At 40.4% G+C, this 57671-nt stretch carries 56 protein-coding genes and 1 pseudogene (1 of these 57 running past the window's edge); 19 read left to right on the top strand and 38 right to left on the bottom strand.

Annotation, left to right across the window (positions count from 1 at the left end; translation table 11 throughout):
• Positions 1 to 502: the 5' portion of a translesion error-prone DNA polymerase V subunit UmuC gene (gene umuC, locus OA91_RS11880; RefSeq protein ID WP_063338634.1), read on the bottom strand. The gene continues 770 nt to the left of window position 1, outside the view; the window shows 502 of its 1272 coding nt (coding positions 1-502); its start codon is at positions 500 to 502; the stop codon falls past the left edge of the window.
• Positions 499 to 948 carry a translesion error-prone DNA polymerase V autoproteolytic subunit gene (umuD, locus tag OA91_RS11875; RefSeq protein WP_046016761.1) on the bottom strand — a complete coding sequence of 150 codons (450 nt, stop codon included), beginning with the start codon at positions 946 to 948 and terminating at the stop codon, positions 499 to 501. Before umuD ends, umuC begins: the two co-directional genes overlap by 4 nt.
• Positions 949 to 1109: 161 nt before the next feature.
• Here umuD and OA91_RS11870 point away from each other — a divergent pair, with 161 nt between their 5' ends.
• Positions 1110 to 1643 (top strand): GNAT family N-acetyltransferase, encoded by a 534-nt coding sequence (locus OA91_RS11870; protein WP_063338633.1) that lies wholly within the window; start codon positions 1110 to 1112, stop codon positions 1641 to 1643.
• 175 nt (positions 1644 to 1818) lie between these two features.
• Positions 1819 to 2472: a cupin domain-containing protein gene (locus tag OA91_RS11865; RefSeq protein ID WP_063338632.1), complete on the top strand. Its 654-nt coding sequence runs from the start codon at positions 1819 to 1821 to the stop codon at positions 2470 to 2472.
• A gap of 95 nt (positions 2473 to 2567) precedes the next feature.
• Here OA91_RS11865 and OA91_RS11860 read toward each other — a convergent pair whose 3' ends face one another.
• Both OA91_RS11860 and OA91_RS11855 read right to left on the bottom strand, forming a co-directional pair.
• Positions 2568 to 2972, bottom strand: coding sequence for a hypothetical protein (locus tag OA91_RS11860; protein ID WP_063338631.1), 405 nt, complete (start codon positions 2970 to 2972; stop codon positions 2568 to 2570).
• 32 nt (positions 2973 to 3004) lie between these two features.
• The gene (locus OA91_RS11855) at positions 3005 to 3631 is read right to left on the bottom strand and encodes a CDP-alcohol phosphatidyltransferase family protein (protein WP_063338630.1); all 627 of its coding nucleotides are present in this window, start codon (positions 3629 to 3631) and stop codon (positions 3005 to 3007) included.
• A 191-nt stretch (positions 3632 to 3822) separates the two neighbouring features.
• Here OA91_RS11855 and OA91_RS11850 point away from each other — a divergent pair, with 191 nt between their 5' ends.
• The 3 genes from OA91_RS11850 (at position 3823) to gloA2 (ending at position 6378) form a co-directional block, all read left to right on the top strand.
• Positions 3823 to 4587, top strand: a complete 765-nt coding sequence (locus OA91_RS11850; protein WP_063338629.1) for an alpha/beta fold hydrolase — start codon at positions 3823 to 3825, stop codon at positions 4585 to 4587.
• Positions 4588 to 4745: 158 nt separating this feature from the next.
• The gene (locus OA91_RS11845) at positions 4746 to 5999 is read left to right on the top strand and encodes a multidrug effflux MFS transporter (protein ID WP_063338628.1); all 1254 of its coding nucleotides are present in this window, start codon (positions 4746 to 4748) and stop codon (positions 5997 to 5999) included.
• On the top strand, positions 5992 to 6378 hold the full coding sequence (gloA2, locus tag OA91_RS11840) for an SMU1112c/YaeR family gloxylase I-like metalloprotein (protein ID WP_063338761.1): 387 nt from the start codon (positions 5992 to 5994) through the stop codon (positions 6376 to 6378). The genes OA91_RS11845 and gloA2 overlap by 8 nt, the downstream gene beginning before the upstream one ends.
• 76 nt (positions 6379 to 6454) lie before the next feature.
• On the opposite strand, the gene OA91_RS11835 is transcribed toward gloA2, so the two are convergent.
• Complete coding sequence (locus tag OA91_RS11835) at positions 6455 to 7333, bottom strand: prephenate dehydratase (protein WP_046016755.1); 879 nt, start codon at positions 7331 to 7333, stop codon at positions 6455 to 6457.
• 133 nt (positions 7334 to 7466) lie between these two features.
• Between OA91_RS11835 and yidD the strand changes: the two genes are divergently transcribed.
• The gene (yidD, locus tag OA91_RS24060; protein ID WP_082827921.1) at positions 7467 to 7709 is read left to right on the top strand and encodes a membrane protein insertion efficiency factor YidD; all 243 of its coding nucleotides are present in this window, start codon (positions 7467 to 7469) and stop codon (positions 7707 to 7709) included.
• A 7-nt stretch (positions 7710 to 7716) separates the two neighbouring features.
• Here the strand turns inward: yidD and OA91_RS11830 are convergent, their stop codons facing one another.
• From OA91_RS11830 to OA91_RS11815, 4 genes are all read right to left on the bottom strand, one after another.
• Entirely contained in the window at positions 7717 to 8367 is a 651-nt protein-coding gene (locus tag OA91_RS11830; protein ID WP_046016754.1) for a LuxR C-terminal-related transcriptional regulator, read from the bottom strand.
• 120 nt (positions 8368 to 8487) lie between these two features.
• Complete coding sequence (gene acs / locus OA91_RS11825; protein WP_063338627.1) at positions 8488 to 10443, bottom strand: acetate--CoA ligase; 1956 nt, start codon at positions 10441 to 10443, stop codon at positions 8488 to 8490.
• A gap of 954 nt (positions 10444 to 11397) precedes the next feature.
• On the bottom strand, positions 11398 to 12138 hold the full coding sequence (locus tag OA91_RS11820; RefSeq protein WP_046016329.1) for a class I SAM-dependent methyltransferase: 741 nt from the start codon (positions 12136 to 12138) through the stop codon (positions 11398 to 11400).
• A 101-nt stretch (positions 12139 to 12239) separates the two neighbouring features.
• Positions 12240 to 12854 carry an HAD family hydrolase gene (locus tag OA91_RS11815; RefSeq protein ID WP_063338626.1) on the bottom strand — a complete coding sequence of 205 codons (615 nt, stop codon included), beginning with the start codon at positions 12852 to 12854 and terminating at the stop codon, positions 12240 to 12242.
• Between the two features lie 479 nt (positions 12855 to 13333).
• Between OA91_RS11815 and OA91_RS11810 the strand changes: the two genes are divergently transcribed.
• The 7 genes from OA91_RS11810 to OA91_RS11780 all read left to right on the top strand — a co-directional run bounded on the left by OA91_RS11810 (position 13334) and on the right by OA91_RS11780 (position 21964).
• Entirely contained in the window at positions 13334 to 14365 is a 1032-nt protein-coding gene (locus OA91_RS11810; RefSeq protein ID WP_046016327.1) for a TAXI family TRAP transporter solute-binding subunit, read from the top strand.
• A 165-nt stretch (positions 14366 to 14530) separates the two neighbouring features.
• Complete coding sequence (locus tag OA91_RS11805) at positions 14531 to 16669, top strand: TRAP transporter permease (RefSeq protein WP_197477799.1); 2139 nt, start codon at positions 14531 to 14533, stop codon at positions 16667 to 16669.
• Between the two features lie 165 nt (positions 16670 to 16834).
• A complete protein-coding gene (locus tag OA91_RS11800) occupies positions 16835 to 18100 on the top strand; it encodes a multidrug effflux MFS transporter (protein ID WP_063338625.1) in 1266 nt (421 codons plus the stop codon).
• A gap of 1 nt (position 18101) precedes the next feature.
• Positions 18102 to 18920: a pirin family protein gene (locus OA91_RS11795; RefSeq protein WP_063338624.1), complete on the top strand. Its 819-nt coding sequence runs from the start codon at positions 18102 to 18104 to the stop codon at positions 18918 to 18920.
• Positions 18921 to 19262: 342 nt separating this feature from the next.
• Positions 19263 to 19949, top strand: coding sequence for a response regulator transcription factor (locus tag OA91_RS11790; RefSeq protein ID WP_063338623.1), 687 nt, complete (start codon positions 19263 to 19265; stop codon positions 19947 to 19949).
• Entirely contained in the window at positions 19939 to 21375 is a 1437-nt protein-coding gene (locus OA91_RS11785; RefSeq protein WP_063338622.1) for a sensor histidine kinase, read from the top strand. The genes OA91_RS11790 and OA91_RS11785 overlap by 11 nt, the downstream gene beginning before the upstream one ends.
• Before the next feature lie 31 nt (positions 21376 to 21406).
• On the top strand, positions 21407 to 21964 hold the full coding sequence (locus OA91_RS11780) for a cytochrome b (RefSeq protein ID WP_063338621.1): 558 nt from the start codon (positions 21407 to 21409) through the stop codon (positions 21962 to 21964).
• Positions 21965 to 21983: 19 nt separating this feature from the next.
• Here the strand turns inward: OA91_RS11780 and OA91_RS11775 are convergent, their stop codons facing one another.
• The 20 genes from OA91_RS11775 to OA91_RS11680 form a co-directional block, all read right to left on the bottom strand.
• Positions 21984 to 22724, bottom strand: coding sequence for a DUF4344 domain-containing metallopeptidase (locus OA91_RS11775; RefSeq protein ID WP_063338620.1), 741 nt, complete (start codon positions 22722 to 22724; stop codon positions 21984 to 21986).
• A gap of 131 nt (positions 22725 to 22855) precedes the next feature.
• On the bottom strand, positions 22856 to 23485 hold the full coding sequence (locus OA91_RS11770) for a TetR/AcrR family transcriptional regulator (protein ID WP_046016321.1): 630 nt from the start codon (positions 23483 to 23485) through the stop codon (positions 22856 to 22858).
• A gap of 79 nt (positions 23486 to 23564) precedes the next feature.
• A complete protein-coding gene (locus tag OA91_RS11765; protein WP_063338619.1) occupies positions 23565 to 24062 on the bottom strand; it encodes a HugZ family pyridoxamine 5'-phosphate oxidase in 498 nt (165 codons plus the stop codon).
• A 185-nt stretch (positions 24063 to 24247) separates the two neighbouring features.
• Positions 24248 to 24775, bottom strand: coding sequence for a DoxX family protein (locus tag OA91_RS11760; RefSeq protein WP_063338618.1), 528 nt, complete (start codon positions 24773 to 24775; stop codon positions 24248 to 24250).
• A 3-nt stretch (positions 24776 to 24778) separates the two neighbouring features.
• Positions 24779 to 25594: an HvfC/BufC family peptide modification chaperone gene (locus tag OA91_RS11755; RefSeq protein WP_063338617.1), complete on the bottom strand. Its 816-nt coding sequence runs from the start codon at positions 25592 to 25594 to the stop codon at positions 24779 to 24781.
• Complete coding sequence (gene bufB, locus OA91_RS11750; protein WP_063338616.1) at positions 25587 to 26507, bottom strand: MNIO family bufferin maturase; 921 nt, start codon at positions 26505 to 26507, stop codon at positions 25587 to 25589. Before bufB ends, OA91_RS11755 begins: the two co-directional genes overlap by 8 nt.
• Before the next feature lie 19 nt (positions 26508 to 26526).
• Positions 26527 to 26880 carry a BufA1 family periplasmic bufferin-type metallophore gene (locus OA91_RS11745; protein ID WP_046016316.1) on the bottom strand — a complete coding sequence of 118 codons (354 nt, stop codon included), beginning with the start codon at positions 26878 to 26880 and terminating at the stop codon, positions 26527 to 26529.
• A 199-nt stretch (positions 26881 to 27079) separates the two neighbouring features.
• Positions 27080 to 27454, bottom strand: a complete 375-nt coding sequence (locus tag OA91_RS11740; RefSeq protein WP_063338615.1) for a DUF2750 domain-containing protein — start codon at positions 27452 to 27454, stop codon at positions 27080 to 27082.
• A gap of 61 nt (positions 27455 to 27515) precedes the next feature.
• Positions 27516 to 28208 carry a pseudouridine synthase gene (locus OA91_RS11735; RefSeq protein ID WP_046016314.1) on the bottom strand — a complete coding sequence of 231 codons (693 nt, stop codon included), beginning with the start codon at positions 28206 to 28208 and terminating at the stop codon, positions 27516 to 27518.
• Positions 28209 to 28545: 337 nt separating this feature from the next.
• The gene (locus OA91_RS11730; protein WP_046016313.1) at positions 28546 to 29160 is read right to left on the bottom strand and encodes a YitT family protein; all 615 of its coding nucleotides are present in this window, start codon (positions 29158 to 29160) and stop codon (positions 28546 to 28548) included.
• A 192-nt stretch (positions 29161 to 29352) separates the two neighbouring features.
• Positions 29353 to 30648, bottom strand: a complete 1296-nt coding sequence (locus OA91_RS11725; RefSeq protein ID WP_063338614.1) for a diguanylate cyclase — start codon at positions 30646 to 30648, stop codon at positions 29353 to 29355.
• Between the two features lie 153 nt (positions 30649 to 30801).
• A complete protein-coding gene (locus tag OA91_RS11720) occupies positions 30802 to 31914 on the bottom strand; it encodes an endonuclease/exonuclease/phosphatase family protein (protein WP_063338613.1) in 1113 nt (370 codons plus the stop codon).
• A complete protein-coding gene (gene cobO / locus OA91_RS11715; RefSeq protein ID WP_063338612.1) occupies positions 31908 to 32516 on the bottom strand; it encodes a cob(I)yrinic acid a,c-diamide adenosyltransferase in 609 nt (202 codons plus the stop codon). Before cobO ends, OA91_RS11720 begins: the two co-directional genes overlap by 7 nt.
• A gap of 10 nt (positions 32517 to 32526) precedes the next feature.
• Complete coding sequence (locus OA91_RS11710) at positions 32527 to 33144, bottom strand: trimeric intracellular cation channel family protein (protein ID WP_036179914.1); 618 nt, start codon at positions 33142 to 33144, stop codon at positions 32527 to 32529.
• 34 nt (positions 33145 to 33178) lie between these two features.
• Positions 33179 to 33778: a histidine phosphatase family protein gene (locus OA91_RS11705; RefSeq protein WP_063338611.1), complete on the bottom strand. Its 600-nt coding sequence runs from the start codon at positions 33776 to 33778 to the stop codon at positions 33179 to 33181.
• A 109-nt stretch (positions 33779 to 33887) separates the two neighbouring features.
• Positions 33888 to 34691 carry an adenosylcobinamide-GDP ribazoletransferase gene (locus tag OA91_RS11700; RefSeq protein WP_063338610.1) on the bottom strand — a complete coding sequence of 268 codons (804 nt, stop codon included), beginning with the start codon at positions 34689 to 34691 and terminating at the stop codon, positions 33888 to 33890.
• Between the two features lie 21 nt (positions 34692 to 34712).
• Positions 34713 to 35795: a nicotinate-nucleotide--dimethylbenzimidazole phosphoribosyltransferase gene (gene cobT, locus OA91_RS11695; RefSeq protein WP_063338609.1), complete on the bottom strand. Its 1083-nt coding sequence runs from the start codon at positions 35793 to 35795 to the stop codon at positions 34713 to 34715.
• A 16-nt stretch (positions 35796 to 35811) separates the two neighbouring features.
• Positions 35812 to 36576: a 23S rRNA (guanosine(2251)-2'-O)-methyltransferase RlmB gene (gene rlmB, locus OA91_RS11690; protein WP_046016373.1), complete on the bottom strand. Its 765-nt coding sequence runs from the start codon at positions 36574 to 36576 to the stop codon at positions 35812 to 35814.
• An 89-nt stretch (positions 36577 to 36665) separates the two neighbouring features.
• Positions 36666 to 39299 carry a ribonuclease R gene (gene rnr, locus OA91_RS11685; RefSeq protein WP_063338608.1) on the bottom strand — a complete coding sequence of 878 codons (2634 nt, stop codon included), beginning with the start codon at positions 39297 to 39299 and terminating at the stop codon, positions 36666 to 36668.
• Positions 39300 to 39760: 461 nt separating this feature from the next.
• Complete coding sequence (locus OA91_RS11680; protein WP_063338607.1) at positions 39761 to 40564, bottom strand: pyruvate, water dikinase regulatory protein; 804 nt, start codon at positions 40562 to 40564, stop codon at positions 39761 to 39763.
• Positions 40565 to 40889: 325 nt separating this feature from the next.
• Between OA91_RS11680 and ppsA the strand changes: the two genes are divergently transcribed.
• Entirely contained in the window at positions 40890 to 43286 is a 2397-nt protein-coding gene (ppsA, locus tag OA91_RS11675; protein ID WP_046016304.1) for a phosphoenolpyruvate synthase, read from the top strand.
• Between the two features lie 154 nt (positions 43287 to 43440).
• Here the strand turns inward: ppsA and OA91_RS11670 are convergent, their stop codons facing one another.
• On the bottom strand, positions 43441 to 44352 hold the full coding sequence (locus tag OA91_RS11670) for a LysR family transcriptional regulator (protein ID WP_063338606.1): 912 nt from the start codon (positions 44350 to 44352) through the stop codon (positions 43441 to 43443).
• A 159-nt stretch (positions 44353 to 44511) separates the two neighbouring features.
• Here OA91_RS11670 and OA91_RS11665 point away from each other — a divergent pair, with 159 nt between their 5' ends.
• Positions 44512 to 45357: a pirin family protein gene (locus tag OA91_RS11665; RefSeq protein WP_063338605.1), complete on the top strand. Its 846-nt coding sequence runs from the start codon at positions 44512 to 44514 to the stop codon at positions 45355 to 45357.
• 384 nt (positions 45358 to 45741) lie between these two features.
• Here OA91_RS11665 and OA91_RS11660 read toward each other — a convergent pair whose 3' ends face one another.
• Positions 45742 to 46143 carry an acyl-CoA thioesterase gene (locus OA91_RS11660; protein WP_063338604.1) on the bottom strand — a complete coding sequence of 134 codons (402 nt, stop codon included), beginning with the start codon at positions 46141 to 46143 and terminating at the stop codon, positions 45742 to 45744.
• Positions 46144 to 46591: 448 nt separating this feature from the next.
• Here OA91_RS11660 and OA91_RS11655 point away from each other — a divergent pair, with 448 nt between their 5' ends.
• The gene (locus OA91_RS11655) at positions 46592 to 48148 is read left to right on the top strand and encodes a carboxypeptidase regulatory-like domain-containing protein (RefSeq protein WP_063338603.1); all 1557 of its coding nucleotides are present in this window, start codon (positions 46592 to 46594) and stop codon (positions 48146 to 48148) included.
• Between the two features lie 82 nt (positions 48149 to 48230).
• Here OA91_RS11655 and OA91_RS11650 read toward each other — a convergent pair whose 3' ends face one another.
• Positions 48231 to 49241, bottom strand: a complete 1011-nt coding sequence (locus tag OA91_RS11650; protein WP_063338602.1) for a LacI family DNA-binding transcriptional regulator — start codon at positions 49239 to 49241, stop codon at positions 48231 to 48233.
• A 96-nt stretch (positions 49242 to 49337) separates the two neighbouring features.
• On the opposite strand from OA91_RS11650, the gene OA91_RS11645 reads away from it, so the two are divergent.
• A complete protein-coding gene (locus OA91_RS11645) occupies positions 49338 to 50519 on the top strand; it encodes a phytanoyl-CoA dioxygenase family protein (RefSeq protein WP_197477798.1) in 1182 nt (393 codons plus the stop codon).
• A 128-nt stretch (positions 50520 to 50647) separates the two neighbouring features.
• Here OA91_RS11645 and OA91_RS11640 read toward each other — a convergent pair whose 3' ends face one another.
• The gene (locus OA91_RS11640; RefSeq protein ID WP_063338601.1) at positions 50648 to 52492 is read right to left on the bottom strand and encodes a TIGR03545 family protein; all 1845 of its coding nucleotides are present in this window, start codon (positions 52490 to 52492) and stop codon (positions 50648 to 50650) included.
• On the bottom strand, positions 52485 to 53000 hold the full coding sequence (locus tag OA91_RS11635; RefSeq protein ID WP_082827917.1) for a TIGR03546 family protein: 516 nt from the start codon (positions 52998 to 53000) through the stop codon (positions 52485 to 52487). Before OA91_RS11635 ends, OA91_RS11640 begins: the two co-directional genes overlap by 8 nt.
• A gap of 103 nt (positions 53001 to 53103) precedes the next feature.
• On the opposite strand from OA91_RS11635, the gene OA91_RS11630 reads away from it, so the two are divergent.
• A complete protein-coding gene (locus tag OA91_RS11630) occupies positions 53104 to 53685 on the top strand; it encodes a GNAT family N-acetyltransferase (RefSeq protein WP_082827916.1) in 582 nt (193 codons plus the stop codon).
• A gap of 65 nt (positions 53686 to 53750) precedes the next feature.
• Entirely contained in the window at positions 53751 to 54431 is a 681-nt protein-coding gene (locus tag OA91_RS11625; protein WP_063338600.1) for an FMN-binding negative transcriptional regulator, read from the top strand.
• A 147-nt stretch (positions 54432 to 54578) separates the two neighbouring features.
• On the opposite strand, the gene OA91_RS11620 is transcribed toward OA91_RS11625, so the two are convergent.
• The 4 genes and pseudogenes from OA91_RS11620 to OA91_RS11610 form a co-directional block, all read right to left on the bottom strand.
• Positions 54579 to 55274, bottom strand: a complete 696-nt coding sequence (locus tag OA91_RS11620) for a hypothetical protein (protein WP_063338599.1) — start codon at positions 55272 to 55274, stop codon at positions 54579 to 54581.
• Between the two features lie 21 nt (positions 55275 to 55295).
• On the bottom strand, positions 55296 to 55991 hold the full coding sequence (locus tag OA91_RS11615; protein ID WP_063338598.1) for an SMI1/KNR4 family protein: 696 nt from the start codon (positions 55989 to 55991) through the stop codon (positions 55296 to 55298).
• A 94-nt stretch (positions 55992 to 56085) separates the two neighbouring features.
• Complete coding sequence (locus tag OA91_RS24300) at positions 56086 to 56250, bottom strand: hypothetical protein (RefSeq protein ID WP_157203837.1); 165 nt, start codon at positions 56248 to 56250, stop codon at positions 56086 to 56088.
• 237 nt (positions 56251 to 56487) lie between these two features.
• A pseudogene (locus OA91_RS11610) lies at positions 56488 to 57465 on the bottom strand (transposase).
• Between the last annotated feature and the right edge of the window lie 206 nt (positions 57466 to 57671).

Genomic DNA, 57671 nt, shown 5'->3' with positions numbered 1-57671 from the left:
GGTTCACCACACCTCCTGTCGCTCGATACTTTTTAGCGGCATGATTGGCCAATTTAGCCAATGTTTTAGAAGGCGCCATACCAATACATACAGGAATACCTGTGTTTTTATCTACTTTGCGCTTCAAGTTTTGGGAGAAGGTGAGTAAATCAGTACAAGCGTCTATTCCTGATAAATCTAAAAAAGCCTCATCAATAGAATAAATTTCAATGGCTGGCGCAGCTTCCTCTAGCAAGGTCATCACGCGATTCGACATATCTGCATATAAGGCGTAATTAGAGGAAAAGCAGGTAATATCATAACGTTTAATATCGTCCGCCAACTTAAAGACAGGCCCACCCATTTTGATTCCTAGAGCTTTAACTTCTTGAGAGCGTGCAACAACACAACCATCATTATTCGACAAGACGACAACGGGCTTATGCTTTAAATCGGGTCGAAACAGTTTTTCACAACTGGCATAAAAGTTATTACAATCTACCAGAGCAAATACCTTGCTCATTCTTGCCTCTGAATATTACGAACAACGCTAATCACAACACCAAAGATGGCCAGTTCAGACTCTTCTGTAATAGCGATTGCAGAATAGGCTTTGTTTTTTGGCCTTAAAGCCACGTTAGGCTTGAGCACAAGCTCTTTCACCGTCATCTCCCCATGAACACAAGCTATAACAAAATCCCCATGGCGAGCCGTTAAGGAGCGATCTATCACAAGTACATCTTGATTATAAATCCCTGCCTCAGACATAGAGTCTCCCTGCACTCGTACAAAGAAGGTGGATTGTGGGTGTTTAATACAAAGTTCATTCAAATCTAGTTTACGCTCGACAAAGTCTTGCGCGGGTGATGGAAATCCAGCTGAAACAGATTCCATATAAAGAGGGATTTGGATGCTATTCGCATCAATAAAAGCACGGGATTCTGATGTACCTAAATAAGAAACTCGCATATCAACTCCAAAAAAACTGTATATACATACAGTATAGTTTAAAGTTTTTTCGAGCAATAGCCCTAATTACCGACTAATTTAAAATCCCGCTAGCGCAGCTGCACAAAAAACATGCTCTAATAAGCAGTCCAAACATACGAGAACAATATAAAGGAGTACTTATGTTTGCCATGGAAGTGGATCAAGATATTAAACTAGGACTAGTTGATCCAAGCTTTTCAGAAGCTTATTCAACACTCGTTAAAGCGAATTATGACTATTTAAAACAATGGCTTGCTTGGCCAGTCTTTTGCCAATCTGCGGATGATTTTAAAGAATTCGCCCAAAAGTCATTACATGACTATGCCGATGGTAAGAGCCTAACCTGTGGTATTTTTTATCAAGAAGAGTTAGTTGGTAACATCAGTTTCAATAGCATTGATCATAAACTTAAAAAAGCCGAAATAGGTTATTGGTTAAGTGCAGGTTATCAAGGTAAAGGGATTATCACTCGAGCATGCCAGCACCTGATTCAATACGCTTTTACAGAGCTTGATATACAGAAAATACAAATCAGTGCAGCAAAAGATAACCTTGCCAGTCGCGCTGTGTGTGAACGTCTAAATATGACGTTAGAAGGCACTATTACCCATGCAGAAAAAGTCGGTGATCGTATTTTAGATCATGCTGTTTATGGTCTATATAAAGCCAATTAAAACCAATCTAGGTGATACTAAAAGGTATCACCTATTTCTCACCTAATAAAAATAAACCCTTATTTTTCAGCAAACTAGACCAAAAAGTACCTAAGCAACCTATTTGTGCCTACTGCTTTTCTTATGTTATTTAACGATACAATAAGAGTATCAGAAATTCATAGGAACAAATCCCATGCTTAATATGCAGTTTCAGCAACGTCTTGTCATTGAAAGCCAAAAGCAAGATTGGCAAGCAAGCCCTAGCCCTTTGGTACATAGAAAACCATTAGAAAGAGAAGCCAAAGAATCTGGCCACACCACCAGCTTGGTAAAATATCAGGCCCAAGCCAGTTTTGCTCAACACCCTCACCCTCAGGGGGAAGAGATCTTCGTCTTAGAAGGTGTGTTTAGTGATGAACACGGTGATTATCCTGCTGGATCTTATTTACGTCACCCAGCTAACTCTGTACATACCCCTCATAGTGAGAACGGCTGTACCTTATTTGTAAAACTCAATCAATTTCAGCAAGGTGACAATGTAAAGGTAAATATCAATACTCAAGAACAAACATGGCTTGCAGGTATTGGAGGGTTAGAAGTCATGCCCCTGCATGAATTTGGAGGCGAGCATACGGCCCTAGTTAAGTGGCCTGCTGGAGAACGTTTTCAGCCCCATAGACATTTTGGCGGTGAAGAGATTTTAGTACTTGAAGGTGAGTTTCGAGATGAGCATGGCACTTACCCAAAACACACTTGGTTACGCAGTCCTCATATGAGTGAACATAACCCTTATGTAGAGGAAAAGACCATCATTCTAGTGAAAACAGGCCATCTCCCTCTTAGCTAGAGAGCCTAAAAATACGCCACACACTTAAAAGAACAGACAAAGAAGAGGTGACTTAATCACAGCGTCCCTAGCATTAATTAAGTTGAATCAGCTCATTAGGCCAGATTCAGCTTAATTAAAGTTGTGCTGTATTGCAGTATACAAGCCCCTAGAAAAATCCTCACAATGACATAATTCCACCCTGTCATTTGGCTTGCCAAACGCTGAATAGTCAGGGTTAAAACCGAGTTTTGTAAAAAACGAGGAAACTTCTCTAACTCAATTAAAGGCATCAGAATCAGCAAGGTACTGATACCTGATACAAGCGACATTTGCCCCCAAAAGTAATCAATATTACGAGCAGCAAACCAAAGCACATTCCAAAGCGCCACAAAGGCAATCAAGCGATAACATTGGGGTAAAAATTTATTTAAAAAGCCCGGTATATAGCTGGCATAGTTACCTTGTTTAAAGCTTGCTATTAAAGCCAGTATCATACAAATGTCAGTTAAGATGCCCATGTTTTTCCTATTGTTTACGTAAAGATGAAGTCTTAATTAGACTCTTGTGCATTTGTTTTTAACGCCAAGTAAGAGGCATAAATTCGAGTACCTGTGGTGAGCCAGCAGAGAGAGGCAAACAGCCAAGCAGCGCTCGTAAAGTAAGCAGGCATTAAACAGATAAAAATAAAGAGGCTAATGGTTTCAGCACCTTCGGTAAGTCCACCTAAATAGAACAAAGACTTCTTACCATAATCTAACTGCTTAATTTGACGTTTTTCTGCCATGATGGCAAACGCTAAGAAGCTGCTACCGGTTCCCATAAAACTAAAAATTAAAAAGGCCGCAGGTAAAGCATTCATCTCTGGATTTGCCAAAGCAAAACCAAAAATCACACCTGAATAGAAGATAAAATCTAACGTAATATCAAGATAACCGCCTAGATCAGTTGGTTGTGTTTGACGAGCAATCGCCCCATCCAACCCATCGCAAAGGCGATTAATAATGATAAAGAGCAGCGCAAGACTATAAGCCTGAAAAGCCAAGCTCGGAATCACCATCATGCCAATAATAAAACCAAACACTGTGACCTTGTTGGCACTAACTTGCTGTTTTACTAAGTAAGCCGCCGTAGTATCAAGAGGCCATTTAAGCAGTTTAATAAAATGTCTATCTAACATAGTTTCCCATTTATTTTGATCGAGTATTACAGCTATCTAAGAAATACTCATCAATTTATTTCATCAAGCAGACACAGATTGTATCTTGCTTAATTGAAGGTATGATTACATGATTTTATGCATTACTCATTGCAGGTTGAGCATAATACACAAACCCACTCTCAAGCGCCCAGAACGAGCATAACAAGCCCATGATACATTTTAAAAAGTATGGTCAGAACAAAGTCCCCCTAGTTGTGATTCACGGATTATTTGGTAACAGTGATAATTGGCATTCAATTGCGCAATCCCTGAGTGAGCACTTCACCGTTTATTGCTTAGACCTACCCAACCATGGCAAATCAGATGCCTTAGAAAATGCCGCTTACGACATCATGGCAAATCACATCAACACTTGGATGCAAACAGAGGGAATTGAAACCTGCTTCTTGCTAGGACACTCTATGGGTGGAAAAGTTGCAATGCAGTTCGCTTCTCAATTCCCTGACAAGGTAAAGCGTTTAATCGTTGCTGATATTGCTCCCGTTGATTATGAATCAAGTCATCACAGTATCTTTGATGGACTTAAAGCGATTGATCTTAATCAGATCAAAAACCGCAAAGAAGCCGATACTATTTTGGCTGAGTACGTTGAAACCCTCAGTGTCAGGCAGTTTTTATTAAAGAGCCTAATCAAGGCAGATACAGGCTTTGCTTGGCAAGTAAATATCGACAACCTCTTTAACAATTATGCCCAAATCCGTGCAACTCCCCCTTTCGAAAAAGCCTACCAAGGTGAAACCTTATTTATAAAAGGTGAGAATTCAGACTATATTCAGGCTCAGCACAAGGATGCTATTTTACACTGGTTCCCTAATGCTCAAGTTAAAATGATCCCAGCAACAGGCCATTGGTTACATGCCGAAAAACCTTTGCCATTCACAAGCCTTGTTAAGCGTTTCTGTCAAAAAACATAAAATAAATAGACCGATTAAAAGGAGGCTCGAACCTCCTTTTTCATTTCCCTTTGATGCCTAAACTTTCTTACTAGTTGCATAATTGAACGAAAAAAGAAGTCACTTAAAAAAGTGAATTTCTATATACTCTTGCCTCAATTATTTACAAGGAGAGTGGCATGAGTCAGCTTGCAGCAGAATCAATGCAAAAACAGAAAATGTCGGCTAAAGAATTTACCGTATTAACCGCAGTGCTAATGTCTATAGTGGCTATTTCTATTGATGCCCTACTCCCTGCCTTGGGTATGATTACTCAAGACTTGCAGATGGAAAACCCAAATAAAGTACAATTACTCATTGGCGCCCTATTCTTAGGTATGGCAAGTGGCCAACTTATCGCTGGTCCACTATCCGACGCTCTAGGTCGTAAGCCTGTCCTTTATACTGGTCTATTTATCTACTTTATTGGCACCTTGGTTTGCTTTTTTGCTCAAAGCTTCGAGATGTTACTTGCTGGCCGTATTATTCAAGGCCTAGGTGCAGCAGGCCCTTATATTTCAGCGGTTTCTTTAGTACGAGACCAATATGAAGGCCGAGAAATGGCTAAAGTGATGTCCTTGGTCATGATGATTTTTATTCTGGTACCCGCCTTAGCGCCTAGTCTGGGTGAATTAATCCTACTCTTCACTAATTGGCACGGCATTTTCATCATGTATGGTCTTTACGCCATTATTATTTTGACTTGGATTAACTTTCGTTTAGAGGAAACACTTAAACCAGAACAGCGTATCCCCTTTACCAAAGCTGGCTTTATCGCAGGCTTTAAAGAAGTAATATCGAATAAAAGTACCGTCAGCCTAACGTTTTGTGCAGGCCTTATGTTTGGCTGCCTTATCGGCTATATCAGTTCAGCACAGCAGATCTTTCAAGTTCAATTTGAAACGGGAAAGCTGTTTAGTATCTATTTTGGCGGACTAGCACTCTTAGTTGGTGTGTCATCACTGGTTAATTCTAAAATTGTTGGACGCCTAGGCATGCACCTCATAAGTAAGCGTGCATTTGGCATCATCATTCTTAATTCACTCATCTTCCTTGGTGTACAATCTGTATTTGAAGTACAGCTTTGGATGTTCTTAATCTTTGCTGGAATTTTGTTTTTCTGCTTCGGTTTATTATTTGGCAACATCAATGCTATGGCGATGGAACCTATGGGCCATGTTGCGGGTATCGCTGCTGCTGTAATAGGTGCCATCTCTTCTATTATGTCGAACATTGTCGGCACCAGCATAGGCCAGATGTATAACAACACCTTAGTACCAATGACAATTGCCTACATTCTCTTGTGCTCATTAGCCTTAGCGCTTTTGTATTATGCTGAAAAGAAAACGAATCAATCTAAACAAGCGCAAACACTGGCCAATGACCATGCTTAAAGCCATACATCATGCCGCTATCATTTGCTCTGACTATGAAACATCAAAACACTTTTATAGTCAGATATTAGGGCTTAAGATCATTGCGGAAAACTATCGCGTTGAGCGTCGTTCTTATAAACTTGATTTAGCCTTACCTGATGGCGGCCAAATAGAGCTTTTTTCGTTTGAAGGAGCACCAGGAAGGCCAAGCCGCCCAGAAGCTCAAGGCTTAAGACATCTAGCCTTTGTGGTGGACTCTGTTGCTGAATACAAGGCTTATTTAATTGGCCAAGGTATTGAAGTAGAAGATATACGTATCGATGAATACACAGGGAAAGCCTTTACTTTTTTCCAAGATCCAGATGGCCTTCCCCTAGAGCTTTATCAAGCTAAATGAATGTCTAATTAGAAATCAAAAAGGGATGCATCCGCATCCCTTTTTTTGTGAAAATAGCTAAATCGAAAACAAAAATTTAAACAGGCTTTTTCGCAACACGATATTCATCAGCACGATAGGTACCAAGCATACGAATTTCCTCAGAGAAGAAACGTAACTCCTCCAATGCGGATTGCATTTCAGGTGCTTGAAAATGGCTCTCTACATCCACATAAAACTGAGTCGCCGTAAAAGCACCATTAACCATATAACTCTCAAGCTTCAGCATGTTAATACCATGTGTCGCAAAGCCACCCATAGCCTTGTATAAAGCAGCGGGTATGTTACGTACACGAAACATAAAAGAGGTGATATACACTTGCTCAGGATCTAAAGGAGGTAATTTATGCTGCTTCGCAAATACTAAGAAGCGTGTGGTATTCCCTTCTCTATCATTAAAGTGTGACTTTAAAATTTCCAGTCCGTACAACTCAGCAGCTAACTCAGACGAAATAACACCTAGCCCCTCCTCACCAGTTTCAGCCAAATGCTTAGCCGCGCCTGCCGTATCATACATAGCAAGATTAGTCGCACCTAAAGCCTTAATACCTTCATCACACTGTGCAAGTGCTTGAGGGTGGCTGCCGATTTGCTTGATATCTTCAAGTTTGGTACCTGCTTTTGCCATCAAGCAATGGTTAACGGGTTCGAAATGTTCTTTCACCACATAAAGCTCGGTTTTACGTAGTTCACGGTAAATCTCTTCCACTCGACCTGCTGTTGAGTTTTCGACTGGAATCATGGCATACAAGGCTTCGCCCTGTTCAACCATTTGCATAGCCTGTGCAAATGTCGCGCAATTGACCATTTTTGAATCTGGAAAAGTATGCTTACAAGCAAGGTGAGAATAAGCACCGGGCTCACCTTGATAAGCAACAATATGGCTAGCATCAAGGGCAAGTAAAGAATCTGGCATAGGTTAAACGTCTTCTACTGAAAATTTATAACTAAATGTGGGATAATCCCCTACAGTAACAAACAATCAAACTAAAGCAAGAGACTCATCCAGAGCTATCTCTGACTCAGCTTAAAAGGTATGAAAAACAAACATGATTAAGTGGGTTGCGATTAAACTAATCCGCGGCTATCAGATTCTGATTAGCCCCCTAATAGGTAGTAATTGCCGTTTCTATCCTAGCTGTTCAGCCTACATGATAGAAGCAATGGAGCGCTTTGGCTTTTTTAAAGGCCTATATTTAGGGCTCAGGCGTTTAGGTAAATGTCACCCATTAAACGAGGGCGGAATGGATCCTGTGCCTGAAAAGAAATGTTCCAAGCACAAATGTAAATAATAAGAGGTTAGCCCTGAGGCGTAACTTGCAGCTTTAGCTCACTGGCAATTAACACAGCTTGAGTGCGATTATTGATACCCAATTTTTTGAAAATAGCGGTAATATGCGCCTTAATCGTTGCCTCTGAAATATTTAATTCATAAGCAATTTGCTTATTCAATAAACCTTCATGCAAATAGCATAAAACCCTATATTGAGAAGGCGTTAGTTCAGACACACGCTTAACCATATCCAAGTCAGGCTTAGGCTGATTTAAAACAGCTTCTTTAAGATGTTCAGGTAACCAGATTTCACCTTCTAGAATGGCGTTAATGGCGTTCGCTATATCAACAGGTTGACTGGTCTTAGGAATAAAGCCCAAAGCCCCTGCTTCTAATACTTTTGCCATCACACTAGTATCTTCTTCACCAGAAATAACCGCTACAGGTAAATCAACAAAATCAGATCGAATACGAATAAGGCCATAAAGGTCACCACTGCCGGGCATATTAAGGTCCAACAGCAAAAGATCTAGATCAGGATTTGTCGCTAAAAAAGTAAGGGTGCTATCAAGATCTTGGGTTTCATTGATCTCAATATTTTCAAATAGCTCCGACAGCGCACCTTTTAAGGCACCACGAAACAAAGGATGGTCATCAGCAATTAGCAGTGAATACATAAGTCCCTTCACCTTCTTTTTATTGTTTTATAAATAATAGGGAGCAAAAAACCGCGCTACCCTTATCTCAAAAGTGTAACACTAAAGAGAACAAGAATAGAGCGGTCAGATCAAGTTGGATTATTGATTTAAACGATTTTTGATCAGATCATCAACCACACTAGGGTCAGCTAGCGTACTGGTATCACCAAGAGAGTCATGCTCATTAGCGGCTATCTTACGTAAAATTCGTCGCATGATTTTTCCTGATCGTGTTTTTGGTAGGCCTTGACCTGCCCACTGCATCAAATCAGGAGTAGCGATTGGACCAATTTCATCACGTACAAATTGACGTATTTCTTTAGTCAGAGCGTCTGTAATCTCAACCCCATCAACCTGACTTAAATAAACATATAAGCCTTGTCCTTTAATATCATGAGGGTAACCAACAACGGCTGCCTCAGCTACAGCAGGGTGAGCGACTAAAGCACTCTCAATTTCAGCCGTACCAAGACGGTGGCCGGAAACATTGAGAACATCATCTACACGACCTGTGATCCAATAGTAATCGTCTGCATCACGTCGTGCACCATCGCCAGTGAAATACATGCCATCATAAGTACTAAAATAGGTCTGCATGAAACGTTCATGATCCCCATAAACGGTACGCGCTTGAGAAGGCCAAGAATCCAATAAGACTAAGCCCCCTTCTACATCTTCCCCCTCAGCAGCAACAAAGTTACCTTCGCTGTCTACCAAAGCAGGTTGCACGCCAAACAAAGGCCCAACACAAGAACCTGGCTTCATGTCTTTTCCGCCTACTCTTGGAGTCATCATGATGCCACCTGTTTCTGTCTGCCACCAAGTATCAACAACAGCACAATTTTCTTTACCCACTTTAGTGTAATACCACCACCAAGCTTCAGGGTTAATTGGCTCACCAACACTACCTAGCACTCTTAAGGAATCTCTGTGGCTGGTTTGAATAGGTTCATCACCTTTAGACATTAGGGCACGGATGGCGGTTGGTGCTGTATATAAAATATTAACATTATACTTATCAACGATACGCCCTACTCGACCACAATCAGGATAAGTGGGAACCCCTTCAAACATAACGCTACTAGTACCATTCGCCAATGGCCCATAAACAATATAGCTATGTCCTGTGATCCAACCTACATCGGCAGCACACCAATAAACGTCATCTGGTTGTAGATCAAAAACAACTTCGTGAGATAAGCTAGCATAAACCATATAGCCGCCTGTCGTATGTACTACGCCTTTTGGCTTACCGGTTGAACCAGATGTATAAAGAATGAAGAGAGGATCTTCGGCTTGCATAGGCTCAACTGGGCAAGTTGGCTCACATGAGGATATTAAATCTTTCCAATCCACATCCAGTTTATCGTTCCACTCCACCTCTTTTTGGGTATGAGGGAAAACCACAACATGTTCAACACTTGGGCAAGCATCATTTGCAACAGCAAGGTCAACATTATGTTTCAGTGGTACCTTATTACCCGCTCGTAAGCCTTCATCAGCTGTAAGCACTAGCTTCACATCGCAATCATTAAGACGATCGGCAATAGCATGAGCAGAAAAACCGCCAAAAATAACCGTATGAATTGCGCCAATACGAGCACATGCCAACATGGCATAAACGGCTTGAGGAATCATAGGCATATAGATAGCAATACGATCACCCTTGGTCACACCAAGTTTTTTCAAGCCATTAGATAATAAGGCCACTTCGTCATGTAATTGCTGGTAGGTAATTTGTTCAGCAGAGCCTTCTGAATCACCTTCCCAAAAAAAGGCGACCTTGTCTGCTTTATCGCCTAAGTGTCTATCAATACAGTTATAACTTGCATTAAGTACACCATCTTCGTACCAACGGATATCCACATTATCTCGTTCGAAGCTGGTATTTTTAACTTTTGTATAATCTTTAATCCAATCAATTCGCTTACCTTGCTCTCCCCAAAAACCATCAGGGTTGGTAATCGACTCTTGGTACATACGCTCAAATGTTTCTTGATCTATGCCGACGTTTTTCTTGCTGGCACTTGGTACGGCAACTGTCAAAGGTTCCATTGATTTTGCTCCAGTTCTTAAATTTGTTATCAAGGATGCTGTCATCACTATATCTTTCTAAAGACTAAGAGCCATTACACTTTAGTCTTAATCATTATTTTTATATTTAACCGATACTTAGGGTAAAACTTTAACTGATATTGCCTGTTCCTCATTTTTGACATCAAGGATGCAAACATCACTATCTCTTTCTAAAGACTAAGAGTCATTACACTTTAGTCTTAATCATTATTTTTATATTTAACCGATACTTAGGGTAAAACTTTAACTGATATTGCCTGTTCCTCATTTTTAACATCAAGGATGCAAACACCACTATCTCTTTCTAAAGACTAAGAGCCATTACACTTTAGCCTTATTCATTTTTTTTATATTTAACCGATACTTAGGGTAAAACTTTAACTGATATTGCCTGTTCCTCATTTTTGACATCAAGGATGCAAACATCACTATCTCTTTCTAAAGACTAAGAGTCATTACACTTTAGTCTTAATCATTATTTTTATATTTAACCGATACTTAGGGTAAAACTTTAACTGATATTGCCTGTTCCTCATTTTTGACATCAAGGATGCAAACATCACTATCTCTTTCTAAAGACTAAGAGTCATTACACTTTAGTCTTAATCATTATTTTTATATTTAACCGATACTTAGGGTAAAGCTTTAACTGATATTGCCTGTTCCTCATTTTTGACATCAAGGATGCAAACACCACTATCTCTTTCTAAAGACTAAGAGCCATTACACTTTAGGATTAATCATTACTTTTATAGTTAACCGACACTTAGGATAACGCTTTAACCTATATTGCCTGTTCCTCATATTCGACATCAAGGGAGCTGTCTCTATAAATTTCACTAATAATAAAGAAAACCATCTAATTTCTTATATTTCAGGCACTCACATACAAAAAAAGAGGCCTTAGCCTCTTTTTTAACATAGATTAATTCCTTACAAAACCCGGCCCGCTTTTACAAAAAACGGGATAGTTACCTCACGTTTTTCCAAGGGCTCTTGCCACACTTTAATAATGGCATCCCAAGCATCAGCAAGTACCTGTGTTGCATCATCATGGTCTAATGCCCTGATAGCAGACCAAGTTTGCATATAATCAAAAAGACGGTAAGCATTCCACTTAAAGGATAATTCAAATTCAGGTACATCCAGCATTTCTAATGGAAAAGTCACATCATCATATTGGTTCCAAAGGGTTCTATTTTGCTCAGGCCAATGGGGCTTAAGCTTACTCATGATTTTGCTGTTAATAATATCGTCTATTTCAGGGCAAACACTTAACCAGCTATAGCCCCAACAAGCAAAAATACCACCAGGCTTTAAGGTTCTTTTTACTTCAGGCCAAAATTTCTCTAAATCAAACCAGTGTAATGCTTGGCCAACACAAATAGCATCAAAGTGCTGATCTGGGTATTCGCACACTTCAGAAGGAGAAACTTTATAATTCACTTTTCGATGAGGGATAGCTTCAGCTATCTGTGATTCACTAATATCTGTCGCTTCGACTTGCTCAAAATAAGCCGCAAGATCGATGGATACCTGGCCCGTTCCACAAGCACAGTCCCATACACACTGTTGATTTTTGACTTGGTTGGATAGCCATAGATAGAGCTCCGGCGGATAGGTCGGTCGCCCCTTTGAATAGACATCTGACGAAAAGTCAAAATAAGATTGCATCAACTCATTCCCTTAATAAATTCTTTAGATTACAGATAATTAGCTTAAAACGTCTTACTGAAATTTGCTCCTAACATTCTTAAAAGACAACAAGTACAATTTTAGTTTATTAGATTATAGTCACTAAGTACTGCCTTAGCCTCTATCACGCCCTTAACTTTATGAGCCTGCATTCCTAGGCTATGGGCGGCATCAATATTTATTTGGTTATCATCGATAAAAAGTATCTCTTCTGGTCTCACATTTAACCTATCTAATACTCGCTGATATATAGCGATATCCGGCTTAGTAAAACCCAAATGATGAGAGGCAAAATAACTATCAAATTTATCAGCCAGCGTCATTTCTTGCATCAACCTTGGCCAATGGGCCGCATTTGTATTAGATAAAACCCCTTTATGTATATGAGGCTTTACCGAGTCGACTAACTCTAAAGCGCCATCAAATAACCCTTTAGGCCAAGCGATAAACTCATCACAAAAGTGTTTAATACGAACAGAATCTGCTTTATCACCTGATACTTCTTTAATAAGACTAACTGCGAAGTCCGTTAAAGTAATTTTGCCCGTATCAAAAGCTTTTACGCTAGGCGATGCTAACCATTTTAACCAAGCTTCCTTTTCATTATCATGACTCGCTAACATGGCATTTAATTTAGTGGCTTCGCCCAAATTAACGAGCACATTCCCCAAATCAAAAAGAACCACCTTCACCATAAAATTTACTCACTAAACTTGCGTTATTTCAATCAGTAAAAGACGCTGACACATGGTAAATCATCTTAATAAAACTGATACTTTTTTCGTTTTCATTCACTCACTTTAACAAATTAATTGGCACCACATTATAAAAACCTTGTTTGTATATGGTTAAAATTTGTTTGAAAAAGCAGCTTTTTGTCGACAATTGCTATAAGCCATTTTTTGCCTACGCTTAATCGTGCAACTATCATAAAACATTAAAATTTGCCTTTAGCCCTTGTTACACATGGCATTCATGGCATAAGCAATTTTTTGCCTAAGGAATAATTATTGCTATCAGCTATTTTTTGCTCAATTGAGAGGGGATTCACTTTCTTAATTACAAAAAAATAATTTATTCTTTACAAATCAAACAGTTATGATTTTGGCATGGATATTGATATAAGTTAAATCGAGTTTACTCTCAGTGTTCCCCCAATTAGGAGAAAAATAAAATGAAACTGGGCCTTAAAAAAATCAGCAAAAGCCTTCTAGGTTTAGCAAGCGCAACTGCCATCACACTATCTGCTACCCACACAGTGGCAGCTGATAGCGACTATATTCTTGCAACAGCATCCACTGGTGGTACTTACTACCCTGTCGGTGTTGCTATTGCCACTTTAAGTAAAATCAAATTAGAGCCAAAACACGGCATATCTTTATCTGCTATTAGTTCAGCAGGGTCAGGTGAGAACGTTAAGTTATTACGTGAAAACCAAGCTCAGTTTGCCATCCTTCAAGGTCTATATGGCGCTTGGGCATGGAACGGTGAAGGTCGAGTAGCAAATTCAGGCAAACAAGAAGGCCTACGTTCTATCTCCATGCTTTGGCAGAATGTTGAGCATTTTGTCCTAAAATCTGATTTGGTAAAAAGCGGAACGGTTGCCGATTTAACCCAGTTAGAAAAAGGTAATAACAAATTCTCAATCGGTAAAAAGAACTCAGGCACAGAAGGTTCTGGTCGCCAATTGCTATCAGGCCTTGGTATTGATGCCGATAAGTTTAGCCTAGCTCATATGGGTTACGGCGGTAGTGCAGACGCTCTACAGAACGGCACAATCGATGGCATGAATATTCCAGCGGGTGTACCAGTAAGCGCGATTACACGAGCTTATGCTGCTATGGGTGATAAAGTTCAAGTGCTTGACTTTACCGATGAGCAAATGAAAGAAGCTAATGGTGACTACACTCTTTGGACTCGTTATGTAATCCCTGCAAATACTTATCCAGGTCAAACTAAAGCCATCAATACAATTGCACAACCAAACTTCCTAGCATCTCGTGCTGATTTGCCTGAAGAAGATGTGTACCTATTGACTAAAAGTCTTTACGACAACCTAACCTACCTAAGTGCTATCCACAAAGCGACAGCAGTTATGTCTATCGAAAAAGCAATTGCAGGTCTACCTGTACCACTTCACCCAGGTGCTGCTCGTTACTACCGCGAACAAGGTATCAGCATCCCAGCTCATCTAGTGGCAAACTAGTAAAAAGCGAAAACACGTACAGCAATACCTGAGAAATCTTGATAGATTTCTCAGTCTCTCTAGGGGGATAGAACTAGCCCCTAGAGAGACTATTCTCTATTTTAAAACAAGTATTAAGCACTGTTCCTTATCTGATTAAACAGTCGCACCATAAGGTAAGTTGTTATGAGCTCAACCCAACCCCACATGGATGAAGAGACCCAAGCTAAATTAAAAGAATTTGAAAGTACCCACAGAAGTGGTACTGGCATCAATAGGGCAATTTACCTTATTGGTATTCTTATGGCTTTCTCCCATATCTACATTAATACCTTAGGCACCTTCCCTGAACTCTGGGTATCTGCATTCCATTTTGCTGGTTTTGGCATCATGTGTACCCTGCTTACTCCAGCAAGCTCAAAGTTAACAAAATCAAAACTTGCCTTAGGCGTGGATCTGGTTTTAGTGGCGGCTCTTATCTGCTTACCTATCTACATAATGCTATTTGAAGATGCCCTCTATGATAGAGGCGTTACCTTTGTCACAGGCGATTGGATAGCATCAGCTGTTGCAGTTCTTTTAGCACTAGAGCTCATTCGTCGAACCGCAGGTTGGTTTATCCCTGCTTTAATTTTTGTTGCACTCACCTATGTCGTACTCTGGGGAAGCCTAATTTCAGGGCCTTTCTCCTTCCCAGGGCTAAGCTTAGAGACCTTGTTATACCGAAGCTTCTTTAGTACAGACGGCATGTTTGGCTCTATCTCTCGAATTTCATGGAGCTTTGTCTTCATGTTTATTTTGTTTGGCGCTTTCCTTGTTAAATCAGGCGCGGGCGACTTCATCATTGAATTATCCCGAGCAGCAGCTAGCAAAATGGTTGGTGGTCCAGGCTTTGTGGCTGTACTAGGTTCAGGTTTAATGGGATCAGTATCTGGCTCATCAGTCGCGAATACAGTGTCTACTGGTGTAATTACAATACCTTTAATGCAAAAAGCAGGCTTTCCAGCACGCTTTGCCGCAGGTATTGAAGCCGCAGCATCTACTGGTGGACAGTTAATGCCACCCGTAATGGGCGCAGGGGCTTTCATCATGGCTTCTTATACGCAAGTTTCTTATGTCACCATTATCAGTGTGGCTGCAGTTCCTGCCCTTCTTTACTTTTTATCCGTTGCCTTCTTTGTTCGTGTAGAAGCAAAACGTAGCAATGTAGTACAAACCATGGATGATGGCGTCTCAGCCATGTCTGTCCTAAAACAAGGCTGGCACCACATCCTACCATTAGGCGGCCTAGTAACCATGTTAATTCAAGGTTTTACGCCAACCTATGCAGCAGGTTTTGCCATCTTGATAGTCATTGCATCCTCTTGGTTATCTAAGACTCATCGTATGGGTGTGATCGAAATATTAGATGCCATGGTGCAAGGCGCGAAAAATATGTCGACCACTGCAGTGCTTCTAGTCGGCATCGGGCTGGTGGTCAATGTCATCAGCACCACAGGTGTTGGTAATACATTCTCCTTGATGATCACAAGCTGGGCTGGTGGAAGCTTATTCTTTACCATTATTTTAGTCGCACTGGCTTCTTTGATCTTAGGTATGGGTTTACCTGTAACAGCCTCTTATATTGTTCTAGGTACCTTATCAGCCCCTGCGCTTTACAACCTAATTGCTGAAAGCCAAATGCTAGACATGCTTGCATCAGGCCAGTTACCTGAAACAGCACATGCTATCTTTATGCTGGTTGATCCAACTGTGATTAGTCAATTAGGGCAAAGCATGCCAATCGAGCAAGCCACTCAGCTGCTAAGCCAGGTACCAAGTGATTTCAAAGGCATGCTTTATGAGCAAGCACTGGGTGCAGAAGCAATTGCTATGTTCTTAGTCACTGCTCACATGATTATCTTTTGGTTATCACAAGACAGTAATGTCACACCGCCTGTCTGCTTAACCGCATTTGCCGCAGCGGCTATTGCTAAAACACCGCCAATGCGCACAGGTGTAACCGCATGGAAACTGGCTAAAGGTCTTTATATTATTCCATTATTAATGGCTTATACCCCATTAATCGGTGGTGATGCAGAAACACTTATTCGCCTGACTATATTTGGTATTTTCGGTTTATATGCGTTTGTTGCCGTGATGGAAGGTTACTTAGAAGATAAGTTGAACCTAGCAAGCAGAGGCTTATTACTTTTTGCTGCTATTGCTATGTTATGGCCAAGCTTACACATAGGAATTCAATTTGCAGGCCTAATCGTTTTCCTAGTGATCTTTATTCTAGGTAAGCGTAGTTTTATGTCGAATCAAGCAAGCCAACAAGCTTAAGTTAAACATAAGGCCACCTTAGTAAGGTGGCCTTATGTTTCTAATATTGAGCTAATTCTCATTAAATAAAGACTCATATGGAAACAATTCATTTCCACCAGCCTAATTTATTCATAAATAAAGCTTAATTAAACTACTAAGACAGCTAACCAATAGGAATACAGCATGTCTTACTCAAGTTCTCACACTCACACCAATACTCAAAGCATGCCCTTTTGGGGATTCGTTTGCCTCATGGCGATGATCTTCTCACTGTCTCCTCTTGCGATAGACATGTACCTACCGGCATTACCTCAAATGGCTCATTTTTTCGATACTCGAATTGATGCTATGGAGGCAAGTGTTGCCATTTACCTATTAAGTTTTGCTTTAGGCCAACTTGTCTTTGGTACTTTGGCAGACAAATTAAATAAAACCAGCTTACTAAGCTGGGGTTTAATCGGTTTTGCCATCGCAAGTTTTATTGTCGCATTTAGTACTAACCTAACCTGGCTTTTCATTGGACGTGGTGTGCAAGGCTTCTTAGGAGGCACTTCTGTGGTGGTATTCGCTCTCATTCAACAAAGCTATGGTAAAGAAAAAAGCAGCCAAATTATTTCTTATATTATGGCGGTCGTCGTTATCGCACCTATGGTAGCCCCTATGCTAGGAAGCCAAATACTTCTTCACCTTGGCTGGCAATGGATATTCTTCTGCTTAGGTTTTTTTGCTTTTATCACCTTCTTTACTCAACTCTTTATCAATAGCCAAGCCAGCACTAATAAAGAAGCAGAGACACACATCCCATCTACCAATAAGTCAGATAACAAGTCCCGTAATAAAGTAAAACTATCTGAGATATTCAAAGGTTACAGGTTCGTTTTGACTAACCCACTTACCTTAAGCTATATGTTTGCAGGCTCAGCCTCATTTGCAGGCTTGTTTGCTTTCATATCAGGTTCGCCTTTCGTTTATATGAGCTTGCATCAGGTCAGTCCACAAGATTACAGCTTATTAATCGGGCTTAATGCCGTTGCCATGATAAGTACAAATCTACTCAATGCGAGACGGCTTGGTCATATAGATCCAAATATCAAACTTATTTGGGCGGGGATAGGCTTAGGGGTTATTGGTCTCTACTTATTTCTTGTGGCAAGTCTCGCTTTGTCTTTGCCCTATATCGTTCTAGGAGTTGTTCTCTATATGGCTATGCTGGGCTTTACTTCAGCAAATGCTATTGCGGGTGTGCTTTCAAGCTCGGGTCAATATGCAGGCTTAGCATCAGGTCTTAATGGCGTTATGCAATTTGGTTTAGGCGCTTTGGCCAGTGCTGTTATTAGCTTAAGCGAGAGTATAAACAGCATGCCTATGGCTTTTTCTATGACAGTATCAGGTTTATTAACTTGTGCTTTTGCTTTCGCTCTTATTAAACAAACTAAAAAGGAGGCTTGATATGCGAGCCTTGTCTCAAATCATTGAACCTAAAACGAATCACCCAGCCTATATTAATCACAGAATTAGACACCTACTCGCGCCTTTTGTGCTCTTTGATGCTGGTAGAGTAAAAGGTAAAAATAGCTTAATGATAGATTGGCATCCCCACTCAGGTGTTGCCACTGTCACCATGCCTTATGATGCTAAGCTCATTCATCAAGACTCAATGGGGCATACAGGCACAATCGAAGATCAAGGCTTACAATGGATGGCGTCCGGTAAAGGCATTTGGCACAAAGAAAGGTATGAAGCGAGCCAAAAGAAAAATGATATAGGCATAATGCAGCTTTGGGTGCTTTTACCGCCTGATGAAGAAGTCGCTTGCAGTCGCTATTTCAATCTAAAAAATAGCGACATTATTCAGGTAGGCAATACACGTATTCTGTTAGGGGCTTATAAAGACAAACAAGCTTGCCATAAAATCAGCCAAGACATCAGCTATTTAGACATCAACCTAAGGGCTGGTGAATCTTGGTACTTTCAACATAAAACTCAAAGCCGTGGTTTTATCTACCCTAGAACAGGCTCGCTTAACATAGCTGGAATTCAATTAAACACCGAACATTTAGGATTATTAGAAGAAAATACCCAAGAGTTAAAAGTGACAGCGATCACAGATAGCCAATTCGTACTCGCAGCAAGCGCTCCTTGGCCTCACAAAATAGTGCATCAATACGGACAAATGCACACTAACCTTCTTGCCTTAGAAATAGCGAGTGATGAAATACGCCATCAAGCAAAGCAGCTCCAAAAAAGTGGGGAGTTAATCAGTAACTAATCTATCAGAGTTTAAAAACTAAAATAGAATTAAGATCACAAGAAATATACTAACTAGCAAATAACGTCTTAGCCTTATTTCAATAATTAAAGGCACTACTCTGCTTTTTCACGCCTCCTTATCAACCTAGAACCTCAACGGATCACCTGTATTTAATCTCGTATTAGACTAAGGCTTACCGCCTTTGCACTAATATTAGGCATAATCGTCCACCAAGCTTTTGATTACTCGTAAAAGGTGAAGTTAAGGTGAAAAAGCTTATTTTTCACAGGATATACTCCGCCCTAACAGCATATAAGTAATCAGATACATCTAAATAAAAAAGATCTAAAAGGTAATAGGATGCTTGCACTCCTGATTGAAGACAACCGACAACTTGCCAGTAATATTATCGAATATTTAGCCTTCGATAATATTGAGTGTGACTATGCTGAAAGGGGCGATCAAGGTTTGACACTTGCCCAAGAAACGCCCTTCGACATTATTTTACTAGACTTAAATCTACCTAGATTAAACGGGCTAACCATAGCCAAAACATTAAGAGATCAGGGAAATAACACGCCAATTTTGATGCTGACCGCAAGAGATAGCTTAGATAATAAGCTTGAGGGCTTTGCACAAGGCGCGGATGATTACCTTGTTAAACCTTTTGCCTTACCCGAATTAGTTGCCAGAATAAAAGCCCTAGTGAGTCGCTCTCTGCCTCAGAAAAATACACTTAAGGTTGATGACCTCGTTCTCAACATAGACACCAGAGAAGCCACAAGGCAAAACAGAAGCCTTACCTTAAACCCTGTTGCTTGGGACCTCTTGGTGGCGTTAGCCAAAGCAAGCCCAGCACCGTTAAGTAGAGAGAAATTGGAAGAGGTGGTCTGGCAAGGAAAATCACCAAATTCTGACGCGCTGAAATCTCACTTATACCAACTAAGAAAAACCATTAATAAACCTTTCAATCAACCTATTCTTCACACTCTACGTGGCGTTGGTGTGGTATTGCGCTGCCAAGAAGGAGAAGACAATGACGTCTAATTCTCTGACAAAAAATAAAGCTCAAAGTAGCCATACTCGACAAGGTTTACGTTTTTTCATACAAGAAAAGCTTATCGTTCTAACGTTTGCTGTAATTCTTTGTACCTCTGGCTTAATTTACTATATCTACAATCAAGGTTTAGATATTTCAGCTCGTATGAGCCTAACCAAAATTGGTTATCACTACGCTCAATTAGATAAGGCAGATACACTCACTCAAACACACTATGACATGGGTGAGTTTAGCGTTTATATTGGCGAGCAGAACTTGCCTTCTTGGTTAACTAAAGCACTTGGTTCAAAACAGGTTGCGAATTATGAACTAGTCAAAGTCTTTATTAAAAGAGGCAAAAAGAAGACAGAAACCGATACAACTCAAACTATGGAGAAAAGCTCAACACCTCCTAATTTTCTCTTACTCACTGCTATACCAGGGAAAAACGAAAGACAAATTTTTGTTGCCTATTTATTTAGTAGAGCATTTAAAATTAAAGAAGTCCCTACTCCCAATATTTTTGCAACGGTCACGCTAGCGACCTTAACCGTTCTTATTCTTCTATTAGTTTTAGTCCTTTGGATTGCCTACCGCTTCCATCAAAAAGTACTCACCCCGATGGAATCTCTCGCTCAAATCGCCAGTGACCTAGATTGCTATCAATCACTCGATGATCACCCTTTACTGAAAAACCAATCAGAAATTGGGCACATCGCAAAAGTGTTAAATCAAAGTATTAAACGTATAAAGCAAACCCAAGAAAGGGAAAAGACCTTCCTACAAAATGCTAGCCATGAGCTGCGTACACCAATTGCTGTCATTAGCAGCGCGTTAGACTTAATTGATCGTCGCCAAGAAACAGGGTCGAATGACTTTAAAGACCCTCTCATACATATACGCCAATCCAGCAATAACATGAAAGGTTTGACCGAATCACTGCTTTGGCTCTCCCAAGCCGACAAAGAAGAGAACAACCAAGGTGAGCCTAAAAAGCAAAAACTGAGCACCCATGAACTGGCAACACTTGTGTCTGAAGTGAAGCATCAACTTAGCTATCTAATCGAAGGTCGTGAGCTCAAGATCCAACTCAATATTATTGATGATGGCTCAATCTATATCGAGAAAAGCCTGCTGCTCATTGTCATTTCTAACCTAATCAGAAACGCCTTCGAGCACTCTTTTGAAGGCAGCATCATCATTAATGTTTCGAGCAAGTTTATTTCAATTCAGGATTCAGGCTGTGGCATCAAGGATACAGAGCACCTAATGCAAAGAGGCAAATCTAACCGAGAGAGCTTTGGACTAGGGCTGGATATTGTCACTCAGATAGCACAACAGAAGGGCTGGCACTTCACCTTAAAAAACACCGTAGAGAACAATTCAGAAACAGGCTGCACAGCCACGCTTAAGTGGCATGAGCATCCACAATAATTCACATCAAGCACGATAGGTAAGTAATACAATGAAAGATACCCAAGCAAAGTTCAGCAAGATCACCGTTAGCCTACATTGGTTGGTTGCGATTCTCTTTATCGGACTCATGGCAATAGGCCTATATATGACAGAGTTTAAGGACTATGCCTTATTCCCTATTCATAAATCTTTTGGTTTTATATTACTGCTTATCGCACTGCTTCGTGTAATCTGGCGCTACATGAATGGTTGGCCAAAGCCTGCGGGGAAATACACCTCAGTTGAACACCTACTGGCAAAAGTGATGCATTGGACGCTAATCATTGGCATGCTGCTGATGCCAATATCAGGCATGGTAATGACATTGTCAGAAGGAAGAGGTTTATACGTTTTTGGTTTAGAGCTGGTAGCAAGCTTCCCAGACCCTGAGAATGCGCGCAGGATGCTAGTTCAAAATGAATTTTTAGCAGCCGTAGGTGAAAGTATCCATGGCATAGGTGCTAATGTGATGATTTTTGCGATTGGCTTACACCTTGTTGGCGCGCTTAAACATCACATCATAGATAAAGATGGTACTTTACGCCGCATGCTTGGCCAAAGTATTTAATCCACCTTTGTCTATGCCATTATGTCTCTTCTTGCGCTAACAACACCTGCCAAGAAGAGATGATAATGCCGTAATCCATGAAGCAGGTATTTACCCACTCTTCATCAAAGTCATGTTCAGTAATGAGATATTGGTAAGCCTTCTCATCACTGGCATATAAATGACAAAGGCTCATATAAAATCTTTGTATTGGCAAACTATGGGAGTCAGATAACATAACAGAGGCAAAAGGTTCTGGATCTAAACTTTCAAGATAAAATAAATCTGCTCCATCTTTGAGTAATCTAGGGCCATCTTTCATCATGGTAATCAAAACATAAGATGCAAAAGAATCTGCTGCATCTTCCTCACGACCCAGTACAGGCAAATTTAAATAATCCACCAAAACATGGGCATACTCGTGGAACAAGGTATGCACAACGCCTGAGATAACAAAACTTTGCTGGGCAGCTAGATCGGCATTGGGGTTAGCAGCAATAAATCTTTGCGCAATTTCATCGGCGAAATAATAGGAGAAATAAATCGTACTGGTTTCAGGGTCATAATAAGGATCTTCCTCACCGCCTATACGCAGTAAAATGTCATCTTCTAATTGCCAATTGTTATTAATCAGATCGATACTGGTTTGCAACACTTCTGAGGATTCAAGCAATTGCTTGATCGCTTGATTTTCAGGCTCTGGTGCTAACCATTTAAGATTTAAATTTGCCTGTGCAGCAAAAGAGAAAGCGCCAAACAAAACAATAATAAAGAATCTCACATGTTCACCTATTTAAAATTATTAATTAGCTTTAGCTTAACGATAAACTCAGCATTAAACACATTAAAATTTGGTAATAAAAAAGGCCAATAATGAGCTTATTGGCCTTAAGGAACACTAAAAATATCGGTTTAGGCAGCCGACGGCATGCTTAAGCCACATCCCCCTAAAATAGTTTTACTAATGGTATCACCGATGCGAGTCATATCGCTTTCTGCGTATTCGTCTTGATCTAGCAAGGTAAGTATCTGAGATTCAAAGTCAGCATAGTGCTGTGTTGTCGCCCAAATCATAAAAATAAGGCTGGTAGGGTCAACCGCTTTCATCTTGCCTTTAGCTATCCAAGATTCAATCAGATTGATCCTATCTTGCAGCCAAGGTCGTAACTCTTCTCTTAGATATTCACTAATATGCGCCGCCCCTTGAATCACTTCCATCGCAAAAATACGAGAACTACGAGGTTTAGCAATACTTTGGGCTAACTTAGTGCGAATAAAGTTATCAAGAACAACAGCAGGATCATCATCAATCGTGGCTTTATCAAACACATCATTCCAGCTACTGGCGATTTGATTCAATACCACTTTATAAAGGTTTTCTTTAGAAACAAAATAATAAACGATATTTGCTTTAGGCAGCCCAGCCCTTTTAGCAATATTTTGTAGGCTAGCGCCCTTATATCCATACAGGCCAAATTCATGCTCAGCAGCGTGTAAAATGCGCGAGCTAACTTCTTCTCTATTAATTTTACGCTTACTCATTAAATTTTATACTCCTACACTTTATGCTCAAGCGGAAACAAATACGCTTGGCTAAAGGTTTAATATGCTTTATCTCTTATTATTTTGTGATATGAGTGAGTTCATCAACAAGTGACCCTGGGTTAATTTCATAGGCTCGCCCAAAGCCTTTTACAAAACGTCCTTCGATTGGTGATAAGCGGAACAGAACAAAGTCCCCCAACTGGCTCAATAAATCTATCCTATCGCCCAGTTTATCCTTTAATAAGGCAATACCTTGTGGCCAGAAGGCATCATCTCGATCAACTGCTTCGACTTTAACTTGGTAACTTAATCGAGTTCTTGCGAAAACATCTTGGCTTAAACTTTCATCTTCAATCATCAATACGCCTGCTTTTGGCGTCATTAATAAATGTTGGGTATGAGCGGCAAGCTGGCTAATAAAAATAAGTAATTCGTTTTCATGGATAGCAAAGGGGGCATAAGAAGCATGAGGAAGCCCCGCTTCGTTTGAGGTCGATAACATTAAACTTTTTTGAGTTGTTAAAAATGCATCAATCTCTTCTATTAGCTGATTCTGCAATCTTTTATTTTTCATTGAGTTATCTGTTTCCCTATAAATAAAAAGCTGTCCGATAAGACATGTTTAGCCCTATATCTTTCGATGCTAACACAGTTTTTCGTTAAATTTTTGTTTCTAATAAGAAATTATCATGCTTTCAAACAAAAAAGCCCGATCAGTTACGATCAGGCTTAATAAATAAATTTATTCGTTTTCCAATACTACTTTTTATCTAGACCTAAAACCCTATCTAATGAGAATCTACCTGGCCCACTGATTAAAATAGCCGCGCCGACAGCAACCCACCAAGAAGCAGGGTTCACCCAATGGGACCATTCTGGGAATACGGCCAACTGAATAAAGGCAGTCATACCAATTAACGCTAACGCAGAAAAACGAGAGAACAATCCAACAAACAATAACAGTGGCAGTATGATTTCCATCACGCCAGCCATTAAGGCGGCATTTTCAATTAGGCTAACCGTTAGAGAGCCTTCTTGATATTCCAATGTTTGCGGGTCACATAATAGTAATGCACCAGGACGAATTTCTTCTGGGCAGAAGAATTCATACAAAAACAGGTCATAGTTATCAGGGTTTGGCACCAAAAAACCATTCCATTTAGCTAGGCCTGATGAGAAAAACACATTCGCTAACTGAAATCTCAAGCCTAATAAAACAATGTCTTTTAACCAAGTTTCTACAAAGCCGATTGCTGAAATGTACAATGCTTTGATTTTTCCAATCATTATTTAAACCTCTAATTTTAAAAGAGATGCATTTAATAAGTCCGCAAATAAAGCAGAGATATCTAAGCTAGCATCCTGTTGAGCAGCACTTTCTAAGGCATCACCTATTGAGCCTGTCACTAAAAACGTTTGATAAAAATGCGCTTCAGCTGATGTTAATAATTTTGCTTGAACCTCTCCTTCATATTGCCAGAAAAGAATGTTTTGTCCTGCTTGCTGTAACCTATCTATTCCTTCACCTTGGAATCTAAGCCCTTGCCATTGAGAAAAAATAGCAAACTCAGTATTCACCAAAGAAACGGATTCAATCAAAAGAAAAGGAATAAGTGATAAATCCTCTCCTTGCTCTAGCATAGACTGTACTTGCGCTAAGCTGACAAGGTCTGTGTTCTGCTTATTTAAGGTACTAATCCAAGCCTGATCTAATAAAGCGAGATCAGATAACACCTGCCAAGGAAGCGCTAATTCTGGTCCCTGTCCTTCTAATTGCTGTAAAAACACAGGAAAGCTAGGAATATTATTCTCTTTAGTATTAGACATGCTCGACGCCATGCCATAAGCAACTAACGTGGCTTGGCTTGGTGGGTAAAGATTAATATAAGCTGTCGCTATTTGCTTGAAATCAGCATCATCGAGAGCATAAGTTAAGCAAGTATAATTTGCGCTTAATGCGCTTAAACACGCTTTATAAAAACCATTTCGATAAATACTAAGAAATTCAGCACTTTGCCCATTCGTTAAGAATTCACTTAAACGGCTAGCATCACCACTTCGCATAAAGTGGCTGAAGGCTTGAATATAATTCTCATGATCATTCAAGGTGCACCCCATTAGGCGCTGAATTAGCAGCCAATTTGGATAGTGGTGTCATCGAATCAAGATAAGATTGAGCCTGATTTCTTTCTAACATCAGCTCATTAAAAGTAGGAATATTATCGTCTCGTTCCAGCAAAACAGGCTTAGGTCCAAAACGAGAAAGCACTCGCTCTAATAACTGCCAAACACCATCGGCAACTGGCGCACCATGGCTATCTATCAGCAAGCGTTCTGGAAAGTTTTCATCTATCGCAAAGCCTGCGATATGTATTTCACCAATAAGGTCACCCTCTAAACCATCGAGATATGCATTAACATCCATACCAGTGTTTTTACTACTTAGATAGAGGTTATTCACATCTAATAATAAACCCGACCCAGTTCGCTTAACGGCTTCCATAAGAAAGTCAGCTTCATCCATATCAGCAACAAAGTCTAAATAGTTGGTAGGGTTTTCAATTAAAATAGGTCGACCTATCGCTGTTTGATATTTTTCTATCCCATCGCACAAGCTAGTAAGGGCGCTTTGCGTTCTAGGTAGAGGTAATAAATCTGCAAAGTAGGCATTTTGGCTACTAGACCAAGTTGCGTGTTCAGACACTAAAAAAGGATCAAACCTTTCTACGAGTTCTGCAACCTGCTTAAGATGAGGTTCAGTTAATAAGGAAGAATTACCTAAGGAAGCACCGACCCCATGTAAACTAAGTGGGTATAATTCCCTGATTTTTTGCAGATATGCCAACCTAGGCCCACCCGCTACAAAATAGTTCTCAGTATGTACTTCAAACCAAAGCGATTTATCCGCTGTATCAGGAAGAGCTAAGGCAATGGCCTCATCATAGTGCTGGGGTTTCAAATTGATCCCAGCACCAGAGAAGTCCATCTTTTTTTTAGCCAAAAGATGAGAGTTTTGCATAAAAGTCTAGCTTCTCGAACTAGGCTTTTATTTCACTTTTAGAGGCATTGCCATTAGGTGTCATAATAAATTCACAGCTGCCTTTAGGTGCATAAGTCCACGCATTACCTTGGAAGTCAGTTGTAGAAGTACCTGCACAACTTGTTCCCGCACCTGCTTTACAATCATTTTCACCAGCAAGAGCAATACCGTAACAACGATCTTTACGACCTTTTAGACGATCACCTGCAACCCAAGAATCAAACTTCTCTTTCACACTTGAAGATGCTTCAGCAGAAATTGTAAGTTGATCATTTGGCTTAGCTTCAACAGCACTTGTCATAACAGCTAAAGCAGCACCAGCAAGAAGGGCTTTATTCAATGTATTTTTCATAATGGCTATCTCTTTTGTCAGTTTATTGTCAGTAATTGATACGTATCTAGTAAAGATAGACAGAGATATCCTGACTTGGTTCCAGCATGTTGCAAAAAAAATTTATTTTTTTAACTCACTGATTTGATAAAGGATAATGATAGTCATAGAAATGGTGTTTAGAAATTAACCTGCTAAAAAAAATTAGCAGGTTAACTTTTTAGGCTGTAAGCGCTTCTGCAAGCTCATTCGCTTTAATAAGTTTGCCTTCGTCTTCAATATTTGGGAATACGGCAATATCAATCTTATCGGCTTCTAAACTCGGCAACCAATTAGCCTTGAATTCCGCTAATGGTACAGAGACAGGTTCACAATCGTCCCAATCATCAACAGCCCATTGTGCGGCAAAATCAGCATCAGGCCAAACCATGACACAATCGCCTTCATCTGTTTCTACCATGACGAACCCTTCTTCATTACTCAAGCTCCACACCTGTTCAGATGCTATAACTTGCTTAACAAAATACGCCATACGCTCATCATCAGCAGAAGCCAACAAATGCACTCTTTGCTCAACACTTAATTCTTCAGACATACTTCACTCTCAATTTAAGTTAATTTGATCATCCTATGATCAGGAAATTCATAGTCAACTTTTAGGCTAATAGAGCGGCTTGCTCTTGGCTTAATTCTTGAAACTCTCCCAAAGGCAAGGCTTCAGGTAATACAAGCGCTCCAATTTGGCTTCTATGCAGTGCTTCTACTTTATTACCAACTGCAGCTAGCATACGCTTCACTTGATGATATTTACCTTCGCTAATTGTCAGGCTAATTTGCTTATCAGAGTGAACCACTACTTTGGCAGGTTTTGTTAAATCTATTTCACCATTTAACAGCACGCCTTGCTCTAAGGCATTCACTGCATCTTGCTCTATCTTATCTGCCAAATCGACCAAATACGTTTTTGGACAATCGTGTTTAGGCGAAGTGATTTTATGCAGCCACTGGCCATCTGTTGTCAAAAGCAATAAACCGGTTGTGTCTTTATCAAGGCGACCAACTACTTTCAGCTCTTTCTTAATCTCGTTTGGCAATAAATCTAGCACCACTGAGTGCTCATCATCTTGCAGCGCACACACCACACCTTCTGGTTTATGCATCATATAATATCGGTTCTGCTGAAAAGATAATGACTTCTTATCTAATATCACATCACAACTATCTGTCACGCTGGTATTTGCTTTTAATTTGCTTTCACCATTTACAAGAACACGGCCTTTAGCAATGGCAATTTTGGCTTCTTTTCTTGATAAGTTAGCCGCATGAGCTAGGTAATAATCTAAACGCAAGTTAGTTACTCTTAAATGAATCGTTTAATGCTTTGATCCTAAGACCAAACCTTATGAAGAACAGCCTATGTATACAACAAGAAAGTCACCCTTTGCTGCCGCACGTCTGTTCACTTTTCGCTGATAGAAAGCAGCTTTAGTAATTAGTTCGATTTGTAATTAGGTTATTTTATCAAAGAGACAAGATGATAAATACCTAAGAAAAGGCTAACTCGGCATTATCAAAAGGATGAAGAAAGAAATAGAAAGAATGATTTGTTTAGAAATGCCCACCATAGTATTTGGTAGGCAATTCAATTGTCTTAACTAGAAAAGCGTATGCTTAGATAATCAGCCCTTAAAAGCCACTGTAACGGCCAGGCTTGTGATTCACAGCCAAAATAAGATTCAGTGCAATTGCACCTAATACGGATAATAAAATAGCATCTAGATCAACAACAAAAATAGCCATGAATACAATAATACAGTCCACTATCATCTGGAACTTACCAATAGAGTAACCGCGGGTCTGTGCTAAGTAACGCGCTAGGATATTCAGTCCACCTAAGCTGGCATTGTGGCGGAATAACATAAGAAAACCAGCTCCCATCAAGAAACCACCAACAAGACTCGCATAAATAGGGTTCAGACCATCAAAACTGATAAACATAGGAGTGATATCAGCAAAGAAGGAAACCAGTAATACACTGGCAAATGTTTTTAAGGTGAACTCCCAGCCAATCTGAGTAACAGCAAGGTAATAAAAAGGTAAATTGATAACAAAAAATACTTCACCGAAAGTAAACGGGAAGGCATATTGAGCAAGAAAGGCCAAGCCAGCCGTACCACCAGACAATAAACTTGCAGAGGTATAAAGGTTAACGCCTAAAGCAGCGAGAATAGTACCTATGATGATGGCTTGGGCATCTTCTAGTCTGGTATGTTTAAAAGGGGTTGCTGTCATTGTGGTCATTTCATGTCTCCTACTCACTGAAAACCTGAACTTTGCTCAGGCAAGCGAATTTTAGTGAATTCATGTAATTTCACAATCTTTTAAACATTGGCTTTTTTTGTAAAAACAAAACAAGTGTCTAAAAATCTGTACACTTTTTCGCACTAATATAAGGCACTTTTATCTACTTAAAAATACAAAGATAATAAGCCCCTAGGCTAGACAGAAAGTATTTTTCCCCTCAGCTTTTGCTTGATACATAGCTTGATCCGCAGCCTTAAACAAAGAGGCTATTGAATCTGACTCATTTTTAAAACAAGCAACCCCCACACTCACAGAGGTATGAATAGGTTTGGCTAAATCCCCTTTAAAGGTGCTACTTGAGTAGCGCTTTACTAAATGATCAATAAGGTTAATAAAGCCGAGATCATTTCTGCCATAACTTAACAAAACGAACTCTTCCCCACCCCATCTAGCTAATATCATTTCACCTTCAATATAGTTTTGCACAAAGTCAGTAAAATGTTGGAGCAAAGCATCTCCAACAAGATGACCATACTGATCATTCACTCGCTTAAAATCATCAATATCTAACACAGCAATCTGGAATAAAGCAGGTCGCCCATCTCTTAAGGACTGTTGGGCTTTCATTAAATATTCGTGGAAAAATTCATAACCCTTTTTACGATTATAAACTTTCGTCAAAGCATCATGCTGAGAATGCCACAAAAGGTTTTGAGCGGTTGATTCGGACTCCGTAATATCGATAACAGAACCTAAAATTCGAGTTGGGTTACCATCTTCATCACGCTCAACTGTTGCCCCACGCCCTTGAACCCAGATGTATTCGCCACTCTTTTGTCTTAAACGATATTTGAGTTTAAAGCGCTCTGTTCTCCCTCTGACATGATTATCAATTGTTTGAAAGGCTGCTTTTTTGTCCTGAGGATGAATCACGCTTAACCATTGCTCTAATACAGAGCAACTAACTTCATCTTGGTTAATACGCATAAGATGAAAACAATGTGGGCTCAAATAAAGACTGTTTTCAACCAGATCCCAATCCCAGTAACCATCTTGAGCTTCGTGAAGCGTAAAAGTGCGTAACACTTTATCTTCTAATACTTTATTTTCGTAGATATGACGAGCGGACACATCTCGTACCGTCATGAGAATAGATTCGACCTCTTGAAAGCGAATCCAATTCGCTCTAATTTCGACCGAGAGCTCAGAGTTATCATGACGTGACAAACAGGTGTAATGGGCATGCGCGTTATCAATTTGAACCTGACTCACATAAGCCTGCCATTGATTAAAGTCATTAAGCTCTTGATCAATTTCAAACAAAGTTTTTTCTTGTAGGCTGACAGCACAAGATTGAAGGTATTTACACGCTAAAGGTGAAGCATATAAGCACTGAGCATCCTCTGCTTTTATGATTAATATGGCTTCATTCACATAAGCAGACAAGGCTTGTATAAGCTGATTATCTGGATTAATTTCTGACATAAAGAGGTTATCCCTAAACCTTAACAGGGCATTTTTTACCATTAGCTCAAGGGAAAGTAAAAAGTTTATTTTACCATTAGGGAAAAATGAAAATTGACAATTGAAGTTAAAGGCTTAGCTTTAGAGTTAATTATTCGAACTCAGCTAGAGAATCTATTTGCTTTTAAGATCAACAAAAACAAGCCTATGATCAGAGGCTAGCTTGACACTTCTCGCCATAGGACTACTGGCTTCAGGCCAGAAAACACCTTGTTTTTGTACAAAGTATTTTCTATCTAGTGTTCTTGGGTAAAGTACATAATCAGCATTCAATCTCCAACTCGCCGTATGCCACTTAGCCCAAGGAAGATTAGGTGAATGCTCTACTGCCCCTTCACTGATGGGTAACTGAGTTTGTTTAATAGCTAAAGTGTCTAACAATTGCTGCAAACTTTGGGTCATGGCATCCCCTTCTTTCAAGCTGGCATTTAAATCACCTAATACCAAAAACTCATCCCCTTGTGTAAGCCCTCCAATTACGCCCTTGTCATCTATCATATAGTGCTCACCTTGCACATAATCTCGCCAGAAACGTATTTCATCATGATTTCTACAAGCATTGCGTTTTTCATCTCCATCAAAAACCGGGGGTGTCGGATGAGAGCAAAGTAGGTGTAAAACCCCTTCGTCAAGTTGAACGGGCAAATCCCAGTGAGACTTTGATGACAAAGGCAACTTAGCTAAATCTTCTTGGTCAAACCAACTACCGCCACCTTGTTTCTCGCTCTTTTGTGGTAATTTTGCATTTGGCATCTGCGCCCATAAAAAGTGTTGAAAGCTTCTAAAAGACGCCTTCAAAACTGGGTATTGAGATAAAACCAACATGCCGTACTGGCCAGGAAAGGCACCAAAACCTAAAGCATCAGCACCTTTATCGGATGCAACGCCGTCTTTGTCGAAGTCACGCCCTGAAGGCAGACCAGTGTTTACGGGAGCAGAAAAACGTTCGGGGTAATAAATGGGCGGTGCTAATTTAGCTTGAGGTAGATTTGGGTTTTCTAAATAGTGTTCACAGAAAGCCGCTAGAGATTCGCCACTTTCATCATAATCAAATTCATTCAGTAATAATATATCGGGTCTCACATGACGGATGACTAATGCAACCGCCATAGCCTGCTTATCCCAAGTATGAGGATTAAGCTTATCAAAGCAGGTTAATACCTGCCTAAGCGCCCCAGCATAGGGGCGATTTAAAGCAGCATTATAGGTCGCTACTCGAACTACCACTCAATGCCCACTTGTGCTTTAACACCTGCTTTAAAAGCATGTTTCTCATCCGCTATCTTGCTATGAGTATCCACACTGTCTAACAAAGCTCTTGGCGCTGTTCGCCCAGTCATCATGACATTCTGGTGAGCGGGACGATTAGCCAAAGCTTCAACTAAATCATCGACATTCAGATAGCCATATTTATACATATAAGTAATTTCATCTAATAGTACAAAATGAATAGCAGGGTCTGATAGCTTTTCACTAGCTAACTGCCAAGCTTGCTCTGCCGCTTTTTGCTCTAATTCTGGATCACGAGTTTCCCAGGTAAAGCCATGCCCCATCACACTAAAAGATACTTGTGGATGTTCAGAGAAAAATAGCTGTTCGCCTGTTTCTTTACGGCCTTTAATAAACTGAATTACGGCGGCTTTGTGACCATGGCCAAGCGCTCTTGCCATAGTACCGAATGCACTAGAGCTTTTACCTTTACCATTGCCGGTTAATAAAATTGTTACGCCACGCTCTTCGGTTGCAGCCGCAATACGACCATCCACCACTGCTTTTTTCTTTAATAAACGCGCTTCTCTTTTATCTGCATCTTCTTGCTGAATTGCCATCTTATCTATCCTAGTCGATTGTTTTTTTATACAGCAGCCATTTCGGGTAATAAAGCCCCTTATGTATCGCTAATATTCTAAGTATAAAAATAAAGGCAGCGCTGTAAATCGCATTAAATTCATGTCCAGGTGCAATTTTTGACAGTGCAACCACCATTGCCGCCCCTAAAAATGCAGGTGTCGCATAAAATTCTCGTCCTAAAACCAAAGGAGGACGATGAGAAATGACATCGCGGATAATCCCCCCAGCTACCCCAGTAATGACACCCATGACAATGGCTATCGTATCCGGGAATTGATATAACAAGACTCTTTCAGTCGCAACCACAGTAAAAAGCGCTAACCCAAAAGCATCCGCATAATTAAATAGGGTTTCACGGTTAGCAATGTAACGAATACTGAAAAAAGCAAAGCAGGATGAACCTACCGCTACCCAAAGATAAGAAGTATCTTTTACCCAATAAACCGTTTCCATGGATAAAATGACATCCCGAATCGTACCGCCACCTAACGAGGCGACCATACCTAACAGAATAATACTAAAGAGATCCATGTCCCGCTTACCAGATGAAATAACCCCAGTAATGGCAAAGGCAGCAATGCCGAACATGCCCAAATAATACAACATAAACTACTTCCTAAAATCGAAAGCAAGACAATGACTAATTAAGCCAATCCCCTGCACCTAAACGGTTTAATTGGACAAAGTCACCGCTAAGATAGAGCTCAGTGACACTCATCATACCGGGATTAATAAGATGACTTTGCGCCAAGGGCCAACCACATAGTTGGCTTACCAATACTTTAATAACGCCAGAGTGCGCAACTAATATCACGTTATCAGGTGTCTCTTCTGCATGTTGAAGCGCTCGATATTTTTGCAGCCACCAGCCCATCACTCTTTGTCTCACCTGATCTAGCGACTCTCCCTGATAAGGCGCGCTATGAACAATGTCTTGTGACCAAGCATCTATCTCTTCCCTGTCTATTTGATGCCACAAGCGCCCTTCCCATAAACCAAAATCAAGTTCTTTCAACGCATCCACGCTTTCAGATTCAGGGTCCAAAAAGTCAGCTAATTTGGCTGCCCTTTGCAATGGGCTATGAAAACTCACACTTGTCCCTTTTATTCGAGAAAAAAGCCAGCTTGTAAGCAACTCTGCGTCTTCCTCCCATGCAGGCGCAAGGTCAAGGTCCATCGCCCCATAACACAGACCTTTTTCAATATCAGGTTGGGGGTGTCGTATTAAAAAGAGTTTCACAATGGCCTCACATCAATCAAGCAGGAATATAAAAAGATCGGTAAACACGATTAAGGAGCCTGCGATTAAGTCACCTCGTCTCAATCAGGAGGACTTATTCGCTGGCTCTTTAACTAAAATAAATAAGAATCGAAAATAGTAGGGCTAATTCAGAAATCTGTTCTGAAGCCCCTAGTGTATCCCCATTAAAGCCAGAAATTTTATGCTTTAAATAACGACCAAAAAGAGTAGCAATAATGCCCACTAATACACATAAAAAGGTACCTATGTGCCAAGCAAACATAAAGCTTGAAAGTAATGCGATGGGGGCACCTACATAAACCCATTCATGAGCTGAAAGCTTACCTATCATAGAAACGGCTTTAGATTTTCCCAATGAAACATAAGGTAATTTATGCATGATAAGAATAGGCGTAACACGCGCTAAAGCATGGATAAATAGCCAAAGGAGCACGCCCATCAAAACACTTTGAGTCAAGGCAAGTATCTGAGTGAGTAGCAACCACTTGAGACTAAGCACGCACCAAATACCAATGGCGGCGTAACTCCCAAGCCTTGAATCCTTCATAATTTCTAATCTTTGCTCTTGAGTCCAACCACCAATCAAGCCATCAAGACTATCCATCATTCCATCTTCATGAAAAGCCCCCGTGAGAACCACACTGGAGATGATGATTAACAAAGCAGAAAGAGAGTCAGAGAAATCAAACAACAGGGGCCAAGTGCTGATTAAAGCAATAATGGCGCCGACTAGCGGTAAAAAGGTAACCGCTTGAACATGAGGGGTATCATCTTGCCACTCATGTTTAAGTGGCAAGCGACTATAGGTGATAACAGAACGTTTAAAGCCTTCAATTAACATGGCTTTTGTCGGCCAAGGTTGCTCTATTAAACTAAGTAACCATGCTTTCATCTTGTTACCACCCTAGCAGTACTAAGTTTTTTCTTGGCTCACTTCAGCACTTTCAAAGCTCGCCATGTTTTTCAAAAATAAGGTCGCACTTTCAATCAGTGGCAAGGCCAAAATTGCCCCCGAACCTTCCCCTAACCTTAATGACATAGATAATAAAGGCGTTACTTCAAGATAGCGTAATAAAGCGGCATGTGCTGTTTCTTGAGATTCATGAGCAAAGATAGCAAAGCCTTTTACATTTTCGTCCAGCTTGTAAGCCAGTAAATAAGCCACACTGCAAATAAAGCCATCAACTACAAACGCGATTTTGCGCTCTGCAGCACGTATCATAGCGCCTGTCATAGCAATGATTTCAAAGCCACCACATTCTTGAGCAATAAGCTGTGCATCTAATTCTGAAATAGACTTTCGATACAATTCCCTTGGATAGTCATCTTTAATTCTTTGCTGTGTTTGCTCTATCACTTTTGCTTTACGAGCAATACCCTCTTCACTTGCACCCGTTCCTGGTCCAACACAACTCTCTGCGGATAACCCAGTCAAAGAGGCCATCAAACAAGAGGCCGTTGTGGTATTCCCTATCCCCATCTCACCGAACATAACTAGGTTAGAACCTGCTGTTTTTGCTCTGTCTACCTCGTCAAAGCCAACTTGAAGAGCGGCTTTAAATTCATACTCTGTCATGGCTGATTTTTCAGTAAAATCTTTAGTGCCATTAGCAACCTTACGTTTTGATAATAAGTTATGATCATCAAAAACAGATTTAACGCCCACATCAACAATACGTAAAGGCACTTTATGTTGGGCACAAAATACATTAACGGCAGCGCCGCCGGACAAAAAGTTAAGCACCATTTGGTAAGTCACTTCTTGCGGGAAAGGGCTAACATTTTGCGCCACAACCCCATGGTCAGCCGCAAACACTATCATATGAGGTTTATTGATTTCAGGCTTAAGGCTTTGTTGAATTTGGCCCAATTGCTTAGCTAAAGACTCAAGCTGTCCTAACGCACCTAACGGCTTAGTCTTGTTATTAATCTTATCTTCTAGCGCTGCGTCCATCTCTGTACTGACAGGCGCAATATTAAAGCGAGCATTAGCCATTTTATTTCCCTAACAATTAGGCTTTTTTCACAGCACGTTGACGTACTGCCTCATATAAACAAATACCTGTAGCAACAGATACATTTAAACTTGAAACCACACCAGCCATAGGCAATTTCACAAGATAATCACATTGCTCACGAGTAAGGCGACGCATACCGTCTCCCTCTGCTCCCATCACAATCGCTGATGGAATCGTCAGATCTTGCTCATAGACTGTTTGTGTCGCTTCACCCGCTGTACCAAATATCCAAACACCCTTGTCTTGTAGCTTTTTCATAGTACGAGCAAGGTTAGTCACAGCGTAAACAGGAATACTTTCAGCAGCACCGCACGCCACTTTGCTTACCGTCGCATTTAGAGGTGCAGACTTATCTTTTGGCATAACAAGCGCATGAGCACCGGCCGCATCGGCACTTCGCAAACAAGCGCCCAAATTATGTGGGTCTGTAATGCCGTCCAAAATAATGATTAGCGGTGGCTCATCTAGATTCTCAACTAGCTGATACAGATCAGCTTCATCTTGAGAGCGTGTCATTTTCGCAAATGCAGCCACTCCCTGATGAACAACACGTTCTTGATTGCTTTTGAAAAGCTGGTCAATTTCGCGTCTTGCTACCACATTTACTTTAATGCCTTTTTCACGACACAAGACCTGTAAACGCTTAATCTTTTTATCATCACGGCCTTCTTGAAAACGTATCTCTTTTATTCTTTCAGCTTGCTGAAGTAATAAATTTTCAACGGCATGAATACCATAAACCCATTCTAAATCTGACATAGTGATATTTTTCAACTCAACATTATTAGTTATCAAGCCTGCTGAAATAAAAGCTTCAGCAGGCATCAAGCAGAAATAACAGCTCTGCTTTAGTCTTGTGAGCGTGCCTTAGCATTGCTCTTTTTACCTTTCTTTTTTGCTTTCTTAATCGCGCTTATTTTTTTCGCCGCTGTACTTTTAGGCTTTTTCGCAGGCTTGGTGCCTTTGTTAGCTGTATCGGTTTTCTTCTGACGGATACGCTTACCTTTTGATACGCTTTTTTTCTTATGTCGCTTTTTCTTATTGGCTTTATCTGCGCCACCTTCTGTTGAATCACCTTCTTGCTTAGATTCTTTATCAGTCGGCTTTTCAGAAGATTTAGCTGGACGGCTCGGTGCACCTAATTCCATTGGCGGTAATTGAGCTAGCTGCATTTCAAGCTCTGACAAATCAGATTGCTTTTGCTTTACAGCGCGAGGTGGCTTTTTCTCAGATACTATCGCTAAGTCAATTTTACGCTGCTCAAGATTAACCTGAGCCACAGTCACTTTTAGTCGATCGCCGAGGCGGAAAACCTTAGCAGTACGCTCACCAACAATGACCTGCATTTCAGGGTCATGGTGGAAATAGTCATTACCTAAAGCAGAAATATGTACTAAGCCATCAACAAAGAGGTTTTGTAATTCAACAAAGATGCCAAAAGGTGTCACAGCCGTGATCACACCATCAAACTCTTCACCTAAATGTTGCTCTACATATTGGCATTTTAGCCAAGCTTCAACATCACGGGTTGCTTCATCAGCACGACGTTCTGTGATAGAACATGAATCACCAAAGCCATCCATGTCAGCATCATCATAGCCATAGATCTTTTTCGCTTTTAGCTCTTCACTACCTGCAACACGAACAGCTTGGCGTAGCTTAGGACGCCCTTCCCCACGAATTAGATAGCGAATCGCTCTGTGTACCAATAGATCAGGGTAACGACGGATTGGCGAGGTAAAGTGTGTATAAGCTTCATAATTCAAACCAAAATGGCCAAGATTATCTGGCGAGTAAATGGCTTGGCTCATAGAGCGTAGAATCATGGTTTGAATACTACGGGCATCCGAGCGCCCTTGTATATCCGCAGATAAAGCCGCGTAATCATCTGGTGTTGGTTTTAATCCACCACCAATAGACAAACCTAAAACAGATAAATAATCACGTAAGGCAATTAGTTTTTCTTCTTTTGGCCCTTCGTGAATACGGAACAAAGCAGGTAGGCCAGACTTTAATAAGAACTCAGCTGTCGCTACGTTCGCACACAACATACATTCTTCAATTAACTTATGGGCATCATTACGTTCTACTGGCACGATTTGATCAATTTTTGAAAACTGATCGAATACCATACGAGTTTCAACGGTATCAAACTCAAGCGCACCACGTTCATCACGCGCTTGACGCAGTACTTGATAAAGTCCCGCCAGATCATCAATGTGAGAAACGATATCAGCATATCTTTCTCTTAATGCTTGGGCCTGAGGTTCACGTTCGCCATCAACAGGCTCAGCGATCATGTGCGCAACCTTGGTATAGGTTAAACGGGCATGAGAACGAATCAAACCTTCATAGAATTTATAACCGCGCATTTTACCGCGAGAAGTCAAAGAGATTTCCGCGACCATTGCCAGACGATCAACATCAGGGTTTAAAGAACAAAGGCCGTTTGAAAGCGCTTCTGGCAACATAGGAATAACACGACCTGGGAAGTAAACAGAGTTACCTCTAACAATCGCTTCTGCATCTAATGCGCTGCCTTTTTTAACATAGTGGGACACATCGGCAATGGCCACATAGAGCTTCCATCCACCCGGTGTTTTCTCACACATAACCGCATCATCAAAGTCACGTGCATCTTCACCATCAATTGTGACGAAAGTTCGCTCTCTTAAATCAACGCGGTTAACTTTATCTTCTTCTGCGACTTCTGCGCCGATATTCTTAACTTGTTTGATAACCGCATCTGGCCATTCATGCGGTACTTCATATCTGTGTAATGCCACATCTATTTCAAGACCAGGTGCCATAAAGTCACCCAGTATTTGCGTGATAACACCTTTAGCAGCATTACGCTTATCCGCATACTCAGTAATTTCGATTACCACATACTGGCCATGTTCAGGATGCAAACCCGTATCTTTCGCTAACAAGATGTCTTGTGACAATCGTGGGTTTTCTGGAGTCACAAACTCAGCTTGGCTTTCTTTATAATAACGGCCAACTAAACGAGCATGCTTATGTTCTAATACTTCAACGATAACACCGTCAAGACGACCACGTACGGTACGACCTGATGGGCGTACACGCACCTTATCGCCATCCATCACCAATTGCATTTGGCGGGCAGAAATGAAGATATCGTCTTCATCTTCACGTAATAAGAAGCCATGCCCTTCTTTATTACCTTGAATATAACCTTCGTGAAAATCATCTTGAGCTAAAGGAGAGTATTCATTATTGATACAACTTGCTTGATGATCACGAGCCATCGCAATCAAACGTCGACGTAATGCTTCAATTTCGTCTTCACCTGTCAAGTTAAAGGCTTCACATAAAGCAGGATGAGAAAAAGCTTTATTTTCTGACGCTAAGAATTCGAGTATGTATTCACGACTGGGGACAGGATTTTCATATTTGGACGCTTCACGCGCTTTAAAAGGATCGATAATATTTTGTTCTTTGTTGGTTTTTTTAGACAACGTTGGTATTCCTTGATTTGATCAATTTGATGGCATCTAGATAGAAGAGCCTTGCACATCACATTGTCAAACAACCCGATGTTCAGCATTTACTATTCTTTTAGCTTCTGATTAAGCGATAGTAAACGCGCATATTATAGAGCAGTGAGACAAACACAGATAGAATTTTTTACCTTATAGAAGCGTATTCCATCTCTTTATAAGGTCTAACCTCATATTCTATAGATGCTTAATGACACTTTTGGGTCTCATCTAAAAAAAGCAGTGTATTTATAAATCGATTTATTCGTTGGATTGGTAATTCCACAACAAAACATGATTTAAAAGGGTGAAATTAACCAAGATATGAAAAGAAAAATGCAAAAAAGAGCTAAAAAAGTAAATATTTATAATTAAATTCAGAAAAAAACAGTCACAAACACCAACATATCGAAAAATTAGATAGGTTGGTGTTTGTTTTGTTAGGCTCTATGACGCTCTAATTCCATATCTTGCATCACTTTGGTGGAAATTTCTTCCACAGATAAATGCGTTGAATCCACGTATAAAATACGTTCTTGTCGGTAAATTGCCTCAACCTCAGCAACCTCATAACGACATTGTTTTAACGATGCATATTTACTCTGGGCCATACGGCCAGTTCTAATTTCATGCAGTCGATTCGCTTCAATAGTTAAACCATAAAGACGCTTCTTATGAGGTTTCAATACCTTAGGCAAACCATTGGACTCAAAATCATCTTCATTCAAGGGATAGTTAGCCGCTTTAATTCCGTACTGCATCGCTAGGTATAAACTGGTTGGTGTTTTACCCGAACGAGACACCCCAAGTAAGATAATATGCGCTTCTTCTAAGTTCTTCACAGAGCAGCCGTCATCATTAGCCAAAGCATAGTTAATCGCATCTATACGGCCATCGTAGACCCCTTCCTTAATACCATGAGCTTTCTGAGCTGTCGGTCTAGCAGGTACACCAAGCGCTTTTTCAATAGGTGAAAGTAGATCGCCAAATAGATTGTAACAATGACCACAAGAAGCCTGAATTTTGTCTCGAATAATATGATCTGAGATGGTGTAAAACACTAAAGGCACGTCACCAGATTTAGCGTCTTCTTCCAATTGCTGACAAAAACCCATTGCCTTATCTACCGTGGTAAGAAATGGCACACTTTTGGTATCTATTTTCACATCAAAAAAAGACAGCATGGCAGAACCAAACACTTCTGCGGTAATTGCTGTCCCATCAGATACAAAATACACCTTCATATTTATCTCCAAGTCGTTGTTAAATTGTCACATTTTTATAGGTCAAACTGGCAATTATGTTGTTATGTAACGACATAGCTTTTTCCGTTTGAAATAAAACCACATCGAATATTCAATTTTGTTGATTACCCATTCGCTACATACAATGAGCTCAATGAGTAAAGGTGGCAAGCCCAAATGCAAATCAGCAAATGGCGCACAAGAATACAGATAAGCATGTAATCACACTTTGAAAATCAAAGCTCAAGACGCAAGCACGAGAGAAACCGTTCGTAAGAACACATAAAAAATAACGAATACAAAATCGCACGTAGGAGTGATACAGGTGAGCAATTTCATTAAGTGGTTTAAAGATTTAGGTATTGACGATGTCGGTACTGTGGGCGGTAAAAACGCCTCTCTAGGCGAAATGATTTCTAATCTAACTGAACTTGGCATTCAAGTTCCAAACGGCTTCGCAACCACTTCTTATGCTTATCAAACTTTCTTAGAGCAAAGTGGCCTTAACAAACGTATCCATGATTTATTAGATACTTTGGACGTTGACGATGTTCATGCCTTAGCAGAAGCAGGTAAAGTCATCCGTGAGTGGGTAGAAACAGAAGATTTCTCTGACGAATTCAACAAAGAAATCGAAGACGCTTACGCCGTACTTGCTCAAAACAATGCAGAAGCATCTTTCGCTGTACGTTCATCAGCGACGGCTGAAGATTTACCTGACGCGTCTTTTGCAGGCCAACAAGAAACTTACCTAAACGTTATTGGCCTTGAAGACATCAAGCTTTCTATCAAGCGTGTTTTTGCCTCTTTATACAATGACCGTGCTATCTCATACCGTGTCCACCAAGGCTTTGAACACAAAGGTGTGGCTATCTCTGCGGGTATCCAAAAAATGGTACGCAGTGACATAGGCGCTTCTGGTGTTCTTTTCACACTAGATACTGAGTCTGGTTTTGATGACGTTGTTTTCATCACCTCAGCTTACGGCCTAGGCGAAATGGTTGTACAAGGTACCGTTAACCCAGATGAGTTCTTCGTACACAAGCAAACCTTGGCTGCTAACCGCCCAAGTGTTGTACGTAAAGCATTAGGTAGCAAAGCACAAAAAATGGAATACGCAGATGCCGACAGCGATGACGAATTCGTTAAGATTGTTCCTGTTGCGCTTGATAAGCAAAGAGAATTCTCATTAAGCGATCAAGAAGTTGAAGACCTAGCTCGCCAAGCTTGCATCATCGAAAAGCATTACCAACGTCCAATGGACATTGAGTGGGCTAAAGACGGTATCGATGGCAAACTTTACATAGTACAAGCACGTCCTGAGACAGTACGTAGCCAAGAAAATACACAAAGCATGGAAAGATTCCGCCTTAAACATGAAGGTGAAATCATCACTGATGGCCGCGCAATCGGCCACAAGATAGGCTCAGGTACAGTGAAAGTGCTTTCATCTATCACTGAAATGGACCGTATCGAAGAAGGTGATGTACTCGTTACTGACATCACAGACCCAGATTGGGAACCTATCATGAAACGTGCTTCTGCGATTGTCACTAACCGTGGTGGTCGTACTTGTCACGCAGCAATCATAGCCCGTGAGCTTGGTATTCCTGCCGTAGTTGGTTGTAACGATGCGACTAGCGTACTTAAAGATGGACAAGAAGTGACTGTTTCTTGTGCACAAGGTGACCTAGGTGTCGTTTACGAAGGTCTCATCGACTTTGATGTAATCACATCTGAAGTTGGCGAAATGCCGGAAATTCCAGTTAAAGTCATGATGAACGTAGGTAACCCTAACCGCGCATTCGACTTTGCTATGTTACCAAACGAAGGGATCGGCTTAGCCCGTCTAGAATTCATCATCAACCGTATGATTGGTATTCACCCGAAAGCGCTTCTTAACTTTGATAGCCTAGACGCTAGCTTGAAAGAAGAAATTTCAGAGCGCATTGCTGGCTACGCATCACCAGTTGATTTCTACATCGACAAATTAGTCGAAGGTGTTGCCACTCTTGCTTGTTCTTTCGCTGACAAGCCAGTCATTGTTCGTTTATCTGACTTTAAATCGAATGAGTACCACAACCTTGTGGGTGGCCCTTTGTTCGAACCTGATGAAGAAAACCCAATGCTAGGTTTCCGTGGCGCAGCACGCTACATAGACGACTCTTTCCGCGACTGTTTTGCACTTGAGTGTGAAGCAATGAAACGTGTTCGCAACGAAATGGGCTTCACCAATGTACAACTGATGATTCCATTTGTACGTAACTTAGACGAAGCACGCCTAGTTACCGAACTACTGGCTGAACAAGGCCTAGTACGTGGCGAGAATGGTCTGAAGCTTATTATGATGTGCGAACTGCCTTCAAACGCACTATTAGCAGATCAGTTCTTAGAATACTTCGACGGTTTCTCAATCGGTTCTAACGACTTAACTCAGTTAACACTTGGTCTTGACCGTGACTCAGGCCTGATTGCTGATAAGTTTGATGAAAGAAACGACGCCGTGAAGATTCTGCTTAAAATGGCAATCAAAGCATGTCGCGAGAAAGGTAAATACGTGGGTATCTGTGGTCAAGGACCATCAGATCACCCAGATTTCGCTGACTGGTTAGTGGCGCAAGGCATTGAAAGTGTGTCCTTGAACCCAGATACCGTTGTCGAAACTTGGCTGCACCTTAATGAAGTCATTGAAAGCGCTTCATTAAGTCAGAAAGCCGTTTAATCGCGGCCCCCAGTAAAGTGATCTAATCATTATTTAGATCGCGTTACTCTCTAGTTTTTAGCCCTGCAATGCTCATTGCGGGGCTTTTTTTTGCTTATAGAATACTGAACGCTAGCAGTTAAATAACCAAATCCAACAAGCCAAACTCGCCCCGCTAATTTAAAGCTTGATCCCAATATGGATTATCACCAAACCTTGCAATGACAAAGTCCATCAAAGCCCGCACCCTTTGTGGTAAAAAACGATTCTGCGGATAAACAAAATAGATATTTAAACTAGGTAAGGTATAAGGTTTTAAAATCTGAACAAGATCCCCTGTCGCCAATGCTTGCCAGGCTAAAAAGCTCGGTAAGAAAGTAACCCCATGACCCGCCCTTACCATTTGCAGTAAAAAGTCCCCATTATTGGCTGTCATTTTGGCATTAAGATTGACCTTGTGAGCAAGCCCTTTTTGATCAAATAAAGAAAAGTGACTCTGGTTCCCCGAGCCATACTTAAGATAATCAAAATGATTCAAGTCTGTTGGTTTTTTAGGTTCGCCCTTTTGCGCTAAATAATCTGGACTTGCCACCAGCACATGATGAGAAGAGCAAATTTTGCGAGCTTGGATGCTAGAGTCTTGTAAATCCGCAATACGCAACGCCAAATCGAACCCTTCTTCAACAAGATCCACCTGCCGATCAGAAAAGTCTAGCTGAACTGATATGCCTGGATGCTGCTTAATAAATAAGTCAATCGCCGAACTTAAATGCAATAAGCCGAAAGAAAGAGGAACCGCTAAGCGAATGCTGCCACTTAAAGCTTTCGACTCATTCACCATATCAAGGTGTACTTCATCCACCTGATCAATAAGCTTCTGCGCCTGTGCATAGTAACGCTGGCCAATATCAGTCAAACTGGATGTGCGTGTCGTACGCTGAATCAAGCGACACCCTAGCCTAGCTTCTAACTCACTCAGACGTCGACTTACCGCAGACTTTGCAATCCCGAGTTGCTCAGCGGCTCGCCCAATACCTCCTGCATCAACCACTCGAATGAAAAGCTGCATATCTTCTAATTGGCCCATGCACTCTACCCTAATCCCAATTTTTGTTTCACATTGTTCTCATCAAAAGAACTATCATTTGATTTTACGCTTGTTTATTCAAATTTAAAGTAGGAATAAGCTAACTCCATATTCATTCAACTTAGGCCTCCACAAGACATTTAGAGGCGAGGAGACAAGATGACAAGCTTAAACAGCAAAGAAGTAATAGAGATACATAGTGGACAAGCAGCAATGGATGGTGACGGCGTTAAACTCACTCGCATCATAGGCACACAAACACTAAATATGTTGGACCCGTTTCTACTGCTAGATGCATTTGAATCTGACCAAGCGCAAGACTATATTGGCGGTTTTCCTAGTCACCCACACAGAGGCTTTGAAACCGTTACCTACTTATTAGCAGGCCAGATGCGACATAAAGATAGCGCAGGCAATGAGGGCCTTATTGAGCCAGGTGGCGTCCAGTGGATGACAGCAGGCAAAGGCATAGTGCACTCTGAGATGCCAGAACAAATAGATGGTTTGTTAATGGGCTTTCAGCTTTGGGTCAATCTTCCGGCCAAAGACAAATTTTCTGAGCCGGCTTATCAGGAATTCCCCGTCGATAAAATTGCCCTAGAAAAACGAGCAACAGGCACCCAAATTCGAGTCATTTCTGGGCAAACAGACCAAGGCACTCTAGGCCCAGTGGTTAATGAAGCCGTTAAACCAAGCTATTTAGATGTGTCCTTAAAAGCGGGAGATGAGTTTGAACAAACACTCGCAAAAACGGATAACACCTTTATATATTCAATCGAAGGGCAAATCACGATAGGCAAAGATGCCACAAGAATAGAGGCAGGCAAGCTCGCTATCTTAAGCCTAGGAGAAAAAGTAATCATCAATACAGAAGTAGATAGCCGCTTCCTCTTGGTATCAGGTCAACCTATTGGTGAACCTGTTGCCCGAGGTGGTCCATTTGTGATGAACACCAAAGCAGAGGTCATGCAGGCGTTTGCAGACTTTCAAGCAAACCGCTTTTAACAACAAAAATGGATGAGAAGCCACCAAAAACAAGCACTGGATGTAAAAATACCAGTGCTTGTTAAATTAAGGAACCTGCGAATAAGTCCTCCCGCCTCAGCGTGTGGATAAAGGCCGCTAGATTTATGACGAGGAGCGCAACTTAATAGTTATTCTATTGATAAGGTCCTCAACATAGAGATAGGGCTTTTAGACCACGCCCTTCGGGTCTTTGAAGAATACCTAAACGACACTTCAGAAAAAGTAACACCCTGTGTTGTCACTTCTCGAAAGGTACCTACACTGGCTTTCTATTAGTAAACGCAAAGTAACGCCTTGTGTGATACTTTTTCCCATATACCTTAGAAGAGCAGACTGAGAAGAGGTGACTTGATCGCAGGTTCCTTAATCGTCTTTACTAAAAGGATGTTTTAACAGCTTTTCTTTCAAATCGTCTGACAAAGGCTTAGATGCTTTTTCTTCATGGTCAAAATGAACATGAACAGCGGTGCCTGATGCGCACTTTCGCCCATCTTGCCAAGCTTCCTGATACACATCGAAAGAGCTTGAACCAATACGCGAAATACCGCTTCTTAGCTCGATATCTTCACCGTAAAAAAGCTCCCCGTGAAACTCCACATCGAACTTAGCGAGAATTAATTGCCACTTTTTTAAAGATAAATCTGGTGTAAAAATCTGAAAAATAGGGTTTCTAGCCCCTTCAAACCAAACCGGCAACATGGTGTTATTGATATGACCTAAGCCATCTGTATCTGAGAAGCGCGTTACTATCCTTTCTACCAACATAACCGATCCAATATAGTGTTAAAAACCAAGCATGCCAATAACTTAGCTTAAGATCAAGTTTACAAAATCATCACTGATATGAATGATATTTATAGATTAAAATGATGAAATTGATTCTCATTTATTTGTAATAATCAGTAACTCAAATCAGGTCATTGAATGAGTCTAAATCACATAATAAAACTAGAGTTAATCGAAAAATTCACAGAAATAAATAAATACCTTTATTTCCCATTTGACTAATAAACATAAAGCCTCACACCTACTTTCAATTGATTAATGAGATGAAAGAAGCAAACTATCACTTCCTATCCATACTTTTATTTCTGATACTCGACAATACCTTCCTTGATAAAACATGAACTAGGCTCAGTAGTTTTTGGCTATTTTCTTTTATAAATTGAGCTCCTCAGTAAATTAATTGTAATTTTTTCGAAAGGAGTTCGATGTGAAATATTCAATAATTGGAGCGAGCTTAATTTGTTTAAGTATGCTGACTGGCTGTAACCTCAATGACTTATCCAATGCCGAAGCGGTCAAATCTGATGTTACTTTCAGTTCGGTCAGTCTAGATAAAAAACACGGATTAGTTGGTAACCAAATCATCACAATAGAAGGAAACCACTGGGTTAAATCCCAGCAACTTCCTGCAAACAACTCAGGTTGGAGTGGTGAGACAGTCAGTATCAATAAAAACCATGCAATTATCGCTGATGCCCACAACCAAAGCGCAAAAATCTTTTCTTTAAACACCTATACCCAAGAATGGGAACTGGGTTCTGATTTATATGAACCTAACCTATATGGCTTTGGTGAGTCTGTTTATATCGATAATCGTATTGCTCTTGTTGGTGTTCCATTCAGTAACCAAGTCATTAGCTACAAAAATATGAATGGCTACTGGGAAGAAAATGAGAGAGTAACACCTAACCTAGCAGACGATGCCTATTTTGGAGGCTCTATTGATTACCAAAATGGTTATCTTTTTGTGGGTGCCAAAACCATTGATAAAGTCTTTATTTATAAGCAAGGCACTGAGGGATTTGAACTTATACAAACAATCGATCATTTTGATGCGGCCGCTCTTGGTGGTAAGCAGTTTGGATGGTCATTAGACGCCCAAGGAGATCAACTTGCCATCGCGGCCTACCGTGACTGGTCTACCCCTGATCAAAGCGCACGAGGAGGTAAAGTACACCTCTATAATAAAGAAGGAACGTCTTGGGTTTTAAAACAAGCCGTCACGGCTTTTGAAGTCAATGAACAAAGCGGTGAAGCCGTTAATATTAATGGCTATAATTTTGGTCACAATCTCGCACTTAACGATACCAACCTTCTCGTTGGTGATGATGGCTTGAAGCAGGTTTTCCAATTCAAACTTTCTGAAAGTGATATCTGGCAAGCAACAAGAGTTATCACACCAGCATTAGACAGAACAGATAACTTTGGTTACTTCATTGATATCAACAATAATTACTTATTAACGGGCGGCTCTTCGCCAACCTTATTTGGACCACAAGTTCCCAAAGCAACAGTAGAAGGCAGAGTCCTAGACGCTAATGGCTTCCCTATTTATCGAGCAAGCATTTCTGGTTTTCTTGATAACCTAATAACGGATGAAACAGGGACGTTTACAACCCAACAAGCCATCAGCTGGCAAGGTAGCCTTGAAGTCACATCGGGAGCCGCATCCCAAACTGTCGAGCTGTCTCCTCTTTTAGAAGACAGAACACTTGCTGATATCCAACTAGATGTTATCCCACAACATATGATTATCGGTGGTATTAGTGGTATTCCAAGGTCTGTTAACATCGATCTTTTAGTATCAGGGGAAGATGGGCCTATCACAACTCGATCTGGTCGATTTAGAACTAACTTGCCAAATGGTTGGCAAGGGGAAATACGCCCGACCAGTGACATTTATACCTTTGTGCCAGAAAGTTTTAGCTCCGACGGCTTAACCAGCACTCAATCAATTAGTTTTCAAGCGGCACTGAAAAACTAAACAACAAGTATGAACCAGTCAATTAAACTGGTTCATACTCTATTTAGAAATATGACTAAATACAAAACTATTTTTATAAAAGCTATAGGTTATAAGGTGTCACTATATTGATTTTACTTTCTGGTAAGCTAACTTTTGGGATTACTTTTTGAAACATGAGTATGTGACTAAAAGCCCGACTCACATCCTCTTCTAAATCATGATCTATGATCAAATCCAATTGATGAGACATCAACAGAGCCCTATTTTCTTGGTCAAGGTCATGGCCAATAAAAACGTCAATTGGGCGAGATAAGGCATTAAAGGCATCTAAAATCGCTTGGTTACCACCACCGACACTGTAAACACAATTCATCTCGCTATCTTGCTCGAGCTGGGATATCAGCTTGTTATAGGTTGCTTGATATAAACCTTGCCCACCCGGGATCTCAACAATTTTAATCCAAGGAAAAGACTCACGAATCAAACCTCGAAAACCCATTTCTCGCTCTTCTTCTCCTCGAAATTCCTGACGGCTCAATACAACAGCCACGCTCGCTTGTTGCTGCTTCAATAGCCTACTCAGCATATAAGCTGCCGTACGACCTGCAGCACGATTATCTATCCCGATATAGGCAAGTCGTTTGCTATAAGGCAGATCTGTCACCAAGGTCACCACAGGTATATTTATGTCAAATAAGTGATCAACACCTTGCTTGATAAGGCTTTCATTTGGTGCTTTTAAAAGCACACCATTTGATCCACTTGCCTTACACCCAAGTAAGCATGTATTCAACTCAGACAGAGAAATAGACTCAAACAGATGAAACCTTGGATGAATACGACAGCCAGGTAGCGTTGCTAGATTAGCCAAGATAGCCTGTTTTACCGCATCAGAAAAACGCCTAGGTGCTTGCATAATAATATCAATATACAAGGTCCGCCCAAATGTATTCTGTAAACCTTCTTGCTCTTCTAACTCCTCAAGCGCTTTATTCACTCTTGATCTCGTTTGAAAACGCACTCCTTTTCGGCCGTTAAGCACCCTGTCCACTGTGGCTGTACTTAAACCTGCTTGGGCTGCAATTTGTTTAATCGAAAACTTATCATGCATTTTTGATGTCTTTTTGATGTTTTTTAGAGGTACAGATGATTTCTTGTCATGCTAGCATTTCTCTCATCAAAATAAAAAAATGCTGGAGCAAACCAGATGCACAAGATGAAGTCAGTCCAAACACACACCTCTTTTAACAACAAAAATGATATCAGCATTGATGACTTTAAACTGACCTGTGAACAGCAAACGCAGGCATCTCACTACCCATTAGCATCAGATGTCGTCAAGAACATCCCTATTTATCAGGGAAAGCATCTTCGCCTTTTTTGTGAGAATGATGCTCAATCACTGGCCTGCAAAACAGAACTTTTGAAAGCACTAAAAGATGGACCTGGGGTAGTTGTCATTAAAGAAGCCTATTCAAACCTAGCCTATCTCGATGCAATGAATCAAGTATTTGACCAGCTACTTATAGAAGAAAGGGAAAGTAATCTAGGAGGAGATCACTTTGCAAAAGCGGGTAGCAATAGCCGTATTTGGAATGCCTTTGAAAAAAGCGCACTCAAACAAGCCGACACCTTTATGCATTATTATAAAAACCCAATTCTACAGCTTGTTAGTGAGAGCTGGCTGGGCCCTCATTATCAGATTACTAGCCAAGTAAACACAGTCCACCCAGGAGGAGTCGCTCAGTCTCCTCATAGGGATTATCACCTAGGTTTTCAGACAGAAGCAGAAGTAAGCCGCTTCCCTTTACATCTACAAACAAGCTCAAGCTTTCTCACCCTCCAAGGCGCTATTGCCCATACAGATATGCCAATTGAGACAGGTCCAACACTTGTTCTGCCCTACTCGCAACATTACCCATTAGGCTACCTTGCTTGGCGCGATGAAGCATTTAAAGATTTCTTTGAACAAAAAGCCGTACAACTTCCATTAGATAAAGGCGACGGGATTTTCTTTAGCCCCGCGCTCTTTCATGCTGCTGGTAGCAATCATACAAAGAACCAATCTAGAGTCGCCAACTTACTGCAAATATCCTCTTGCTTTGCAAAGCCTATGGAAACAGTCGATCAATATGCCATTAGCCAAGCCCTCTACCCCACACTCAAAGAACACTGGCAATCAAGCTTGACCGAGAGTGAAAAAACAGCCCTTTTAAATGCCGTTTGCGATGGTTACGCCTTCCCAACGAATCTAGATAAAGATGCCCCTATTGCTGGCATGGCACCTATGACCTTGGCGCAACTGACCGAACAAGCGCTGAATGATAATTTAGACTTTATAGATTACCTAGCTCGCTTAAATTCACATAAAAACCGAAGAAAGACATAAACGCCTAAAAACAGAAAAGGTGGTTCTTATTAAAGGAACCACCTTTTTCTTTTCTCTTTTCTCTTTTCTTTTTTCAGCCAAGCAAAGCGCTTGATCAAAAGAAACTTTCAATCAAAATTACCGACTGACTAAAATAAGCTTTTAAGCTTTTTCTTTAAATCTTCTTTTTGCTTATCAAGTTCAGCTTTAGCTTTCGTTTTCGCCTCATCCTTAAGCTGATCTTGATAGCTAGAGAGCTCGCGTTTTGCTAAATCAGATACCTTATCAGACAAGGAATCTAAATCCGTTTCCATGAAATCAAGCTGCTTTACTTCATCTTTATAATCACCCGCATACAGGGCTAATTTATCATTCAACTTACGCTTAAGATCCTGCTCTACTTTTGCTTGTCTTTGCTTAAGCCTCTGCTTGAAAGCACGGCTCAGTTTCTTATCTAAGTCACTCTTAATACCCATACTGGGTGACTTAAGTTTCCCTGTAACATCACCACTAAAATTAAAAGTATCAATTGTCGCAAGCGCTAAAGACATCTCTTTGGCGAAACCATTACTCGCACTTGAACTAAAGCTGGCTTGGCTAAAGTCCCCTTGAGCGTCGGCTAAAATCGATGTTTTATCAAGCTTAGCTTGACCTGTGATATCTAAACTCGCCGCTTTTAGATCTAAACCTTCTAACCCTAATGCCAGATCCTGGATTTGCCACTTATGAATCGTTAAATCAAATTGGTTATCCACCTTTTGATGACGATAATCCATCACCCCATCTATATTAAAAGCCGCCATATGAGTCAGCTCATTACCACTGGCTTTTAGCTTAATGGGTTTATTAATTACATCAGGTTGCTGGCTAATATCCTGAACAAGCACCCGAACATCACCACCGGCAAGTTTGAGACTAAAAGAGAGCGACTTGATCCAAAAATCAGGCAAAGGTCTATCTGTGGCAAATGGCACAAAACGCCCTTCTTTCTCAGCCACTTTATCTGCTTCTTTTTTGTCTGAAGCGAGAAGTGGTGACAAGGTATCATAATAACCAAGACCTTGCTGGAGATAGCCATTTATCTTATCGCCTAAAATTAAAGCAGAAAGGTTCTGGGCACCGACTGCATCCAAGGTATATTTACGTTGAATATTACGAATGTCTTGCCCAGGTGCACTTTGTAGTTCAGGCCATTGCTGACGTATGTCTTTATTCGCATCCGACAAGGCTTGTTTCGCGGCTTTTATTGTCGCTTGATCAGCCTTAAATTTCGCCTTTAGTTGATCAAAGGCCTTCTTACGTGCTTTAAAGTCATCAAGCGATTTAAACTTTCCAGACAGTAATTGCTTAATCTCAGCCTCATAACTCTTAAGATCAGCCTTACTTGGTAAGGCTTGATTCGCTTGATCAATTTTAAGCTTATGGGCTTCAATCGAAGCCTGCATTGCTTCACCTCGAGTCACGGTTAGCAAAGGCTCACGGGCTAATAATTCATCGGCTGTTGGCAATGCTTCTACCGCTCTTTCAGACAAGTCATTTACTTTGTTTGACGTATCTTTATCTTGTGTCGAAGCTGCCTGAGAACCATCACTTGAGCTTGGTTCTGTGGTAGCAACTTGATTTGAGTGGCTTAATGCCCCCGAAGTCTGCCTATCCGTATCAAATGCGACACCTTCTACCGATACATTCTCAATAATGGTTTTCCCCATTAATAAAGGTAAAAACAAAAGGTCAGCCTCTGCCCTTTCAAAGCTAACAAGGTTTTTCATAGGGTGCTTTTTATCTGTTGCCTCAACCTTGTGTAACACCAGCTTCACAGGGTTAAGCTCAAGATCAACAGAAGCCACATCCAATTTAGCGCCTAAGGCCTTCGAGCCGAATGTTTCAATACTGAGCTTAATTAAAGGGCCTGCTGCAAAATACCAGAACGCCAATATCAAAAGTAAAATAGCACTAAAGCCAGCCAGCCCAGACCAACGAATCCACTTAGTCATTTAGGCCTCCTAACTTGTCATAGACTTGATAAAATTTAGTTGCCTTTATCATACGGCTAATTTTAAGCGTCTTAATCCAAGCCATAAAACGCTTACGATAAAGCTTAATAAAAATCAGCGAGCCCATAAAAATAGGAAGAAACAAAACAAGAGACAGACTTAATCCACCCAACACCAAGGTTTGGTTAAATTGCATAAGTCGCCAGAAATCACTTTGATAAAGCCCTGTCCAAAATGCGTTTAGTTCGGACGATGTTAAAAGCGCCTCCCCCAAACTAATCGAAACAGAATTAAGCCCGAATGCCGTTAAGCTAAAGAGCGCTAAGCCTAGAAAAAATGCCGTTAAATTGACTCTCACCATTAATACAATAAAAATTAGTATGAGATTATGAATACTCATAAGAGGCGTTAAACCTAAGAAAAGAGAGAAGGCAAACCCTAACGAAATCTGACTTGGTGAAGCATCACTGTTTAGCAACTTCAAAAAGTTGGCGAGCATTTCCAGCATGGAGAATATATCCGATAATTTTAAACGGCACAGATGATAAAGAGGATTGTCTTCAAAAGATATATACTCCACTTAATAGCGTAATTTAACTTGAGGCTTTGCAATGACATATACATTTAGTTCATCAAGACTCACTGTCTTAGAGGCCAATAACCTATTAAGTTCACCAGACAAAGCCAGCCTTAGTCAAAAACAGTTTGATAAAGTGCTATTAAATAAAAAGCAGATTGATAAAAAAGAACTTTATCAAAGCATTATCAAGATCCTCACCCCAGAGGTTGTGTCTCAATTACCGCCATATTTTTCAGACATCAACTCACGAGAAAGTGCCCAAGCTTGGTTAGAGCGCATGCTAGATGAGAGTCTGTTATTTTTAGTTTATCAAACTGAATTACAGCAACTTATCGGCTTTAGTTTTATCTACCTTGAGCAAACAGATGAAGGGCAAAAGAATGCTCACCTAGGTTATCTACTAGCGCAAGCGTCTTGGGGAAAAGGCTTTGCAAGCGAACTCGTCAGCCATTTAATTGAACATATTAAAACAAGAAACCTTGCAGAAACACTAATTGCAGGTGTTGATGAAAGCAATCTCGCCTCCATTGCCCTTCTCAAAAAATTAGGCTTTAACCAAAGTAAAAGTGATGTGCCTGAAAACCTCTTTTTTCAGCTTAAATTAAACAACTAAACCCTCAGCTAAACCCTCAACTAAAAACCTAGTTTTTAACTAGGAACATAAAGAAAAGGACTTTTATGTACACCCCGAAAAACCTCACCATGGAAGACACAGCACAGATCCACGCTTTTATGAAAGCGTTTAGCTTTGCTGTTTTGGTATCGAACACGAATAACACAACAGACGATAAAAACGAAATAAAAAGCCATCAACACCATGAAGTAAACAGCCTAAATGGCACTCACTTACCCTTCCTACTGAATGAGCAAGAAGGCGTTTTATATAGCCATATGGCCAGAGCTAACCCCCATTGGAAAAGCCTAGAAGGCACAGAGGTTCTGATTATTTTTTCAGGCCCTCATGCTTATATCTCACCCACCTGGTACGCTAAAAGCCCTGCTGTTCCCACTTGGAATTACGCCGCTGTCCATGCCTATGGCAAAGTAAGTTTATTAAATGATGATGACACTCTAAGCGTTATCGACGACACATTAAAAACTTACGAACCTTCATTACTCGAAACAAATGAAGAAGGAATAAAAGAGCCCGTCACTGACGAATTCAAACACAAACTACTTAGCGCCATTGTCGGCTTTAAAATCGAAATAACAAAACTAGAAGGTAAATTAAAACTGGGACAACATCGACCCAAAGCCGACCAAGAAGGGGTTTACAAAGCGCTCTCAGAATCACCGAAATTAGATGATCAAGCTTTAGCACAATATATGAATAAGATGGATATAGGTTGTGGGAGTTAGAAACGTAATCACATAAAAAGAAAATATTCATAGCTCACTTCAATTTTGTCACCAAAGCAGCTCTAAATAGTGATCTAGATTTTAACTAGATCACTATTAGAAATTGATCAAGTTATAGATAGGCGACATGATAAAATATTGTTAATCCTAATAATCTAAACCATTAAACGTCCACTGATCCATTATTAACCATAGATCGACATTTAACATTGGATCGTCATCATGAGCCCATAACAAGTAGCTAATATCTTTTTTAGAAAAATCGGCACACAAATTAGCTCCAGCACCATTTGAAAATAGTTTCAAACACCTACTTTCATCTAATAGATCACATTGTCTAATTTCTGATGGACTAATTAAACCATCTGTAAGGTAACCTATATTTTTTGATGGAGATGGCCCCATAGAATCTGATGCTAAGCAATACCATCCATCATGAAATTCATAAAACTCTCTAAATACTATTGGAAGCCGAGACCATTCAGCATGAATAGAGCGCTTTATCTCTTTTTCTTTTGGGTTTCTAGCTTCATAATAAAAAACTCGCCCTCTACTATTGTCTAAAATACCATACATTAAGCAAAAGCCATGCATATGATGAATCAAGTTAACACTCAATAAGCCCGTGCTTAAACGTTCAATAAGCTTAGGAAACTCATATTCAAATTTCCCCCAATATTTTAAAGCTTGATCTAATCGTTTATCTTCACCCTTAGAAAGAATATCAATCCATGAATCAGGCAAACTTTGCATTTCTATATTACTAAGTTCACTAAGCTCTAATATTTTTGGAGATGAATGAAACCTTTTTATATATGTGAGCGCATCGATATTATCAACCACTTTTAACTTCCTTCTATCAACTTAATAATCTAAGCCTTTAAATGTCCATGAATCTACTATCGGCCACAGCTTAACATTTAGGTTTGGCTCATCATCATGCCACCATAATAAATAACTAACCTCCTCTTTGGAGAAATCTGCACATAAATAACCTCCAGCACCATTTGAAAAAATCGTTAAAAATTTGCTCAACTCAGCAAGGCTATAACCTCTAACTTCTGTTTCACCTATGATGTAGGTGTTCATGAAATTCATACTTTCTCTATTAGATAGACCCATTGAGCCTGATGCTAAATCGTACCAGCCATCATGAAACTCATAAAACTGTCTGAATGCTAATGGAAGTCGAGACCACTCAGCAGCAATTGAGTCATTATTTATCTTTCTCTTAGGGTTTCTTGTTTCATAAAAATCAACTTTATTTTCAACAAATGTTAGAACCCCATACATTAAACAAAAACCATTTTTAGTGTTAATAAGATGAATACTAACTAAATTGGCTTTTAAAAGTTCAATCATGAGAGCGAACTCTTTTTCAAATTTATTCCAATAGATTAAAGCTTGATCTAAGCGTTTATCTCCATCTTTTGAAAGAATATCAACCCAAGAATCTGGTAAGCTCTTCAATTCTGTATCACTCAAATCACAAAGCCCTAGTACTTTTGCAGACGGGCGAAATCTTTTTAAATATGTGAGCGCATCGCTATTATCAACCACTTTTAATTTCCTTCTATCAACTTAATAATCTAAGCCTTTAAATGTCCATGAATCTACTATCGGCCACAGCTTAACATTTAGGTTTGGCTCATCATCATGCCACCATAATAAATAAATAACTAACCTCCTCTTTGGAGAAATCTGCACATAAATAACCTCCAGCGCCATTTGAAAAAATCGTTAAAAATTTGCTCAACTCAGCAGGGCTATAACCTCTAACTTCTGTTTCACCTATGATGTAGGTGTTCATGAAATTCATACTTTCTCCATTTTAATCGAGACAGCCATTTTAAAACAAATCAAATACAGCATCTTCTGGTTAGCATTAATTCCGCTATTTTTTATACTTTATAATTAAGATAATCAGACTTTCACCGCATCAATAAACAACTTTATGGTGATTATTGAAGAAAATTCGAATTTGAAACGACAGAGGTTCTCGCGATAACGATATGATAAATTTTATAAACTCGAACTTCTGGGAATAGGCTAAATCTTAAGAAAGAAGCCGTTTACAAGCCGCTAATCCCGATCGCCGCTGCAACTGCGTATGTTCACAAAACTCAGCTAAATAAGCTTCTGAGCCAACTGCCACTTTAAAGTGTTTCTCAAAGCCGGTTGTTACTTCTAACCATTGTTCTGATGTGAGATTAATTCGTTGAAGAATAGGCGCTAGAGAAACATCGATGTTACCCCTTTTATCCTCTCGCATTATCCTACCTGTGAGATCAACTAACTCAAGGTAATCTATAAGTTTGAACGGTAGCCCTTCTGGTTGATTTTCCCGCTCATAACCAATAAAGGGGAATAGGGTCTTGGGTTGAGTTTGATTTGCTTTGGCCACTTCAATACGAGCTTTAATACTCGTATGCTTTGAGGTTTCTGGTGTTGCTTCCATTTTTGCTCGCACTGGGTTTAAGTCGACTTAAGCCATGCATGAAACTAAAGCAGCCTCGTCTAGCAAAGCCTGGGACTTGAACCGCCCTTCCCAGAATCTACCGGTGCATTTATCTTCGTTGTTTGCCATTCTTGCAATAGGCTCATTGAGCTCTCGCATAAACCAACTAATGTCACAAAGACGCTCACGGTACTTCTCACAACTCTCATACACAGATGCAAGCTCAAATTCAGCCATTGCTTTGTTTTCTAAAAACTTTTCAGTGAACTGAGTACCTTTATGCAGACTATGCCAACGTTCAAGTACTTGTTTCACATCCCAATTTAGAGCCTCATCTTCATTCACATGAAGTACGAGGTGTGTGTGATTGCTCATTACGGCATAAGCACAGACATCTATCGCAAAGACAGCAGCTAGAGACAATATCTTATCTTCTATCCAGCCTCGTCTGTGTTCATAACTTTGACCTGTTCGCTCATCTTGACCACAAAGAAAGGCACGTCGGACGCAACGGGAGACGCAGTGGTAATAAGTGGTGTCTTGCAAACTTATTAGGGATTTACGTGGTTTAGGCATATTAGATTCCTCATCCTTGAGTGAATTCAATAAAACTAGATCATGATTAAATAACAGTCAAATTAAGTTGAGTGATGGGATGGACGCTCCAAAGTAGCACCGGCGTCATAATGCGCCAAACTGTATGTGCTAACAACAGTTAATACTAAGGAGCGTCCACATGAATAAGATTAATACGATTGCCATTGATTTAGCAAAGAATGTTT

The organism is Marinomonas sp. SBI8L (assembly GCF_001624705.1).
Classification (GTDB): domain Bacteria; phylum Pseudomonadota; class Gammaproteobacteria; order Pseudomonadales; family Marinomonadaceae; genus Marinomonas.
This window is presented reverse-complemented; position numbering and strand designations above follow the sequence as displayed.

Coding starts and splice junctions, on each gene's coding strand:
- umuD (WP_046016761.1), bottom strand. CDS start 948: ATGCGAGTTTCTTATTTAGGTACATCAGAATCCCGTGCTTTTATTGAT.
- OA91_RS11870 (WP_063338633.1), top strand. CDS start 1,110: ATGTTTGCCATGGAAGTGGATCAAGATATTAAACTAGGACTAGTTGAT.
- OA91_RS11865 (WP_063338632.1), top strand. CDS start 1,819: ATGCTTAATATGCAGTTTCAGCAACGTCTTGTCATTGAAAGCCAAAAG.
- OA91_RS11860 (WP_063338631.1), bottom strand. CDS start 2,972: ATGGGCATCTTAACTGACATTTGTATGATACTGGCTTTAATAGCAAGC.
- OA91_RS11855 (WP_063338630.1), bottom strand. CDS start 3,631: ATGTTAGATAGACATTTTATTAAACTGCTTAAATGGCCTCTTGATACT.
- OA91_RS11850 (WP_063338629.1), top strand. CDS start 3,823: ATGATACATTTTAAAAAGTATGGTCAGAACAAAGTCCCCCTAGTTGTG.
- OA91_RS11845 (WP_063338628.1), top strand. CDS start 4,746: ATGAGTCAGCTTGCAGCAGAATCAATGCAAAAACAGAAAATGTCGGCT.
- gloA2 (WP_063338761.1), top strand. CDS start 5,992: ATGCTTAAAGCCATACATCATGCCGCTATCATTTGCTCTGACTATGAA.
- OA91_RS11835 (WP_046016755.1), bottom strand. CDS start 7,333: ATGCCAGATTCTTTACTTGCCCTTGATGCTAGCCATATTGTTGCTTAT.
- yidD (WP_082827921.1), top strand. CDS start 7,467: ATGATTAAGTGGGTTGCGATTAAACTAATCCGCGGCTATCAGATTCTG.
- OA91_RS11830 (WP_046016754.1), bottom strand. CDS start 8,367: ATGTATTCACTGCTAATTGCTGATGACCATCCTTTGTTTCGTGGTGCC.
- acs (WP_063338627.1), bottom strand. CDS start 10,443: ATGGAACCTTTGACAGTTGCCGTACCAAGTGCCAGCAAGAAAAACGTC.
- OA91_RS11820 (WP_046016329.1), bottom strand. CDS start 12,138: ATGCAATCTTATTTTGACTTTTCGTCAGATGTCTATTCAAAGGGGCGA.
- OA91_RS11815 (WP_063338626.1), bottom strand. CDS start 12,854: ATGGTGAAGGTGGTTCTTTTTGATTTGGGGAATGTGCTCGTTAATTTG.
- OA91_RS11810 (WP_046016327.1), top strand. CDS start 13,334: ATGAAACTGGGCCTTAAAAAAATCAGCAAAAGCCTTCTAGGTTTAGCA.
- OA91_RS11805 (WP_197477799.1), top strand. CDS start 14,531: ATGAGCTCAACCCAACCCCACATGGATGAAGAGACCCAAGCTAAATTA.
- OA91_RS11800 (WP_063338625.1), top strand. CDS start 16,835: ATGTCTTACTCAAGTTCTCACACTCACACCAATACTCAAAGCATGCCC.
- OA91_RS11795 (WP_063338624.1), top strand. CDS start 18,102: ATGCGAGCCTTGTCTCAAATCATTGAACCTAAAACGAATCACCCAGCC.
- OA91_RS11790 (WP_063338623.1), top strand. CDS start 19,263: ATGCTTGCACTCCTGATTGAAGACAACCGACAACTTGCCAGTAATATT.
- OA91_RS11785 (WP_063338622.1), top strand. CDS start 19,939: ATGACGTCTAATTCTCTGACAAAAAATAAAGCTCAAAGTAGCCATACT.
- OA91_RS11780 (WP_063338621.1), top strand. CDS start 21,407: ATGAAAGATACCCAAGCAAAGTTCAGCAAGATCACCGTTAGCCTACAT.
- OA91_RS11770 (WP_046016321.1), bottom strand. CDS start 23,485: ATGAGTAAGCGTAAAATTAATAGAGAAGAAGTTAGCTCGCGCATTTTA.
- OA91_RS11765 (WP_063338619.1), bottom strand. CDS start 24,062: ATGAAAAATAAAAGATTGCAGAATCAGCTAATAGAAGAGATTGATGCA.
- OA91_RS11760 (WP_063338618.1), bottom strand. CDS start 24,775: ATGATTGGAAAAATCAAAGCATTGTACATTTCAGCAATCGGCTTTGTA.
- bufB (WP_063338616.1), bottom strand. CDS start 26,507: ATGCAAAACTCTCATCTTTTGGCTAAAAAAAAGATGGACTTCTCTGGT.
- OA91_RS11745 (WP_046016316.1), bottom strand. CDS start 26,880: ATGAAAAATACATTGAATAAAGCCCTTCTTGCTGGTGCTGCTTTAGCT.
- OA91_RS11740 (WP_063338615.1), bottom strand. CDS start 27,454: ATGTCTGAAGAATTAAGTGTTGAGCAAAGAGTGCATTTGTTGGCTTCT.
- OA91_RS11730 (WP_046016313.1), bottom strand. CDS start 29,160: ATGACCACAATGACAGCAACCCCTTTTAAACATACCAGACTAGAAGAT.
- OA91_RS11725 (WP_063338614.1), bottom strand. CDS start 30,648: ATGTCAGAAATTAATCCAGATAATCAGCTTATACAAGCCTTGTCTGCT.
- cobO (WP_063338612.1), bottom strand. CDS start 32,516: ATGGCAATTCAGCAAGAAGATGCAGATAAAAGAGAAGCGCGTTTATTA.
- OA91_RS11710 (WP_036179914.1), bottom strand. CDS start 33,144: ATGTTGTATTATTTGGGCATGTTCGGCATTGCTGCCTTTGCCATTACT.
- OA91_RS11700 (WP_063338610.1), bottom strand. CDS start 34,691: ATGAAAGCATGGTTACTTAGTTTAATAGAGCAACCTTGGCCGACAAAA.
- cobT (WP_063338609.1), bottom strand. CDS start 35,795: ATGGCTAATGCTCGCTTTAATATTGCGCCTGTCAGTACAGAGATGGAC.
- rlmB (WP_046016373.1), bottom strand. CDS start 36,576: ATGTCAGATTTAGAATGGGTTTATGGTATTCATGCCGTTGAAAATTTA.
- OA91_RS11680 (WP_063338607.1), bottom strand. CDS start 40,564: ATGAAGGTGTATTTTGTATCTGATGGGACAGCAATTACCGCAGAAGTG.
- OA91_RS11670 (WP_063338606.1), bottom strand. CDS start 44,352: ATGGGCCAATTAGAAGATATGCAGCTTTTCATTCGAGTGGTTGATGCA.
- OA91_RS11665 (WP_063338605.1), top strand. CDS start 44,512: ATGACAAGCTTAAACAGCAAAGAAGTAATAGAGATACATAGTGGACAA.
- OA91_RS11660 (WP_063338604.1), bottom strand. CDS start 46,143: ATGTTGGTAGAAAGGATAGTAACGCGCTTCTCAGATACAGATGGCTTA.
- OA91_RS11650 (WP_063338602.1), bottom strand. CDS start 49,241: ATGCATGATAAGTTTTCGATTAAACAAATTGCAGCCCAAGCAGGTTTA.
- OA91_RS11645 (WP_197477798.1), top strand. CDS start 49,338: ATGCACAAGATGAAGTCAGTCCAAACACACACCTCTTTTAACAACAAA.
- OA91_RS11640 (WP_063338601.1), bottom strand. CDS start 52,492: ATGACTAAGTGGATTCGTTGGTCTGGGCTGGCTGGCTTTAGTGCTATT.
- OA91_RS11635 (WP_082827917.1), bottom strand. CDS start 53,000: ATGCTGGAAATGCTCGCCAACTTTTTGAAGTTGCTAAACAGTGATGCT.
- OA91_RS11630 (WP_082827916.1), top strand. CDS start 53,104: ATGACATATACATTTAGTTCATCAAGACTCACTGTCTTAGAGGCCAAT.
- OA91_RS11625 (WP_063338600.1), top strand. CDS start 53,751: ATGTACACCCCGAAAAACCTCACCATGGAAGACACAGCACAGATCCAC.
- OA91_RS24300 (WP_157203837.1), bottom strand. CDS start 56,250: ATGAATTTCATGAACACCTACATCATAGGTGAAACAGAAGTTAGAGGT.